This window comes from Corynebacterium sp., assembly GCF_030532325.1.
In the GTDB taxonomy this organism is placed as follows: domain Bacteria; phylum Actinomycetota; class Actinomycetes; order Mycobacteriales; family Mycobacteriaceae; genus Corynebacterium.
In genome coordinates, this window is the sequence record NZ_JAUNLS010000007.1 from 57,333 (window position 1) to 106,398 (window position 49,066).

At 64.8% G+C, this 49,066-nt stretch carries 43 protein-coding genes (1 of these 43 running past the window's edge); 18 read left to right on the forward strand and 25 right to left on the reverse strand.

What is annotated here, in order from left to right:
- A protein-coding gene (gene ybaK / locus Q4E25_RS05560; protein ID WP_303154928.1) for a Cys-tRNA(Pro) deacylase crosses the window boundary here: on the forward strand, positions 1-337 show its 3' portion. It extends 167 nt beyond the left edge of the window; the window shows 337 of its 504 coding nt (coding positions 168-504); its start codon lies off the left edge, out of view; the stop codon is at positions 335-337.
- Between the two features lie 39 nt (positions 338-376).
- Here ybaK and Q4E25_RS05565 read toward each other — a convergent pair whose 3' ends face one another.
- Positions 377-1,048 carry an SOS response-associated peptidase gene (locus Q4E25_RS05565; protein ID WP_303154930.1) on the reverse strand — a complete coding sequence of 224 codons (672 nt, stop codon included), beginning with the start codon at positions 1,046-1,048 and terminating at the stop codon, positions 377-379.
- Here Q4E25_RS05565 and aroA point away from each other — a divergent pair.
- Both aroA and rsgA read left to right on the forward strand, forming a co-directional pair.
- On the forward strand, positions 1,047-2,360 hold the full coding sequence (gene aroA, locus Q4E25_RS05570) for a 3-phosphoshikimate 1-carboxyvinyltransferase (protein WP_303154933.1): 1,314 nt from the start codon (positions 1,047-1,049) through the stop codon (positions 2,358-2,360). The two genes, Q4E25_RS05565 and aroA, sit on opposite strands and share 2 nt — an antisense overlap.
- Entirely contained in the window at positions 2,353-3,372 is a 1,020-nt protein-coding gene (gene rsgA / locus Q4E25_RS05575) for a ribosome small subunit-dependent GTPase A (RefSeq protein ID WP_303154936.1), read from the forward strand. The genes aroA and rsgA overlap by 8 nt, the downstream gene beginning before the upstream one ends.
- Positions 3,373-3,497: 125 nt before the next feature.
- Here the strand turns inward: rsgA and Q4E25_RS05580 are convergent, their stop codons facing one another.
- From Q4E25_RS05580 to Q4E25_RS05590, 3 genes are read right to left on the reverse strand one after another with little or no spacing between them, the layout of a single operon-like run.
- Positions 3,498-3,881: a hypothetical protein gene (locus Q4E25_RS05580; protein ID WP_303154939.1), complete on the reverse strand. Its 384-nt coding sequence runs from the start codon at positions 3,879-3,881 to the stop codon at positions 3,498-3,500.
- 50 nt (positions 3,882-3,931) lie between these two features.
- Positions 3,932-4,408 (reverse strand): hypothetical protein, encoded by a 477-nt coding sequence (locus tag Q4E25_RS05585; RefSeq protein ID WP_303155017.1) that lies wholly within the window; start codon positions 4,406-4,408, stop codon positions 3,932-3,934.
- 39 nt (positions 4,409-4,447) lie between these two features.
- Complete coding sequence (locus Q4E25_RS05590; RefSeq protein ID WP_303154942.1) at positions 4,448-4,858, reverse strand: HAD-IA family hydrolase; 411 nt, start codon at positions 4,856-4,858, stop codon at positions 4,448-4,450.
- A gap of 168 nt (positions 4,859-5,026) precedes the next feature.
- On the opposite strand from Q4E25_RS05590, the gene Q4E25_RS05595 reads away from it, so the two are divergent.
- The gene (locus Q4E25_RS05595) at positions 5,027-5,413 is read left to right on the forward strand and encodes a hypothetical protein (protein ID WP_303154945.1); all 387 of its coding nucleotides are present in this window, start codon (positions 5,027-5,029) and stop codon (positions 5,411-5,413) included.
- Between the two features lie 36 nt (positions 5,414-5,449).
- Here Q4E25_RS05595 and Q4E25_RS05600 read toward each other — a convergent pair whose 3' ends face one another.
- From Q4E25_RS05600 to Q4E25_RS05640, 9 genes are all read right to left on the reverse strand, one after another.
- Entirely contained in the window at positions 5,450-5,902 is a 453-nt protein-coding gene (locus tag Q4E25_RS05600; protein ID WP_303154948.1) for a hypothetical protein, read from the reverse strand.
- A 7-nt stretch (positions 5,903-5,909) separates the two neighbouring features.
- Positions 5,910-8,498, reverse strand: a complete 2,589-nt coding sequence (gene secA / locus Q4E25_RS05605; protein WP_303154950.1) for a preprotein translocase subunit SecA — start codon at positions 8,496-8,498, stop codon at positions 5,910-5,912.
- Positions 8,499-8,706: 208 nt separating this feature from the next.
- Positions 8,707-9,354: a ribosome-associated translation inhibitor RaiA gene (raiA, locus tag Q4E25_RS05610; protein WP_303154953.1), complete on the reverse strand. Its 648-nt coding sequence runs from the start codon at positions 9,352-9,354 to the stop codon at positions 8,707-8,709.
- A 367-nt stretch (positions 9,355-9,721) separates the two neighbouring features.
- Positions 9,722-10,426 carry a ComF family protein gene (locus Q4E25_RS05615; RefSeq protein ID WP_303154955.1) on the reverse strand — a complete coding sequence of 235 codons (705 nt, stop codon included), beginning with the start codon at positions 10,424-10,426 and terminating at the stop codon, positions 9,722-9,724.
- A gap of 88 nt (positions 10,427-10,514) precedes the next feature.
- Complete coding sequence (gene lpqB / locus Q4E25_RS05620; RefSeq protein ID WP_303154956.1) at positions 10,515-12,278, reverse strand: MtrAB system accessory lipoprotein LpqB; 1,764 nt, start codon at positions 12,276-12,278, stop codon at positions 10,515-10,517.
- Positions 12,275-14,089 carry an MtrAB system histidine kinase MtrB gene (mtrB, locus tag Q4E25_RS05625; protein WP_303155019.1) on the reverse strand — a complete coding sequence of 605 codons (1,815 nt, stop codon included), beginning with the start codon at positions 14,087-14,089 and terminating at the stop codon, positions 12,275-12,277. The genes lpqB and mtrB overlap by 4 nt, the downstream gene beginning before the upstream one ends.
- Before the next feature lie 36 nt (positions 14,090-14,125).
- Positions 14,126-14,821, reverse strand: a complete 696-nt coding sequence (mtrA, locus tag Q4E25_RS05630; protein ID WP_303154958.1) for an MtrAB system response regulator MtrA — start codon at positions 14,819-14,821, stop codon at positions 14,126-14,128.
- Position 14,822: 1 nt separating this feature from the next.
- Positions 14,823-15,443: a dTMP kinase gene (locus Q4E25_RS05635; protein WP_303154961.1), complete on the reverse strand. Its 621-nt coding sequence runs from the start codon at positions 15,441-15,443 to the stop codon at positions 14,823-14,825.
- A 55-nt stretch (positions 15,444-15,498) separates the two neighbouring features.
- Positions 15,499-15,852 carry a DUF4259 domain-containing protein gene (locus Q4E25_RS05640; RefSeq protein WP_303154963.1) on the reverse strand — a complete coding sequence of 118 codons (354 nt, stop codon included), beginning with the start codon at positions 15,850-15,852 and terminating at the stop codon, positions 15,499-15,501.
- Between the two features lie 473 nt (positions 15,853-16,325).
- Here Q4E25_RS05640 and Q4E25_RS05645 point away from each other — a divergent pair, with 473 nt between their 5' ends.
- Positions 16,326-17,078, forward strand: a complete 753-nt coding sequence (locus tag Q4E25_RS05645; RefSeq protein ID WP_303154964.1) for a hypothetical protein — start codon at positions 16,326-16,328, stop codon at positions 17,076-17,078.
- A 24-nt stretch (positions 17,079-17,102) separates the two neighbouring features.
- Here Q4E25_RS05645 and manA read toward each other — a convergent pair whose 3' ends face one another.
- Both manA and Q4E25_RS05655 read right to left on the reverse strand, forming a co-directional pair.
- Complete coding sequence (gene manA / locus Q4E25_RS05650; RefSeq protein WP_303154965.1) at positions 17,103-18,356, reverse strand: mannose-6-phosphate isomerase, class I; 1,254 nt, start codon at positions 18,354-18,356, stop codon at positions 17,103-17,105.
- Between the two features lie 12 nt (positions 18,357-18,368).
- Positions 18,369-19,406, reverse strand: a complete 1,038-nt coding sequence (locus Q4E25_RS05655; RefSeq protein ID WP_303154968.1) for an exopolyphosphatase — start codon at positions 19,404-19,406, stop codon at positions 18,369-18,371.
- A gap of 227 nt (positions 19,407-19,633) precedes the next feature.
- Here Q4E25_RS05655 and Q4E25_RS05660 point away from each other — a divergent pair, with 227 nt between their 5' ends.
- Positions 19,634-20,986, forward strand: coding sequence for an FAD-dependent oxidoreductase (locus tag Q4E25_RS05660; protein WP_303154969.1), 1,353 nt, complete (start codon positions 19,634-19,636; stop codon positions 20,984-20,986).
- A 23-nt stretch (positions 20,987-21,009) separates the two neighbouring features.
- Entirely contained in the window at positions 21,010-21,342 is a 333-nt protein-coding gene (locus Q4E25_RS05665) for a DUF1707 domain-containing protein (protein ID WP_303154970.1), read from the forward strand.
- A 16-nt stretch (positions 21,343-21,358) separates the two neighbouring features.
- Here the strand turns inward: Q4E25_RS05665 and Q4E25_RS05670 are convergent, their stop codons facing one another.
- Positions 21,359-22,726 carry a phosphomannomutase/phosphoglucomutase gene (locus Q4E25_RS05670; protein ID WP_303154972.1) on the reverse strand — a complete coding sequence of 456 codons (1,368 nt, stop codon included), beginning with the start codon at positions 22,724-22,726 and terminating at the stop codon, positions 21,359-21,361.
- Between the two features lie 94 nt (positions 22,727-22,820).
- Positions 22,821-23,315 carry a DUF3499 domain-containing protein gene (locus Q4E25_RS05675; protein WP_303154974.1) on the reverse strand — a complete coding sequence of 165 codons (495 nt, stop codon included), beginning with the start codon at positions 23,313-23,315 and terminating at the stop codon, positions 22,821-22,823.
- A 94-nt stretch (positions 23,316-23,409) separates the two neighbouring features.
- On the opposite strand from Q4E25_RS05675, the gene Q4E25_RS05680 reads away from it, so the two are divergent.
- From Q4E25_RS05680 to Q4E25_RS05690, 3 genes are all read left to right on the forward strand, one after another.
- Entirely contained in the window at positions 23,410-23,880 is a 471-nt protein-coding gene (locus Q4E25_RS05680) for a metallopeptidase family protein (RefSeq protein ID WP_303154977.1), read from the forward strand.
- A 205-nt stretch (positions 23,881-24,085) separates the two neighbouring features.
- Positions 24,086-25,633, forward strand: coding sequence for a hypothetical protein (locus Q4E25_RS05685; RefSeq protein ID WP_303154979.1), 1,548 nt, complete (start codon positions 24,086-24,088; stop codon positions 25,631-25,633).
- A 157-nt stretch (positions 25,634-25,790) separates the two neighbouring features.
- Positions 25,791-26,852, forward strand: coding sequence for a hypothetical protein (locus tag Q4E25_RS05690; protein ID WP_303154981.1), 1,062 nt, complete (start codon positions 25,791-25,793; stop codon positions 26,850-26,852).
- Between the two features lie 416 nt (positions 26,853-27,268).
- Here Q4E25_RS05690 and Q4E25_RS05695 read toward each other — a convergent pair whose 3' ends face one another.
- From Q4E25_RS05695 to Q4E25_RS05705, 3 genes are all read right to left on the reverse strand, one after another.
- Complete coding sequence (locus Q4E25_RS05695) at positions 27,269-27,517, reverse strand: WhiB family transcriptional regulator (protein ID WP_005528147.1); 249 nt, start codon at positions 27,515-27,517, stop codon at positions 27,269-27,271.
- 520 nt (positions 27,518-28,037) lie between these two features.
- Entirely contained in the window at positions 28,038-29,132 is a 1,095-nt protein-coding gene (locus tag Q4E25_RS05700; protein WP_303154982.1) for an NDP-sugar synthase, read from the reverse strand.
- Between the two features lie 76 nt (positions 29,133-29,208).
- Positions 29,209-30,111: a glycosyltransferase family 2 protein gene (locus Q4E25_RS05705; protein ID WP_303154983.1), complete on the reverse strand. Its 903-nt coding sequence runs from the start codon at positions 30,109-30,111 to the stop codon at positions 29,209-29,211.
- A 207-nt stretch (positions 30,112-30,318) separates the two neighbouring features.
- Here Q4E25_RS05705 and Q4E25_RS05710 point away from each other — a divergent pair, with 207 nt between their 5' ends.
- The gene (locus Q4E25_RS05710) at positions 30,319-31,902 is read left to right on the forward strand and encodes an LCP family protein (protein WP_303155022.1); all 1,584 of its coding nucleotides are present in this window, start codon (positions 30,319-30,321) and stop codon (positions 31,900-31,902) included.
- A gap of 57 nt (positions 31,903-31,959) precedes the next feature.
- Positions 31,960-32,667: a TIGR03089 family protein gene (locus Q4E25_RS05715; RefSeq protein WP_303154985.1), complete on the forward strand. Its 708-nt coding sequence runs from the start codon at positions 31,960-31,962 to the stop codon at positions 32,665-32,667.
- 230 nt (positions 32,668-32,897) lie between these two features.
- Here Q4E25_RS05715 and Q4E25_RS05720 read toward each other — a convergent pair whose 3' ends face one another.
- The 3 genes from Q4E25_RS05720 to Q4E25_RS05730 all read right to left on the reverse strand — a co-directional run bounded on the left by Q4E25_RS05720 (position 32,898) and on the right by Q4E25_RS05730 (position 35,519).
- Positions 32,898-33,074, reverse strand: coding sequence for a hypothetical protein (locus Q4E25_RS05720; protein ID WP_303154988.1), 177 nt, complete (start codon positions 33,072-33,074; stop codon positions 32,898-32,900).
- A 71-nt stretch (positions 33,075-33,145) separates the two neighbouring features.
- Positions 33,146-33,778 (reverse strand): chromosome partitioning protein ParB, encoded by a 633-nt coding sequence (locus tag Q4E25_RS05725; protein ID WP_303154990.1) that lies wholly within the window; start codon positions 33,776-33,778, stop codon positions 33,146-33,148.
- A gap of 202 nt (positions 33,779-33,980) precedes the next feature.
- Complete coding sequence (locus tag Q4E25_RS05730; RefSeq protein ID WP_303154991.1) at positions 33,981-35,519, reverse strand: PucR family transcriptional regulator; 1,539 nt, start codon at positions 35,517-35,519, stop codon at positions 33,981-33,983.
- Between the two features lie 135 nt (positions 35,520-35,654).
- Between Q4E25_RS05730 and gabT the strand changes: the two genes are divergently transcribed.
- The 4 genes from gabT to Q4E25_RS05750 all read left to right on the forward strand — a co-directional run bounded on the left by gabT (position 35,655) and on the right by Q4E25_RS05750 (position 40,994).
- The gene (gene gabT, locus Q4E25_RS05735) at positions 35,655-36,980 is read left to right on the forward strand and encodes a 4-aminobutyrate--2-oxoglutarate transaminase (protein WP_303154993.1); all 1,326 of its coding nucleotides are present in this window, start codon (positions 35,655-35,657) and stop codon (positions 36,978-36,980) included.
- Positions 36,981-37,032: 52 nt separating this feature from the next.
- Complete coding sequence (locus tag Q4E25_RS05740; RefSeq protein ID WP_303154995.1) at positions 37,033-38,490, forward strand: NAD(P)/FAD-dependent oxidoreductase; 1,458 nt, start codon at positions 37,033-37,035, stop codon at positions 38,488-38,490.
- Positions 38,490-39,497: an alpha/beta hydrolase gene (locus tag Q4E25_RS05745; protein WP_303154997.1), complete on the forward strand. Its 1,008-nt coding sequence runs from the start codon at positions 38,490-38,492 to the stop codon at positions 39,495-39,497. The genes Q4E25_RS05740 and Q4E25_RS05745 overlap by 1 nt, the downstream gene beginning before the upstream one ends.
- An 87-nt stretch (positions 39,498-39,584) precedes the next feature.
- On the forward strand, positions 39,585-40,994 hold the full coding sequence (locus tag Q4E25_RS05750; RefSeq protein ID WP_303155000.1) for a hypothetical protein: 1,410 nt from the start codon (positions 39,585-39,587) through the stop codon (positions 40,992-40,994).
- Here the strand turns inward: Q4E25_RS05750 and Q4E25_RS05755 are convergent.
- Positions 40,991-42,541, reverse strand: coding sequence for a helix-turn-helix domain-containing protein (locus Q4E25_RS05755; protein WP_303155003.1), 1,551 nt, complete (start codon positions 42,539-42,541; stop codon positions 40,991-40,993). The genes Q4E25_RS05750 and Q4E25_RS05755 overlap by 4 nt on opposite strands.
- Positions 42,542-42,723: 182 nt before the next feature.
- Here Q4E25_RS05755 and Q4E25_RS05760 point away from each other — a divergent pair, with 182 nt between their 5' ends.
- Together Q4E25_RS05760 and Q4E25_RS05765 are read left to right on the forward strand one after the other, a co-directional pair.
- The gene (locus Q4E25_RS05760; protein WP_303155005.1) at positions 42,724-44,784 is read left to right on the forward strand and encodes a hydantoinase/oxoprolinase family protein; all 2,061 of its coding nucleotides are present in this window, start codon (positions 42,724-42,726) and stop codon (positions 44,782-44,784) included.
- 29 nt (positions 44,785-44,813) lie between these two features.
- Positions 44,814-46,811 (forward strand): hydantoinase B/oxoprolinase family protein, encoded by a 1,998-nt coding sequence (locus Q4E25_RS05765; RefSeq protein WP_303155007.1) that lies wholly within the window; start codon positions 44,814-44,816, stop codon positions 46,809-46,811.
- An 87-nt stretch (positions 46,812-46,898) separates the two neighbouring features.
- Here the strand turns inward: Q4E25_RS05765 and Q4E25_RS05770 are convergent, their stop codons facing one another.
- The gene (locus Q4E25_RS05770) at positions 46,899-48,782 is read right to left on the reverse strand and encodes a helix-turn-helix domain-containing protein (RefSeq protein ID WP_303155008.1); all 1,884 of its coding nucleotides are present in this window, start codon (positions 48,780-48,782) and stop codon (positions 46,899-46,901) included.
- Between the last annotated feature and the right edge of the window lie 284 nt (positions 48,783-49,066).

Below are 49,066 nucleotides of genomic sequence, written 5' to 3' on the forward strand. Positions count from 1 at the left end.
CGATCTCAGCGCCGGGGTGGGGCCCAAGCGCCAGCTCGCCGTGTGCGTTCTGCCGGTCAGCCACCAGCTCAGCCTGAAGAAGGCCGCCGCTGCCCTCGGCGTGTCCAAGGCCACGATGGCCGCGCCTGCTGATGCCTCCCGCTCCTCCGGCTACATCCCCGGCGGCATCTCCCCACTGGGGCACAAGAACGTGCTGCCCACCGCCGTCGATGAGACCGCGCTGTGCTGGGACACCATCTTCTTCTCCGGCGGCAAGCGCGGACTGGACATCGAGATGCGCGCGGAGGACCTCCAGCAGGTGCTCGATCTCAACTTCGTCGATCTGCTCGCGCTCTAGTTCCTCAGCCCACGAGCACAGTACTAGAACAAGCCCTCACTAGAACAAGCCCTCTGGCTCCGCGGGCTCAATGAGCTCCGGGTAGTCGTTGCGCACGTTGCCCACCGCGGGATCCGCCGGCACCCAGTGGAAGCCGCGCACGGAACTCGGCTCGGTGAGGGCCTCCCCCGCCAGCCAGGGCGCAATCTCCTCCTGGGTGAGGAACTTGGGCAGCCTGTGGTGCAGCCAGGCCATCTCTTCGGTGGCGGCGGTGGTCAGCATCGTCGCCGAGAGCCTGTCCGCGCCGGTATCCCACAGGCCTGCGGCCCACAGCATGCCCTCCGGCCCGGTGACGTAGTAGGGCTGCTTCGTGGGCTTGCCTCCCTCCTCGGGCTCCTGGGCATGCCACTCGTAGTAGCCGTCCAGCGGGATCACGCAGCGGTTGCGCGCAAAGGCAGTGCGGAAGGAAGGCTTGGTGGCCACGGTCTCCGCGCGGGCGTTGAACAGCGGTGGGCCGTCGAGATTCTTCTTCCAGTGCGGCAGCAAGCCCCAGCGCGCCGGCTCCACCCGCGCTATCGCCTCCTGCACGCGCACGATGGCAATCGGCTGAGTGGGCGCGATGTTGTAGCGCGCCGGCGGCAGGCCCTCCGGGGTCTGTACCTCCTCGATGTCCTCCCAGCCGGCGACCTCCTGCGCAAGGGACTCGCTGAACAAAACAAATCTTCCGCACATGCCCCTTATTATGGACTACATGTCTGAATTCTGGAGTGCTCCGCTGGCGCGCGGCCCGCTGTCCTGGACCCAGCGCGTGCCGGGCTCAAAGTCGATCACCAACCGCGCCTACATCCTCGCCGCGCTGGCTGACTCGCCCTCGACCCTCCACCGCCCACTGCTCTCCCGCGATACCCAGCTCATGGAGGCCGCGCTGAGCACCATGGGTGTCACCTTCACCCACTCCGGGCAGGGCACCGAGGATGCCTCTGTGCACATCGTGCCCGGGCCGTTGAGCGGCGCCGAGGTGGATTGCGGCCTGGCCGGCACCGTCATGCGCTTCTTGCCGCCGCTGGCCGCGCTGGCCAGCGGCCCGGTGCACTTCGACGGCGACGCTCACGCCCGCACCCGCCCCATGGCCCCGCTGCTGGGCGCGCTGCGTGATCTCGGCGTCGAGATCGCCACCCACGGCGAGGGCGAGGGCCTGCCCTTCACCGTCTCCTCCACCGGAGTGCCCACCGGCGGCACGGTCACCGTGGACGCCTCCGGCTCCTCCCAATTCGTCTCCGGCCTGCTGCTTTCGGCAGCGCGCTACCGCGAGGGCATGACCGTGGTGCACCGCGGCGGGCCGCTGCCCTCAATGCCGCACATCGAGATGACCTGTGAGATGCTGCGCGATGCGGGGGTACGGGTGGACGTCGCCAAGCACGGCGATTCCTGGACCGTGCACCCCGGCCCCATTGCCGGGCGCGACTGGCACATCGAGCCGGATCTCTCCAACGCCACGCCGTTTCTGGCCGCCGCGGCCGTCGCCGGTGGCACGGTGAGCATCCCGGATTGGCCGGAGCACACCACCCAGCCTGGCGATGCCTTCCGCGAGCTCCTCACCCGCTTCGGCGCCACCGTGCGGCGCGAGGGCACCACGCTGCACGTGACCGGACCCGCCGAGGGCCGCCTGCACGGGCTCACCGCCGACATGAGCGATATCGGCGAGCTCACCCCCACCGTTGCCGCGCTGTGCGCGCTGGCGGAGTCCCCCTCGCGCCTGACAGGCATTGCGCACCTGCGCGGGCACGAGACCGACCGGCTTGCCGCCCTGGCCAGGGAGATCAACGCGCTGGGCGGTGAGGTCACCGAGCTTGACGACGGTCTCTCCATCACCCCCGCCCCACTGCACGGCGGTGAATGGCACTCCTACGCCGATCACCGCATGGCCACCGCCGGCGCCATTATCGGCCTGCGCGTGCCCGGCGTTGAGGTCGAGGACATCGGGACCACCGCGAAGACCCTGCCCGGCTTTGCCGGAATGTGGGAGGCGATGATTCGTGGCTAGGAGCGCGCGTTCCTATGACGAATCAGACGTGCGCATCCGCCCGGGCAAGGGCTCGCGGCCGCGCACGAAGGACCGTCCCAAGCACAAGGACGCAAAGTTCGGCATGGTGGTCACCAAAGACCGCGGACGCTGGGGCGTTGCGCTTGACGATGGCCCCCTCGTCACCGCCATGCGCGCCCGCGAGATGGGCCGCACCGCGGTTGAGGTCGGAGACCGCGTCGGGGTGGTCGGCGATACTTCGGGGCGCAAGGATACCTTGGCGCGCATCGTAAAACTTGAGGAGCGCACCTCCGTGCTGCGGCGCACCGCGGACGATACCGATCCTTATGAGCGCATCGTGGTGGCGAACGCGGATCAGATGCTCATCGTCACCGCCGTGGCCGATCCGCCACCGCGCGCCGGCTTTGTGGAGCGCGCCCTCATCGCCGCCTTTGTGGGCAACGTGCACCCAATTCTCTGCCTGACTAAGACGGATCTCACGGATCCGACTCCCTTTGCTGAGGAGTTCGCTGACCTGGATGTCTCCGTGGTATACGCCGGGGTGGATGACACCCTCGACTCCGTGCGCGCGGCCATCGACGGCCATGTCACCGCGCTCATCGGCCACTCCGGTGTGGGTAAGTCCACGCTGGTCAACCGGCTCGTTCCGGACGCCGACCGGGAAACCGGCGAAGTCTCCGCCGTGGGCAAGGGCCGGCACACCTCCACGCAGTCGGTGGCCCTGCGGCTGCCACCCGAGGATTTCTCCCACGGCGGCTGGATCATCGATACCCCCGGCATTCGCTCCTTCGGCCTCGCCCATGTGGAGGCCGATACCATCCTGAGCGTGTTCAGCGATCTCGCCGAGGCCATCGACTACTGCCCGCGCGGGTGCACCCACGCGGGCCCGCCGGCGGATCCCGAGTGCGGCCTAGACCTCCACATCGAGGAGGGCACTGCCACCGCCCGCCGCCGCGACGCCGTGCGCAAGCTGCTCGCGGCGCTGCGCACCAACGTGGACTGGGAGCAGTAGGCCTCGCTCCACAGCCCACAATCTCCCAGCTTCACAATCCCACCCCAAACGCGGCCTCCGAAGGCCTCTCATTACAGTCTCTCGATGGCTGCCTTCCGGGATGATTCCCGGAGAGCTTTTGAGAGCTAGCCCAGCTTGGGCAGGTAGTCCCCAAAAGCCTGGTAGGCAGCGATGCCCAGGCCAACGATGCCGAAGATAACGGCGAAGATGACGCCCGGTACACCCTGCGAAGAGCCCTCGACGATGCTCAGCCAGGGGGTCGTCGGCTTCTGTGCGCCGTTGTTCTCGGAGCTGCCGCCAGTGTTGCCGGAGTTGTCGGAATCTCCGGAGTTTCCGCCGGTAGCACCGTTGTTGTCAGCGTCGCCGTTATTGTTGGAATTGCCGGAGTCGCCGGTTTCAGCAGTTGCGGTGGCAGCCGGGGCATCCTGCGCCAGGGCGGCCGGGGCGCTCAGCCCGCCCAGGGCCACGGCACCGGCAACGGACAGCGCGATGAGACGCGAACGGATCATTGTGTTCTCCTTCGGGGTACGGATAGGGAAAAGAAACGCAGGCCCTGAGCCTAGAGCAGATCCACCAGGAAGGGCAGCTCCGTGGGGTCGTAGAAAGCCATGAAGTTGTCTAGGGCGTCGCCCACGGCGAGCTCGGCGTCCTCGTCGCCGAGGTCGGCGTGGTCGATGATCTCGATGGCACGGGCCGTCGCCGGCTCGGACTCCTCGATGTCGACGTGGATGGCCTGCAGGTTGTCCTTGGTAATCACGGCCGGATCCAGCTTGACCACGGGCTCGCCCATGTCCGGCTGCGGGGTGACCACGGAGTCATCGACGTCCACGGAGATCACCACGCGGCGGTGTGGGAAACGGTCTTCATCGCCGATAGCCAGCAGGCGCAGCGAAGCCATCGAGGCCTCAAGGAAGGCAGAGTAGGCAATCTCTTCTTCGTCGCCCTCGGTGTAGAACTCGCGCAGCGCCGGGGTGACACTAAAGCCCCATCCGGAGCGGGCAGCGAGCTGGCCGGTCTCCTCCAGCTCGGCGAGCATGGCGAAGGTCGCGGGCAGGTAGACGCGTACGTCCGCCACTTAGAACTCACCCTCGATGTCGAAGACGGCCTGGACCTCCACGCTGGTGCGGTCAAAGACCGTGTAGAGCATGCCGACCATACCGTTTTCCACGGCGGCGCGCACATTGAGGATGTTGTCATCCACCATGACGCAGTCGTTAATGGGCAGCTCGAGGGCGTCGGCAGCCGCCTGGAAGGCCGCGCGCTCCGGCTTTTCGGCACCGACCTCACCGGAGAGCACGACGGCGTCAACAATGCCGCGGTACTCCCACTCACGGATGTGCTCAGCGCCGGGGCCGCCCGGATCGTTGGACAAGATGGCGGTTGCGACTCCATTTGCCTTGGCTGCCGCGAACAGCTCGCGCCAGCGCTTGACGTCTTCCTCGGTGCCATCGAGGACACCGACGAAATCGACAATGAGACCACGCATGTAAACGTCCTTCACGTTGAGGCTAGTTTTATCGTCCGAAAGTATAGCGAACTCCCCGGCACCGCGCGGCCACCGGCTGGGCCATGGCACAATGGCAGGCGCGTCCGTCTCCCCGTTCTGCCCCACGCCAGAGCACGGAGATTCATCATGTACGTCCCCATACCCGGGATGAGCCACCTGAAACTGTACGTCGCCCCCGACCGAGTCCACTACGGTCACCAGCCCAGCGCCGCCGACCGCGCCGCGCGGGAGGAAATCCGGGGGCTGGTCATCATTGCCTTGGAAGTCGCCGCCGGTATGCGCCCGGTGCGGCACGTCGAACGCCAGCGATTTCCCCCGGAACTGCCCATGCACCTGCGGGTATGGAGCGAATCGCTCACCCAACAGCCCGCCACGGGCGCGTTCTTGGAGCGCTACCCCATGGAGCTGACCAGCCTGCACGCCCGCGCCAACGGCGAGTTCTTCGGCAGTGCCTGCCTCGATGGGCGCCAGCACGCCTTCACTGGCATGGCGCGCGCCGGCAGGCTGCGCTCCTTCCGCATGCTCAGCGCCTAAGGACGCGGCCCCGAGCTGCTACCAGAGCCCGAGCTGCTACCAGAGCGAGCCCAGCTGGATAAGGACAGTGTTCCAGTCCACCGCGGCCAGCACAGCGGGCAAAGCACCCAGCCCAGCGAGCGCGCCGCCGAACAGCCAGCCCAGCGACAGCGCCTCGGTGCCGGTGTGCTCATCGGCGTCTGGGGCTAAACCTGCCTCACCGGCGATGCCCTGCTTGTCGACGCTGTGCTGCGCGGTGCCCTGCTTGTCGGTACTGTCCTGAGCTGGGGATGCGGGGGACTGCTTCGGCGCGAAGCCCTCGGCGGTGCAGTGGCGCAGCGGGGCGCCGGTGTCCTCGCCGGCCGCGGCCGAGGCGTCCTCGCAGCGCGGGGCGTAATCGTGCTCGTCAGCCCACGCCGGCGCACCAGCGCCCAGCAGCGTGGCCGAGAGGAAGGCACTGAGCCCCAGGCGCAAGGAGCTGCGGCGCGGCGTATCCGTGTGGCGGTGCATCGCTGGATTAGGCCTCGACGTTATCGGAGCCGGAGCCAGCCTCCGAGGAGGCCTCGGCCGACTCAGCCTTGGCGGCCTCCTGGGCCTTGAACTGCTTGCGCAGCATGAACAGCTGGCGCACGGTCTCTTCCTTGACGGCGTCGTTCATGGCGTTGAACATCTCGCCGCCCTCCTTCTGGTACTCCACCAGCGGGTCGCGCTGCGCCATGGCGCGCAGGCCGATACCCTCCTTGAGGTAATCCATCTCGTAGAGGTGCTCGCGCCACTTGGCGTCGATGATCGGGAGGATCACCATGCGCTCGGTGGCGCGCATCTGGGACTCGCCGCCGATGGCGGTGACGGCCTCTTCGAGGGCGTCGTACTCACGGTTGGCGTCGGCCACGAGGGCGTCGCGAAGCTGCTCAGCGGTGAGCTCGCCGGCGGAGCCGTACTCGGTGCCGTCGATGAGGGACTGGTAGGACATCGTAGGTCCGTAGAGGGACTCCAGCGCGCGCCACAGCTCCTCCAGGTTCCAGTCCTCCACGTAGCCGGTGGCGGTCGCACCCGCGACGTAGGCGGAGATGGTGTCCTCGATCATGTCGCGGATGTTGTCCTTGATGTCGCCGGCGTCCAGGATGTCATGGCGGGTGGCGTAGACAACCTTGCGCTGCTCGTTGAGAACTTCGTCGTACTTGAGCACGTTCTTGCGCATCTCGAAGTTCTGGTTCTCCACCTGCGCCTGGGCGCCCTTGATGGAGTTGGAGACCATCTTGGCCTCGATCGGCACATCGTCCGGCACGTTGAGGCGGTTCATCATGTTCTCCATGGACTGGCCGACGAAGCGCACCATGAGCTCGTCGCGCATGGAAAGGTAGAAGCGGGTCTCGCCCGGATCACCCTGACGGCCGGAGCGGCCGCGCAGCTGGTTATCGATGCGGCGGGACTCGTGGCGCTCGGTGCCCAGCACGTAGAGGCCGCCGGCCTCGCGCACTTCATCACCTAGGCGCTTGGAGCGCTCCCTTTCCTGATCGATCTCGGCGTCCCAGGCCTCCTGGTACTTCTCTTCGTCCTCGAAGGGGTCGAGGCCGCGCTCGCGCAGCTTCTCATCGAGAATGACCTCGGGGTTACCACCGAGCACGATATCGGTACCGCGGCCAGCCATGTTGGTGGCCACAGTAACGGTGCCTGGACGGCCGGCGCGGGCGACGATCTGGCCCTCTTCCTCGTGGTGCTTAGCGTTGAGCACGGAGTGCTTGATGCCGCGCTTGGTCAGCAGCTGGGAGAGGTACTCGGAGCGCTCCACGGAGGTGGTACCCACCAGGACGGGCTGGCCGGCCTCGACGTGCTCCGCGATGTCATCGACCACCGCGGCAAACTTGGCCTCCTGGGTCTTGTAGATGCGGTCGGAGTGATCGATACGGGCGTTGGGCTTGTTGGTGGGAATCGGCACCACGTCCAGGCCGTAAATGGAGTGCAGCTCGGCGGCCTCGGTCTCTGCGGTACCGGTCATGCCGGAAATCTTGTCGTAGAGGCGGAAGTAGTTCTGCAGAGTGACGGTGGCCAGAGTCTGGTTCTCGTTCTTGATCTCCACGTTCTCCTTGGCCTCGATGGCCTGGTGCATGCCCTCGTTGTAGCGGCGGCCGGCCAGCACGCGGCCGGTGAAGGAATCCACGATGAGCACCTCGCCGTTGCGGACGATGTAGTCCTTATCGCGGGCGAAGAGCTCCTTGGCCTTGAGCGCGTTGTTGAGATAGGACACCAGCTGGGAGTGCTCCGGCGCGTAGAGATTATCGATGCCGAGCTGATCCTCGACGAACTCCACGCCCTCCTCCAGGACGCCCACGGTGCGCTTCTTGTGGTCCACCTCGTAGTGGATGCCCTCGCGCATCTTCGGTGCCAGCTGGGCAAAGACGTTGTAGAACTGCGAGGAGCCGTCCACTGGGCCGGAGATAATCAGCGGGGTACGGGCCTCGTCGATGAGGATGGAGTCCACCTCGTCGACGATGCAGAAGTTGTGGCCGCGCTGGACGGTGTCATTGAGGCTGCGAACCATGTTGTCACGCAGGTAGTCGAAGCCCAGCTCGTTGTTGGTGCCGTAAGTAATGTCGCAGGCGTAGGCCGCGCGGCGCTCCGGCGGGCGCATCTCCGAGAGGATAACGCCGACGGTCAAGCCCAGCCAGCGGTGCACACGACCCATCATCTCGGCGTCACGCTTGGCCAGGTAGTCATTGACGGTGACCACGTGCACGCCCTTGCCCTCCAGGGCGTTGAGGTAGGCCGGCAGCAGCGAAGTCAGGGTCTTGCCCTCACCGGTGCGCATCTCGGCGACGTTGCCAAAGTGCAGGGCCGCGCCACCCATAATCTGCACTTTGTAGTGCTTCTGGTCCAGCACGCGCCAGGCGGCCTCGCGGACCGTGGCGAAAGCCTCCAAGAAGATATCGTCCATCTCTTCGCCGTCAGCCAGGCGCTTCTTAAACTCGTCGGTCTTGGCCTTGAGTTCTTCGTCGCTCAGCGCAGCGAACTCGTCTTCCAGGGCGATGACCTGATCGGCCGTCTTGGCCAGGCGCTTGACGGTGCGCCCCTCACCGGCGCGCAGCAGCTTGGAGAGTCCAAACACTTCTCGATAGTCCTTCTTGTCGCGACAATACAGTTAACTCCCCGACATTGTACTCACCATGGCTTCGAGGGCTTGCCCTAGCGTCGGTGTGGCAACGCGAAACGCCCACCCGCGGCGGGAAACCGGGGTGGGCGTGGGCGCGAGCCTGTGCGGCTGCGCCGCTTGTCTACGCTGTGCGATTACTTTGTGGAACTACGCCTCAGCGGAACTACTCCGCAGCGGCCTCATCGGACAGGGAGATGATGCCGTAGTCGAAAGCGTGGCGGCGGTAGACCACAGAGGGCTTGTTATTCTCCTCGTTGATGAAGAGGTAGAAGTCGTGGCCCACCAGCTCCATCTCGCTGAGTGCGTCATCGACGCTCATCGGGGTGGCCGGGTGCTCCTTGGAACGCACGATCTGGCCCGGGCGAACGTCCTCAACGGTCTCTGCGTAAGGATCGATGAAGCGCTCTTCCTTGGCGCGCTGTGCCTCGGCCTCAGCGACCATCTCAGCGGCGATCTCGCCGGTACCCTTGCGTGCGCGGTGGCCGGACTTGGCGTTCTCGCGGCGGACCTTGACCTTGCGCAGGGAGCGCTCCATCTTGCTCAGGGCGGTCTCCAGAGCGGCGTAGAAGGAGTCTTCCTTGGCCTCAGCGCGGGCGATGTGACCCTTGCCGGTGGCGGTGATCTGAATGCGATCTGCCTGCGCTTCGCGGCGCGGGTTCGGCTCATGCTGGAGCTCCACGTGGAAGAAGGTCAGAGTCGGATCAAGACGCTCAATCTTGGCCAGCTTGTCAGTGACGCGCTCTTGGAAGTGCTCCGGCACCTCCACGTTGCGACCGGTGATCGTTACCTGAGCGTTGGTGGGCTGGGACATTGAGATGCCTCCCTGTAATCGTGGGGACTGGGTAACTGCACGTTCCGCAATCCTCCGCGGCATGCCGTGAACGGCATGTTCCACACCAACCGCGGGCCTCGACTCCGAGGCGCGACGCTGCACCACGTGTGCGCTGCAGCCCAGTGGCACTGGCGCCGAAGTGCGATACTGCAGTGAAACACTGCAGAAACACTGCAATGCAGTACCAGGATGCGGTTATGTGATACGGAAGCGGAGTATTACTTCCCTGTGACACCACTCATGCTACCACTGGTCATAACCAAGGCGGCGACTAACCCCGGCATCTTCGCTCCCGGCGATCACGCCCTGCACTCACGGCCTGTGATGCAGGCTCCGTGCCGGCCTCCTAGGCCTCCGCGAGGACCAGTGCGCCGGCCACCTGCGCGCCCACGCCCCACAGCCGCGCGGCACTGGCCCGAAGGGTGGAGCCGGTGGTCACGACGTCGTCGACAAGCAGCACCGCCCTGCCCCGCAGCGCCGCGGCGTTGGGAAGGAGTTCCACGGCGCCGCGCATGTTCCGCGCGCGCTCGCTGGCGCTGAGCTCCGATTGATCGGCGCTGCCTCGCGCAATCTGCAGGCAGGGCGCTACCTGCCAGCCCGGCAGCCGCGTGGCGACGCCGCTGCACACCCCCTCCACGGGATCCCCACCACGGGCCCGGGCAGAGGCCGCCCGAGTGGGCGCGGGGACGAGCAGCGCGGTCTCCGGGATGTCGCCGCGGGCGCGCAGGTAGTCCAGCCCCGCCGCGTACACCGCCGCCAGGTGCCCGCGCAGCGCGCGGTGCCCGCGCTCCTTCATCGCCACGATGATGCTGCGCCGGATGTCGGAGTACGGGCCGAGCGCCCTAACGGGAAAGCCCAGTGGTTCCGGGCGCTCGATGCGCTGCGGCACCCGCCGCAGGTGATGCTGGCAGCGCGGGCAGAGCGAGTGGCCCGGCGTAGTCTCCGCGCCGCAACCCGCGCACGGGCGCGGCAGAATCAGTTCAGTCGCCGCCGCCAGTGCCGCGGCCGCCCGGGTGGCCGCCCGGCGCGCTGGAATGCCCGAAACCCCCATGGGCGCCCCCCTTGTTGTCTTTTCGCGCTGCGCGATGGTCGCCGTACGCCACTGTACTAGTGCGCCACTGTACTAGTGCACCTCGCTACTAGTGCGCCACGATGGGCGCCGAGCGCTGGCCCTGCAGGCCGTCGACCTCACGCCAGTAGTAGTTCTCCTCACCCTGGGCGGGAAGCTGCAGGATGGCGTGGGCGTCGGTGACATACAGCGTGGAGGGCGAGGCCGCCACCGCCACCACCGGCGCGGTGATGTTGCCCGCCGGCAAGGTGGTAGCGGAAGAGCCGTCCTGTTCGATGCGCCACACCGGGGACTTCGAGGCTGAAGTACCCACCAGAAGCGAGCCGTCATCCTGCCAGTCCAGCGAGAGCGCGGAGCCGGTGAGCTCGGGGCCCACGCGGTGCACGTTGACGATGCGCTTATCACCGGAGCTCGCGCGGCTGACGACGCCAATGTAGACGTCGCCGTCGATGATCATCGCCAGGCGCGCGCCGGTGCGCGAGAGGCGAATGACGGAAATTTCCCCGCGCACCTTGTCCAGGGCCGAGGTATCCACCTCCGCGCTGGCTAGCTCCCCGGTGGCCGTCGAGCGCGTCACGCGTACCACGCGGTGTCCGTCCACCACGGTCCACGCGGCCTGCCCACCGAGCTCGAAGGTGGGACGCGCCAGCGTCTTGCCCTTGACGGATTCGCGCAAGCCCCGGCCGAGTTCGCCAACGTAGAGCTGCGATTCCTCCTCGGAGCGCTTGCGCACGATGGCTACGGCGTCATCGCCGGAGATGTCCGCGGACTGGATGTCCTGCGCGTGGCCGGCGTCCCCACCGAGCGCCTCGTTGCCGTTGGCTGCGATCTTCCAGATGGCACCGTCGTTGAGCGCATAAAGCTGGGAGACGCTGCGGCTGGACTTCTCGGGGTTGAACTCGCCGAAGTCATCGATGGTCATCTCCTCCATGCCATCGACCAGCGGGCCGCCATCCGCGGTGGCGCGCACGGTGGAATCCATCTCCGCGTTGTTGAGGGTCCACACCAGCTGGGCGGCGAACTTCAGGCGCTCGTCCTGGGACATGCCGGCCAGCCCAGTGAACTCGTAGACGCCGTTGTTGCGGCCGAGGAAGGTGGCGGCGTCGGGAAGCAGCGAGGTCGCCGCGGGGCGGATGACCTCCGAGGGGCCCTGGGTGAGGAGCGTGACCAGCTCCTCGGCCATCTCGTTCTTCCCGGAGTACAGCCAGCGCCGGTCGCTGACCAGGGCACGCTGGGTGGAATCGAAGAAGTACAGCGGCTGCGGGCGGTAGCGGTTGCGCAGCTCTGTGCGCTCGATGACCGCGCCGTTGGGCAGATCCACGATGCGCCACTGGCCGTCGAACTGTCGCAGCCTGATGGTGGCCTCCAAGCGCGAGTTATCCGGGGTGTAGGCCCCGCCTTTGGCCAGCTGGCCGATGATGTTGCCGCGCACCGAGTACTCCAGGGTCTCGTCGTCCTTGCTGGAGGTCACCAGGTCGATGGAGTCCACCACCAAGACCTTGTCGGTGGGATCCCAGGAATTGGCGATGTCCGGGGAAAGGAAGGTGCGCGCCGCCGCGTAATCGGCCGAGGGAATGGCCGCGGCGGAGTAGAAATCGCGCAGGAGCAGATCGGGGGCGCTGTCCTGGCGGGGTTCCACGACGGCGTCGTCAACGTGCTCGTGCGGCTCGAAGGTGGCCACCACCTGCGGGCTGGTATCGCGCGGCAGGGTGGAGCAACCGGCCACGGTGGCCAGGGCGCTGGCGGAAACCACGACGAGGACGCGGCGCAGCGCGTGCGTACGGGCGGGCGGGGCCGGGGCCGGGGCATGCTGTTGCTGAGGCGAGCAGGTCATCGCTGGGCCTCCTCTTCAAAGTCCTTGGTGTCACCATGCTGCCACTGGGGGCTGGGGGCATCCGCGGCCGGGTCAGCAGCTGGGTTCGAGTGGGACTCCGAGTGTGACTCTGAGTGTGACTCCGTGTGCGCAGCGGAGGCCTCCTCCGGTGCGGGGAGCTCGCGCGCCACGCGCTCGGAGGGCCAGATGATGCCGGCGTCGGCAGGCGGCTCCTCCACCGCAGCGCCCACCGCGAACTGGGTGCTCAGCGTGTGCGCGGCCGGGGCCTCGTCTTGCTCCGTGGGGGCGCCGGGGACCGTCAGCTCGATGGGCTCCTCGGTGATGTCGCCGTTGGGCACGCGCGGCAGGATGAGGCGGAAGCAGCTGCCCACGCCCGGGTAGCCGATGGCATCGAGGCTGCCGCCGTGCAGTGCGGCGTCCTCGCGGGCAATAGCCAGGCCCAAACCGGTACCACCGGAGTGGCGCTTGCGGGAGGCATCAGCGCGCCAGAAGCGGTTGAACACCAGCTCCTCCTGGCCGGCCTTGAGCCCCACGCCCTGATCCGTCACGGTGATGCCCACCGCGGAGTCGTTGCTGCGCATGGTCACCGTCACCGGGTTGCCCTCAGAGTGATCGATGGCGTTGGCCAGCAGGTTGCGCAGCACGCGCTCGACGCGGCGGGAATCCGCCTCCACGGTCACCGGCTCCTCCGGCAGCTCGAGGCGCACCTCGACGTCGAGCTCCTCGGCCAGGCGCGCGACCTGGGACATCGCCGAATCCACGCAGGAGCGCAGATCGATGGAAGCCGCGGAGAGGTCGGCCACACCGGCGTCGTGGCGGGAGATCTCCAACAGATCCGCCAGCAGTTCCTCGAAGCGGTCAAGCTCGCGGATCATCAGCTCGGTGGAGCGCTTGGTGTGCGGGGCAAAGTCATCGGAATCCGCAGCGATGAGATCCGCGGCCATGCGCACCGTGGTCAACGGGGTGCGCAGCTCATGGGAGACGTCCGAGGTGAACTGGCGCTGCAGGTTGCCGTACTCCTCCAGCTGCGTAATCTGCTTGGAGAGCTTGTCTGCCATGTCGTTGAAGGAGGCGGCCAGGCGGCCCATCTCGTCATCGGTGTTGACCACCATGCGCTCGCGTAGGTGGCCGGCGGCCAGGCGCTGCGCAATGCGCGAGGCGGATCGAATGGGCGCGATGACCTGCTGGGTAGCCAGCCAGGCGATGCCCACCAGGAGCACCACGACCACCACGCCGGCCGCGGAGAGCAGGCCGCGCATGAGCGCCATGGTGGATTCCTCCGACTCCATGGACAGCACCAGGTACACCTGGGTGTTCGGGATGTCGGACTCGATGGGGGTGCCCACCATGAGCGCATTGTAGGTCTTGCCGCTTTGCTGCTCGACGTGCGCGTACTGCTGGACAATCTGCTGCTTGGACACCAACTCGCGCATCTCCGGCGGGATACGATAGCCCTCGGGCGAGGTGGTGGCCGTGCCGTCCTCGTTGTCCACCACGATAACCGGCTCGTAGACAGTTTGGGCGTCGGTCTGCTGCGCGGAGAGCTGGCCCAAGGAGGCACGGGCGGCGTTTATTCTCACCTGCGTGGAGTTGGCCGTGCCGGTGGCGTTGATCTGCTGCTCAACCGCCACGCGGGCGCGCTCAAGCTCCTGCAGCGCGGCGTCCTCCTTCTGGCTCACCAGCCGCTGCGTCAGCACGGAGACCAGCGCGTAGGCCAGAATCAGCATGACGACGGCCGAAGCCACCAACATCATGCCGATTACTCGAGTCTGGAGGGAGGTACGCCAACGCTCGACGATGCCCTCTCGGATTCGCCTTATCCACTCAGTAATGACAGCTGCCCTCTGCTATTCGCCGGCGGTGTCGACTTTGCCGGTCTTGTAGCCCACACCGCGCACGGTGAGGACGATGTGCGGATCTTCCGGATCGTGTTCGATCTTGGCGCGCAGGCGCTGCACGTGCACGTTGACCAGGCGGGTATCGGAAGCGTGGCGGTAGCCCCACACGGACTCCAGTAGCGCCTCGCGGGTGTGCACCTGGCCGGGCTTGCGGGCCAGCTCCAGCAGCAGATCGAACTCGAGAGGAGTCAGCGAGATCTCCTCGCCGCCCTTGCGAGTGACGGTGTGCTCGGGGACGTCGATCAGCAGATCGCCCACCTCAATCATCTCGCTGGCCTCTGCTTCGGAGCGGCGCAGGCGCGCACGAATGCGGGCGATGAGCTCCTTAGGCTTGAAGGGCTTGGTGATGTAGTCATCGGCTCCGGATTCCAGGCCGAGCACCACGTCCACGGTGTCCGTCTTGGCGGTGAGCATGACAATCGGCACGGCGGACTCGGTGCGGATGGCACGGCAGATGTCCACGCCGTTCATGCCGGGGAGCATGAGGTCGAGCAGGATCAGATCCGGATCGTGCTGGCGGAAGGCGGGCACCGCCTCGTTGCCATCGTTGACGGCGATGGGCTCTAGGCCCTCCGCCTCCAACACGATGGTGAGCATCTCGGCGATTGCCGGGTCATCATCTACGACCAAGATTTTTGGTGCCACGCTACTTCTCCCCTACGAGATCCTTGACAGATTGAATAATCATATCGACATCCGTGGTGGCGATCCACCGCCCGGCCCATTGCCGCCGGGCCAGCTCCCGGTAGGCCGCGGCGGTGCGGGCCTGCAATCCGCCGTCTTGTTCGTAACGGTCGCGGGCGCGGGCGGCATCCGCCTCCGCCCGGGAGGCGGCGCGCTCGGCGGCCACGTTCACGGCGGTGTCGAGATAGATCTGCAGATCCGGCACCGGCAGGCCGAGGCGCTCGTACTCGAGCGCGTAGACCCAGTCCACCACCGCCTCATCCTGGGCGCGGGCGGCCGAGTAGGCGGCGTTGGAGGCGACGTAGCGATCCAGCAGCAAAAGCCGCCCGGTATCCGTGGCCGCAGACGCGAGCTGTTCCTTGGCACCGTGGCGGTCGAGCGCAAAGAGGGTGGCCATGGCGTAGATGGAATCGGTGAGGTCCCCCATGCGCCCGTAGAGCGCCTCGCGGGCGAGCTGCGCATGGATGGAGGTCTCATAGCGTGGGAAGGCCAGGACATCGACCTCGATGTCCAGCTCCTGGCGCAGCCTGCCTACCAGGGTGTTCTTCCCCGCGCCGTCGATTCCTTCGATACTTACCAGCATGGATGTGTCACAAAACTTTCAGAATGCTCAAATGCGGACGGATGCAGACCACGGCTTAGGACAGAGCCTCGATGAAGGGCTCCAGGTCATAGTCCTCTTCTACGGCCTCGAGCAGCTCCAGCGCGTTCTCCGTCAGGGCCTCGCTGCCGCTGCCGGTCAGATCGCGGATGAACGGGTAGGAGGCCACCACCTCACCCGCACTGAACGGGGCGCCGGCCCAGATGGCGGCGATGGTGGCGGCGGCCAAGGCGTTGCGCTCCTCCTCGGTGGATACGCCGTCGCCGGCGGTGGCTAGCGCGCAGGCGTCGGCGATGGCTTCGACGATGTCATCATCGTCAAGGTTGGCCAGCTCGTCGAGGAAATCCACATTGTCCTCATCAGTGAAGATGTGTTCATCCCATGTGCTCACTGCATGTCTCCTTTGTTTAAGGCACTGGCGACGCCCCTGCGGGCGTCTGGGGCAAATCGGGCAATAATGTACACCACACGTGCGACTGTGGAGTCTTGGATGTGGCGGCCTGGCCGGCCGCGGCGAGCATCCCGGTGTCGCACCGCGCTCATACCACTGTTGTACCACTCATTGTTCTACCAAACGGGGCTCTCGCCCGTGATTGCCCAGGCGCTTTGTGGGCGCTTCTGTGAGCGCTTCGAGGAGTCTTTGTGCGGATAGCTGCCGCCAGCCCTTTCCAGCTCAGCGGGTTCGTGTTATTGTCGTTATCATCTCGTTATAGAATTCTGCTTCCGCGCTTTCTGTACGGCTGTACCCCGGCGGGCTGGCACCTCCAATTCGCCGGCCCCGGGGCATCCACAGAAAGTCCACCCCGGCAGGACTAGTCGCACAACCGGATCCAGCCACACAGACAAGCCGCGAAAGGAGGCAGGATGGACCGCAACGCAGACAATGACTCGCGCCGCGTCGTCGTCTTCATCGCCTTGGGCTTGGTCACCGCACTTGCGGTGGGCGTGGCCGTCTGGCGGGTCAGTGCGCCGAGCTCCGTGGTCGCAGGCCACGTCGAGCCGGTGGTGCAGTCTTCCTCCACCGCTACCCAGAGCTCCGCGCCGTCGAATGAGTACAGCACCACCTCCGCAGCACCCGAGCCGCAAAACGAAGAGCAGGCCGCGCCGGTGGCCACCAATGACCCCTATCTCGCGCCCAATGCCGTGCTCAACCGCACGCAGGCGGCCGGGCCCACGGCGGTCTACCGGCCCGATAATGTCTCTGCCTGGACGCAGGGCAATGGCACCGCGGCTTCCCCCCAGGGCAGCGTGAACGCCGCGCCTTCGAGCGCCGTTGCTGAGCAGTCGGCACCGAGCACGGAGAACGTCCCTGTCCTGCCCAACGAGGGCGGCATGGACCAGGACTCCTCCTCCCACTCGCGCCCGGAGCGCCCGGACCGTGAGGATAACGAGCCCACCCACGAGCAGACCCCGCCGAATACTCCGCAGACGCAGACCTCGACCCCGGATTCACCCGAGACCCCCGTGCCCTCCACTGAGCAGCCCACTGGATCGCCCACGGAGGAACCTTCCCCCAGCAGCGGCACCGCCGCCGGCAGCGAAGTCACACTCACCCCAAACACGGACGAGCCCACGGTCATGGAGTCCGCCGCGACGGAACCCACCCCGCTGGACTAACACTGGGTCAGCCCGCGGGACTCGTTAGACGCGCGCCAGGAAGAGCTGCGCGCGTGCCCCCTCTGCAGCCACGGCGGTAGCGGCGGGATCGTTTGCTGGCAGCCAGACTGCCTGCCCGGCGCTGAGCTCCACGTGCTCGTCGGCGCTGTTGCGCAGCTCGGCGTTGCCGGCGGTGCACAGCACGATAGCGGGGCCGTCGAAGTCGATGTCCACGGACTGCTCCGCGCCCGCAGCACCCCCGAGTTCTACGCGGTCGAGGGCGAACTCGTCGATGGGCACCGGGTAGGACCACTGGCGTGCGCCGTGGACCTGCGGGGCGGAGTCCTTGTTCACCTGCTCTACGCGCGGGTTCGCAATCGGCTCGTAGGTGAGCACCTTGACCAGCTCGGGCACGTCCACGAACTTCGGGGTCAGCCCGCCGCGCAGCACGTTATCGGAGTTGGCCATGATCTCCACGCCCAGGCCGCGCACGTAGGCGTGCAGCTCGCTGGCGTCGAGGTAGACCGCCTCGCCCGGCTGCAGAACCACGTGGTTGAGCAGCAGCGCGCCCAGCACGCCGATATCGCCGGGGTACTGCTCGTTGAGCTGCAGAACCGTGGCCATGACGGTGGCCATCCAGGCGTCGTCAGCCGCCAGCTCCCCCTGGTTATCCACCAGGCGCTGCCCGGCGGCCACAACGGCGCTGATGAGTTCCTTGCGCTTGGCGGCGGGGATGGTGATCCAGGTGGTAAACAAAGCGCGCAGGTTATCGCTCTCCGCCGCGGGATCCTCAGCCAGCATGCTCAGGTAGTGGTCCAGCTCCGGGCACTGCAGGGCCTGGAACAGGCGCAGGGTCTGCTCCAGGGGGCGGAAGCCCGCCATGGCGTAGAACTCGGACAGGGCGACGATGAGCTCAGGCTTGTGATTATCGTCCTTGTAGTTGCGGTTGTTCGCGGTCAGTTCCACGCCGGCCTCGTTCTCCCGGGCAAAGCCCTCCTCCGCCTGCGCCTTGGAGGGGTGCGCCTGGAGGGAGAGCGGCTCCTCGGCAGCGAGGAGCTTGAGCAGGAAGGGCAGGCGCTGGCCATACTTATCGACGACCCTCTGGCCCAACTGCCCCTGCGCATCAGCGGCGATGCGCTCATCGAGGTGCTGGCCCTCAACAGTGGAGGGATCCGCCGGATGCGCGCCGTACCACAGCTCCGCGATGGGGCTGTCGGTGGCCGGCTGATTCATCAGGTTCGGGATGATGGTTCGCGAACCCCAGGAGTACTTCCGGATTGCGCTGTTCAGCAGCTGCATGTCAAGAAACCTTTACTGTGTGTCGTAGGCGGTCGCGGCATAACTCCGCGTGATCAACTGGAGCGCACGGGCGAGATCACCCAGTGCGGGCTCGGTGTCGGCACTCGACACAGCGAGCGCGTGGGGCAGGTTCGCCTCTTCCTGGCCCCATAAAACAATTTTCAAGGGTACCAAAGGCCCCTGGGCGCCGTCGCCGTCAATCTGGGGGTCAAAGAAGATGTCCCGCTCGGCGGCCGGGGCGGACTCACGGTGCCGCTCCAGCACTCCGGGCAGCTCCTGGGCATCGACGACGGTGCCGCCGAGGCCGTGAACCGTCCACACCGCCGCGGCCATGCGCGCAACGAGAGCCCCCATGTCCACGCGGGCGCGCTGCTCCGAGTAGAGGTACCGGTCCACCCCGCAGCTGTGCACCACAAAGGCCCCCTCGACGAACTCGCGTAGCACGCGCCCAGGGTTGGTGGTGGCGTCATGCTCCGGGGTGAGCAGGGCAAGCTCGCGGTCGACGGCCTCAGCCACCTCCTCCAGGCGGCGGGTCACCAGGACGGGATCCTCGGTGAGCACGGAGTAGATAGCGTGCAGTGCGGTGATGTAGCGGGCCGGGGAGGACCCCTCGGCCGTCGGCAACGTAGGTGCCTGCCAGGTCTCCTCTGGGGCGTCCTCCACCAGCGGGCCGCGAGTCGGCCCCACAAGCACGGTGCTCGCGCCCCGCGCGGCGGCGGTGATCAGAGCCCGGGAGGCCCATTCCGCTTCCCCGCTCTCGCCAATGACCACAACGACGTCAAGCGCCCCGCAGAACTGCGGCAGAGATTCCGCCACCACGATGGGCACCTGGGCCGGCTCCGCCAACCCGGCGGCGAAGTGCGCGGTGGCCCGGGCGATGTGATCCGTGGGCAGAATCACCAGGCTGCGCGGGCGCGAGCCGCCCAGCAGCTCGGCGAGGTCTTCCACCGCCGAGGCCATCAGCCTGACCTGCGCGCCTTCGTGGGCTACGTCGAAGTAGCGCACCGTCTCTGGCGCATAGGAAGAACCGTCAAAGTAGCTGTCACTCATGGCGCCCAGCATAGCCCCGCACCCGGGCACCCGCGGGGCCACTACCCCGCCCCGCGGGACCAAAAGAGCAGTCAAACCGGCATTTTGGGCCACGAGCAGATATGCAATAAGGGCTGCCTTTGTGGGATGATGAACCGAGTATGAATACACCGCGGGCGTAGCATGTGTCCCGCACCTAGTACTACTGCACTACTGCGTACCCGTTTCACAGACATCGAAAGGCCATCATGACTCAACAGCCACTGAAAGTAGCCGTCATCGGTGCCGGCCCCGCCGGCATTTACGCGTCCGACATCCTGGTGAAGAAGACCGGCGGCAACGTTCAGATCGATCTCATTGAGCAGATGCCTGCCCCCTTCGGTCTCATCCGCTACGGCGTTGCCCCGGATCACCCGCGCATCAAGGGCATCGTGAACTCCCTGCACCGCGTACTGGAGACCGAGCAGATCCGCCTGCTCACCAACGTCACCATCGGCCGCGACATCACCCTGGCTGAACTGCAGGAGCACTACGACGCCGTGGTCTTCGCCACCGGCGCGGTGGGGGATCGCGGCATGACCATCCCGGGCTCCGATCTCGAGGGCGTGCACGGCGCCGGCGAGTTCGTGGGCTTCTACGACGGCAACCCGCGTTTCAAGCGCGACTGGGATCTCTCCGCGGAGGAGGTCGCGGTGATTGGCGTGGGCAACGTCGCCCTCGACGTCTCCCGTATCCTGGCCAAGACCGCGGACGAGCTCAAGGAAGCCACCGAGATCCCGGATAACGTCTATGAGTCCCTGTCCAAGAACAAGGCCCACACCGTGCGCGTCTTCGGCCGCCGCGGCCCCGCCCAGGCCAAGTTCACCCCGCTGGAGCTCAAGGAGCTGGACCACTCCCCGACCATCAACGTGGTGGTGGATCCGGAGGACATCGACTACGACGAAGCCTCTCTCAAGGCCCGCGAGGAGGCCAAGTCCTGCGACCTGGTGTGCCAGACCCTCGAGGGCTACGCCATCCGCGAGCCCAAGGACGCACCGCACACCCTGCAGATTCACCTCTTCGAGCAGCCGGTGGAGTTCATCGGTGAAAACGGGAAGGTGACCGCCGTGAAGACCGAGCGCACCGCGCTCAACGGCGATGGCACTGTCTCCGGAACTGGTAAGTTCACCGAGTGGCCGGTGCAGGCGGTCTACCTCGCGGTGGGCTACCGCTCCGATGCCATCGAGGGCGTGCCCTTCAACGAGGATAAGCACGTGATCAACAATGACGGCGGGCATGTCGTCGACAAGCAGGGCGAGATCGTGCCCGGTCTCTACGCCACCGGCTGGATCAAGCGCGGCCCGGTGGGGCTCATCGGCAACACCAAGTCCGACGCCACCGAGACCATCGGCATGCTGCTTGCCGACGCCGCCGCAGGCAACCTCTCCCACTCCGCCGAGGAGGACATCACCTCCCTGCTGGAATCCAAGGGCATCGAGTACCTGACCTGGGAGGGCTGGAAGAAGCTGGACGCCGCCGAGCGCGCCCTGGGTGAGGCCGAAGGCCGCGAGCGCAAGAAGTACGTCGAGTGGGAGGACATGGTTTTCCACTCGCGCGGCTAATCCGTGCGCCCTAAGGCGGTGGCATGAACGCCACCCCTTCCCCCGATAGCCCTATGCCCGGTGATTCCCCTCGCCCACCGCAGGTGCGCGCCTCCGCGAAGGAACGCACCACCGTGGCGCGCATTCTTTCCGACGCCCTCTCCGAAGGCCGCCTCACCATGGAGGAGTTTGACGAGCGCACCGGCCAGGCCTACAACGCGCGCACCCGCGCCGAGCTGGCGGCACTGACCGCGGATCTGCCCGCGCCACGCGATGAAACCACCCCCGCCAGCTCCGCCGGCGATCCACACACGCCGCTGGTGCGGGTGGTGGGCATCGCCGCCTTCGGGGGCGTTGAGGTGAAGACGAAGTCCTAGGGACCGGCCCAGGGGTTTAGGCCCGAATGATGGCCAGGACCTCGTCGGCGATCTGCTGGACTTCCTCGGTGGTCTTGGCCTCCACGTTGAGGCGCAGCAGCGGCTCGGTGTTGGATGCGCGCACGTTGAACCAGGCCTCAGTGCCCTTCAACTCAACCGTGACACCATCGAGCTCATCCACGGACTCAATCTTCTCCGCCAGCGCGTCCAGCACCCGCTGGGTCGAGGCCGCCTGATCCTCCACCGTAGAGTTGATCTCACCGGAAGCCTCATAACGCGAATACTGCGCCATCAGCTCGCTCAGCGGCTTATCGGACTCACCCAGCGCCGCCAACACGTGCATCGCCGCCAGCATGCCCGAATCCGCATTCCAGAACTCCTGGAAGTAGTAGTGCGCCGAGTGCTCACCACCAAACACAGCCTTCTCCTTGGCCATCTGTGCCTTGATAAACGAGTGGCCCACACGCGTGCGCACAGCCTTACCACCGTTCTCCGCGATGATCTCCGGCACCGTCTTCGACGTAATCAGATTGTGAATGATCGTCGCCCCCGGGAACTTCTTCAGGTAACGCTCCGCCACCAGGGCGCAAATCGCCGAAGGCGAAACCGGCTGCCCCTTCTCATCCACCACAAAACAGCGATCCGCATCACCATCAAAAGCCAAGCCAATATCGGCCTTTTGCTCCACAGTGAACTTCTGCAAATCCACCAGGTTCTTCGGATCCAACGGATTAGCCTCGTGGTTGGGGAACGTGCCATCCAGCTCAAAGTACAAATCCCGCACATCACAAGGCAGACCCTTAAACACCTCAGGCACCGTGTGCCCACCCATGCCATTGGCCGCATCCACAGCCACCACCAGCGGGCGGGAATCCTCCAGCGGCACCAGACCACGCAGGAAGGCCGCGTAGTCCGGCAGCACCTCCTTCTCACTGACAGCCCCCGGCTCACCCTCATACGCCGGCACGCCCTCAACGAGCATGTCCTTGATGGCCTCCAAACCAGTCTCCTGGCCCACCGGCACCGCGCCCGCCCGGCACATCTTGATGCCGTTGTACTTCGCCGGATTATGCGAGGCAGTAAACATCGCGCCCGCACACCCCATCGAACCAGCCGCAAAGTACAGCTCATCCGTCGAAGTCAGATTGAGCATGACCACATTGATGCCCTGCGAGGCAGCACCCTGTGCAAAAGCGCTGGCCAGCGCCGGCGAGGACGGGCGCATATCATGCCCAACCGCCACCGTGGTCTCCCCCTCGCCACGCAGGATCGCGGCAAACGCCGCACCGGTATCGCGCACGAAGGCCTCATCGATGTCTTCGCCCACAACGCCACGGACGTCATAAGCCTTAATCACTGCATCAAGCTGTTCACGAGTTCGCATAACCCGCAATCTTACCCCCTACGCCTGCCCCAACCGGCGTAGCAGGCGTGTCGGCTGCCTCACGTGGAGCCCCTCTGCGTGCGTGGGAGCGCTCTTACTCCCCCTGCTTGCCCTCCGCCCCCGTCTCGACGTGCGACTCAGCATCCAGCTCAACGTCCGGCACCACGCTGAGGTGCGCGCGGCGGCGCTGGCGGGCGTCGCTAACCCGCCGGGTGCGGAAGACTGGATGGTTAGAGTTAAGCGGATCGGCGCCGTCGAAGTTAGCGGAGTAATCGATGGGATCAGCCCCGGAGCCGGCGTGGGTATCGTCGACCAGCCCGGTGGTCACCCGTCCGGCCTCGCGCACGGCCTCGGCCAGCGCGGTGAGATCGTCATCCTCATCGAGCTCGATGCGGTCCACGCGCACCATCTCCCAGCCTTGCGGGGCGGTGATGCGGGCACTGTGCTTTTCGCAGAGATCCCACGCGTGCGGGTTGGTGTCCTCCGCAAGCGGGCCCACCACTGCGGTTTGCTGCGAGTAGGCGTAGGTCAACGTTGCCACGGCCGGGCGGCCGCAGCCTGGGCGAGAACAACGACGAGAGGAATTCACGCGCCTAAGTCTAAACCCAAACTTTAGATTTGCGTAGTCCGCAGCCCGGCGTGGCCACCATAAACGGGCCCGCGTGCAGCCTAGAATGTGGCCCATGAGTATGCCGCGACCCCACATGCGCACCGCCCGCGACCGCCACGGCCGCGGGGCGCGCGGGCCGCTGCTACCTCAGGCCACGCCGCGCTACCGCTCCAAGGCCGAGCGCTTCGACATGGCCGTGCTGGAGGCCTACGCCCCGGTACAGAACGCCTTTGCCGAGCAACTCGCGGGCCTCGACCTCGCGGTGGACACCATTCCGCGGATGCGTTTGTCCGCCGATATGACCATCATGCCCGATGACATCATCGCCGACGGCCCCGTCCCCCTGGGCCGCATTGTGCCCGCGGGCGTTGATTCTCAGGGTCGTCCGACTCGTGCCCGAATGGTCATTTTCCGGATGCCGATCGAGGCTCGAGCCACCACCCCGGCTGAACGCGAAGAGTTGCTCGGAACCGTCATTACCGCACTTGCAGCCAATTATTTGAACCTCGAACCGGAAGACGTAGATCCCCGCTTTAGCTGGTAAACCCCCCTGTGGGTATCCCAAGCATTCCCACACAATCCCACTTTAACGATCACTAACGCTCCTGAAACCCATTCTCACCAGGGGATTTTTTCTCAGCATTTTCTTAGTGTTTACTTTGTGTTGTCGTTAGTTTTCCTTTGGCTAACAACAGTGTCCCCCTCGGCGCAGTGCCAGCGCCGAACACTTCTCACCCAAGGACCACCTCATGAAGAAAATCGCTTCCGCCGTTCTCGTCGGCATCACAGCACTGAGCCTGACGCAGGTTCCCACGGCCTCTGCGCTTAACCTCGAGCCACTCGGCGATGCGGGCTACAACGGCAAGCCCAGCCGCTGCAACGTCGCCATCAGCGACGAGGAAATCGCAGAGTTCGAGGCCAATGCCCGTACTGTCTACCCCAACTTCGCGACCTCGAAATTCGGCGATGACAATCGCCTGACCTTCGACATCAACGCGCTGTCCCTCTTTGGCCGCGACGAGGTTTCTGATCTCGGCTTCAGCCGCCCGCTGGAAGGCGACACCACTCAAAAAATCCAAGATCGCGTCAATCGCATCCTGCACCGCGACGATGCCCTCCACCGCGGTGAAACCGTCGATGACGTCAAGGTCACCAACGCCGTTCAACACATTGTTTGGGACATCGACGACTTCTATCACGTCTTTGAGCCGAGCCTTTCGGAGGTGCCCAAGCGCACTGCACCTGGAACGCTCGAGGACGTCTACGAGTTCAATAAGCTGTACGTCCACATCGCCGAGGAATACAGCAAGCAGTTTGAACCGGACATTCTTGCCGACGCTGTCGACCGCGCCGGCATCTACGCCATGGGCAAGCTGAAGTTTGACCACTACGAGCAGTGGCGCGAACAGTTTGCCTCCTGCATCACCGCCATCGATCCGGCTGTGAAGATTCCGCCACTCGCCGGTACCGAGCCGGAGACCGAGCCCGAGGCACCGCTCATGCCCGAAGTTCCGCCGGCACCCGAGATGCCAGAAGCTTCCACCCCCGAGGGCTCCACTCCGGATACGTCCACCTCCGAGTCCTCTGCTCCGGAGACTTCCGCTCCGGAGACCTCTTCCTCGCAGGCTCCGGCCCCGAAGCCCCCGATGCCGAAGCCGCCAGTGGTCACCACCAGCTCCAAGGCACCCAAGCCCAAGCCGAAGGTCACCACCTCCGCTGCGCCTAAGCCGAAGCCGCCGGTAGTCACCACCAGCTCCAAGGCGCCGAAGCCGCAGCCCAAGGTCACCACTTCGGCCCAGGCCCCCAAGCCGCAGCCGAAGGTCACGACCTCTTCTCAAGCACCCAAGCCAAAGCCCCCGGTAGCAACAACCAGCTCCAAGGCACCCAAGCCGCAGCCCAAGGTCACCACCTCTGCTCAAGCCCCCAAGCCCAAGCCGAAGGTCACCACCTCCGCTGCGCCTAAGCCGAAGGTCACGACCTCTTCTCAAGCCCCCAAGCCCCCGGTAGCAACAACCAGCTCCAAGGCACCCAAGCCGCAGCCCAAGGTCACCACCTCTGCTCAAGCCCCCAAGCCCAAGCCGCCGGTAGTCACCACCAGCTCCAAGGCACCGAAGCCGCAGCCGAAGACCAGCACCTCCGCTACTCCGGCACCGAAGCCGAAGCCGAATGACTCCGGCAGCAGCAAGACTGCTCTTGGCATCGGCATTCCGGTGGGCATCATCACCGCACTGATTGCAGCCATCGCAGCCTTTGCCCCGATACTCATGCCGCAGATGCGTGCTTTCTTGCCGCGGTAGTCGTCGCCAAGCGCATGCTCCCCGAGCGCGCGGTACAAATTGGCATACAACGAACTTCGCAATCGATTGCGAAACATGCTTCCCCGCAAATTTGTACCGCGTTCCCCCTTTCCTAAGGGGTTTCCATCCAATCTCACCTATCCGATAAGGACATTTCATGAAGAAGATCGCCTCCCTGGTACTCACCGGAGCGACCGCGCTGAGCGTGGCAGCTGCACCGAACGCCGCGGCACTTACCGCCGAGTCGGCAAGCCCGCGGCACCTTGATCGCAGCCACGCCTACTGCGACACTAAGTTCACCAAGGAGGAGAAGGACAAGTTCGTCGCCCACGCGCGCGAGGTCCTCCCTACCTACTCCATTGCATATGACACCCAGAACCCAGACTTCGAGTTCTCCTTTGACACCCTCAGCCTCGCGTTTGGCGATTCCGATCCGGCCAGCACCACCTTCGTGCACTTCCTCAAGCACGAGACTTCCGCCGAGCACCAGAACCAAGTGAATACCAACATCAAGCGTGACGACGCCCTTTCCCGCGGCGAGACTGTCGACGCCATCAAGGTAACGAACGCCTCCAGCTACATAGCGTCTGAGCTCAGCGACTACCTGCCCAATCGTGAGATTCCTCGTGTTGCGGCAAAGACGGGTCCGGGCACTGTGAGCGACGTTATTGACTTCCACAAGCGCTTCGCGCAGAACGCAACCGGTTACTATCAGGAGTTCAAGGACGAGGGACTCAAGGAGCGCGCCGAGAATCACGCATCCCTGTATGCCATGGCGAAGCTGAAGTTTGATAACTACGAGCAGTGGCGCAAAGAGTACGTCAAGTGCGTGGCCATCCTCGATCCCCAGGTGAAGGTTCCGGCCTTCGGAGAGGAAATGAACGAGGCACCTATGCCGGAAGCGCCGAAGTCCACGGAGCAGGCCCCGAAGCCGGAGGCGCCGAAGTCCACGGAGCAGGCCCCGAGGCCGGAAGCACCGAAGTCCGAGGCGCCGAAGTCCACCGAGCAGGCCCCGAAGCCGGAAGCACCCAAGAGCACGGAGCAGGCGCCGAAGCCGGAAGCACCGAAGCCCGGAGCATCCAGCAACAAAGACGTGAATATCGCGGGCATTGTGGTTCCGATTGTCGTGGTTACCGCGCTGCTTGGCGTGCTGGCCACGGTGGCACCGTCGATCATCTCGATGCTTCCGCCGCAGCTGCGCGCTCTTCTCTCGCGCTAACGATCTGAAGGTTCACAGCACGAGGAACCAACGGCGCTCCCCTCTCGCATGTGGCGCCACACCAAATAGTGGCCCGGATCTTCGAGTTTCCCGGGCCTTGTTTGGTGAGAATCCACGCCTTGTCCCCCAGATAGCCTAGAACCCTCACATCAAGGAGCGCGGCCGAGGACCTTTCATATGAAAGGTCCTCTTTTTGCTATCGGTGGCAGCGTAAATGAACACCTGCTGAAAACGGGAACGTTCGATTTAGGCCCGCACACTTAGTCTGTGTTCAGAAGGAATGCTCGGAGCGAGAGCCCGAGCCGGATCTGAAGCCTGGACGGGCAAGAAAAAAAATTCCCTCCGCCAGCGGTAGATTCCGCTCACGAAGGGAAGGGATGGAATAGCGCAAGGCCAGCAATTATCTGCCTGAACCTCTAGCCAATCTCGCGCTTGAGGCGGCGACGCTCACGGTCCGAGAGCCCGCCCCAGATGCCGAAGCGCTCGTCATGTTCAAGAGCGTACTCAAGGCACTCATCGCGCACCGCGCACGCCTGGCAGATGCGCTTGGCTTCACGGGTGGAGCCACCCTTCTCAGGGAAGAAAGCCTCCGGATCCGTCTGCGCGCACAGCGCCTGGTCTTGCCATTCCTGCTCGACGGCACCGAAGAGTTCGTCGAGCGACATCTCTGCAGCAGCACCGCCACGGAGAATGGCGCTATTGTTCGATGGCTTATCCACGCCTCATCCTTTCTCCGAGGTTGGGTTTATTTCTTCGATGGTTTCTTCAACAACAGTGGCGCCGACTCTACACCAGAGATCCGGGAATGGTTTTCACGGATACCAGCGAGCTCGTGCCGTTGATTACACAGTTGTTATTTCACACCGAAGCACTAAATATCGTCAACCTGAATTCGGTGAATTCTGAGCTCGCCCAGCAAAAGCGCAGCACACGATCCCCATCCGTCACACCAGTAACATCGACCCACCCTTGGGGGTATGGGCCGGGGGTACTACATATAGGGGTACCCCGTTTTCCTGTGAACAATTCCAAGAAACACTCGGCGTGTCTCCACCACTCGGAGACTTTCACGTGGATCACGCAGATCCCACCAGTAACATTGGCCCCACAAGTTGCCCAAGAGTCGCAGCTGGGGCATAAAGAAAGACGCCGCTTCGGGAGGAAGCGACGTCGTCAAGCGCGGCGTTAGGCGTCGGAGCTAAAGCGCACGCCGGCATCCGGGATGGAGACACCCGGGAAGACGCGCATGCCGCCCTGCAGCTCGCAGCGCGCGCCGATGATGGCGCCCTCACCAATCACGCAATCATCAATGTGCGCATTAGCACCGATGTGCGCGCCCGAGGCAATAATCGAGTTGTTGATCGTCGCGCCCGGCTCGATGGTCGCACCATCAAAGACCACAGTGCCCTCCAAACGCGAACCCGCACCGATCTCAGAACCACGGCCCACCGCAGTACCCGAAAGCAACAACACACCACCGGCAATACCCGCGGACTCGTCCACGAGGGCCTCACCCGTCTTGCCCTCCAGAAGCGGCGACGGAGCAATACCACGCACCAAATCAGAAGAACCACGCACAAAATCAGCCGGGCGGCCCATATCGCGCCAATAAGAGTTATCCACATGCCCCACCACCATGCGGCCAGACTCCAACAGCTGCGGGAAGGTCTCACGCTCCACGGAGACCACACGATCCGCCGGAATCGTCTCAATAACCTCACGCTTAAACACGTAGCAACCCGCATTGATCTGATTGGTCGGCGGATCCTCGGTCTTTTCCAAAAACGCCGTCACCCGGCCGTTGGAATCCGTGGGCACGCACCCAAACGCGCGCGGATCCGCCACGTTCAGCAAGTGCATCGTCACATCCGCGTCCTTAGCGTGGTGCGTGGCCAAAATACCGTTGAGATCCATGCCAGAGAGCACGTCGCCGTTAAAGACCATCACCGTGTCCTCACGCAGCTTGGAATACACGTTGCGGATACCACCGCCCGTGCCCAGCGCGGTCTCCTCCACCACGTACTCAATCTCCAGGCCCAGATCCGAGCCGTCGCCGAAGTACTCCTCAAACACCTCAGCCTTATAGGAGGTGGACATCACCACGTGCTCAATACCCGCTGCCTTGATACGGGCCAGCAGGTGCTGCAGGAACGGATAATTAGCAGTAGGCAGCATCGGCTTCGGCGTACCAATGGTCAACGGGCGCAGACGCGTACCGCGCCCGCCCACCAAGATCACGGCATCAGCCTGGGAGCCCCAGTGGGTAGCTGCTTCAGTCATAGTCTTCCTTGTAGGTTGTCTTCTTGGCAGGTGCAAAGGCACACAATTGTGCACAGTGTATAAGCGCGAGACCGCCTTACTGTTGACGGCGCGCGGCGGAACTCAGAGCAAATCCGCGCAGCCCCAGCCCGGCGCGCAGCGCCCAGCGCAGCGGGGCCTTGTACCACTGCGGGTGGCGGTCCGCCTGGAAGCGGTAGGCCGAGGCGTGGTGCGCGCGCAGCATCGCGCCCTTGTGGGCCTCCGTGGAGTGCCCTTTGGCGTGGGTGATCACGGCCTCCGGGCACAGGACGTTGCTCCACCCGGCGCGGCGGAAGCGATCACCCAGATCGACGTCCTCCATGTACATGAAGTAGCGCTCGTCAAAGCCGCCGATCTCCTCGAAGGCCTGCCAGCGCACCAGCACGCAGGAGCCGGAGAGCCAGCCGGCGGTGCGCTCGCGGTCCATGTCCTCGCCGCGCTGGTAGGCCGCCGACCACGGATTCGAGGGCCAGATGGCGCCAAAGAGGGCGTGGCCGATGCCGGTGAGCAGCGTGGGTATCTCGCGGGCGGAGGGATAGTAACTGCCGTCGGGCTCCACGATGAGCGGGCCGATGGCCGCGGCCTCGGGGTGGCGGCGGGCACACTCGATGAGCTTGTCCACCGAGCCCGGCGCGAAGGTCACATCGGGGTTGGCCAGCAGGAGGAATTCCTCGTTGGCCCCGTGCTCGCGGGCCCAGCGCGCGCCGGCGTTCATGCCGCCGCCGTAGCCCAGGTTTCCACCGGTGTCCACGAAGGCCACGTTCTCACGCTGCGCGGCAGCGGCCTCAGGCACCCCGTCGGTGGAACCATTATCCGCCAGAACCACCGTGGTGGGCAGCGTCGTGGCTTCCTCCAGGGAGTTAAGGAAGTCATCAAGATAATGGCCCGGCGAAAAGGTCACCGTGACCACCGCAAGTGGTTGTACTGATTCTGTATTCACGATGGCCCCTAGCGTAGTCATAGAGCCCGGAAGGTTCCTGCCAAGACACTGCCATTTTGCCCGCATTGGGCCGAGGATCACGGTTTTGCGGCTTCCTGCCCTAAACTATGGCGAGATCGTTCAACACGTAGTTTCCCCAGAAGGTTCCCCATAGTGGCTTTTGAGAATAAACCCGGTACCCAGCGCAGGGCGCGCGACATCCAGGCCTCGCCCAGCGCCGCTGCCCCCATGACTCAGCAGGGCTCCACTACGCTGAAGGCCGTAGTGGCCTTTCTTTCCGCGGTGGTTCTTGTCCTGAGCGGCGTGGGCTACTTCACCGTGGGCAAGCTGGGCAATGACATGGCCTCGGTGTCCAGCCTGGCGCTGGGCAACGATGGCGGCTTCAAGGCCGATACAGCCGACGGCGCCGTGGACATCCTTCTGGTGGGCAAGGACTCCCGCACCGACGCTAAGGGCAACCCGCTCTCCGAGCAGGAGCTGGCGGATCTCCACGCCGGCGTGGCCGAGGGCGAGGAGAACACCGACACCATCATGATCATCCGCGTGCCTAACGACGGCTCCCGTGCCACCGCGGTCTCCATCCCGCGCGATACCTACGTCTCCGACGGCGAGTACGGCAACACCAAGATCAACGCCGTCTTCGCCGCCCACAAGGCCGACAAGGTGCAGGAACTGCAGCAGGAAAACGCCGAGGCCGAAGCCGCGGGTGAGAAGCCGAAGCACACCGAGAAGGAGATCGAGCAGCAGGGCGTGGAGGCCGGCCGCGCGGGCCTGATTTCCATGGTGCGCACGCTCACGGACGTCGATATTGATCACTACGCCGAGGTGGGCCTGCTGGGATTTGTCCTGCTTACTGACGCCGTCGGGGGCGTCAATGTCTGCCTCAACAACGACGTCGATGATCCGATGTCCGGCGCGAAGTTCCCCAAGGGCGTGCAGACCCTCGACGGCGCGCAGGGCCTGTCCTTCGTGCGCCAGCGCTACGATCTGCCGCGCGGCGACCTCGACCGCATCGTGCGCCAGCAGGCCTACATGGCCTCGCTGACCTCGAAGGTACTGGACTCGGGCACCCTGACCTCCCCGGGCAAGCTGGGCAAGATCGCCGATGCCGTAGAGCGCTCCGTGGTCATCGACGAGGGCTGGGACATCATGGGCTTTGTCTCCCAGCTGGCCGGCCTGGCCGGCGGCAACGTCACCTTCACCACGATCCCGGTGACCTCCATCGACGGCACCGGCGATTACGGCGAGTCCGTGGTCACCATCGACCCCGCCGAGGTCCACCGCTTCATGGAGGAGCTGGCCCGCTCCCAGGAACAGGACGAGCAGGCCCAAGCCGAGCAGGAGCAGGAGAAGGGCTCCGATCCTGAGCTGAGCCCCGTGGCCGAGGACATGGAGCTGCACGTGCTCAACGCAGGCACCATCGACGGGTTGGCCGGCGGCATCGGCGCCTGGCTGGAGAATGTGGGCTACACCGTAGAGCGCACCGCCAACGCGCAGTCCGGTATCTACACCGAGTCCCAGATCGTGGCCGCCGACGCCAACGACGAGCGCGCCCAGAAGCTCGCTGAGCAGATGGGCGGCCTGCCGGTGACGGCGAATCCGCAGCTGGAGCCCGATACGTTCATCGTGGTGGCCACCGATGACTACTCCGGCCCCAAGGACGAGGGCGCGCAGGACTCCCAGGCCGAGCAGGAGCAGCCTGCAGAGGGCGGACAGGCCGAGCAGGTCGGCGTGCCGGGCGATGACTTTGGTACCGCCAAGGTCTCCCCGGAGATCGACGCCGGCGGCGACGGCCCGCGCTGCGTGAATTAGTGCTGCGTGAATTAGTCCGGCGGCGCGCATCCACGTCCTCGCCTACCATTGGCGGGCATGGAACTGCTCAATCATGTGCTGCGCGCCGATCCCGCTGCCCCGCGGCTGAGTGTGTACAACGAATCCGCGGGCACCCGCATGGACTCTTCTGCCCAGACTTTGGAGAACTGGGTGTCCAAGATTGCCAACATGTTTGGTGAAGAGCTCGAGCTCGACGCCGATTCCTTCATCCTTATCGACCTTCCTGTGTCCTGGCAGGCCGCGGTTATCGCGCTGGGCGCGCTGGCCACGGACGTGGACTTCGCCTTCGCGGAGGCGGCCACCTTTGCTGATGCCGCGGGCTCGGCGGCGCAGCCCCCGCTTGTCGACGCCCTCTTTACCGCCCCCACCAACTACCTCACCGCCCACGAGGCCTTCCCCGGCGCGGACATCGTGCTGGTCACCGACGATCCCTTCGGCCGCGGCGTGGCGGAATCCGGCGGCGATCTCCCGCTAGGTGCCATCGACTTCGGCCCCACCGTGCGCTTCTACGGGGACCAGTACTTCGGACAAACCACGCCCCTGCCGGAGCTGTACCCTACCGAGCTGGGCCCGGAGCGAGTGCTCTCCTCCGGCTGGCATGACACCGATTCTTTCCGGGCTGCGGTTCTGGAGCCCATTGCCGCCGGCGGTTCCGCCGTCATCGTGACGGGCCTGTGTCCCGCCGAGCGCCTCGCGGAGATTGCAGAGAACGAGAAGGTGACCCTGCGCCGCGACGGCGCGTAGCGCACTCCCCAGCCCGATGAGGCCCCAGCCTTATCCTTAAAAATCGTGAATTTTCAGGTTTAGGCGCCACAGAGCCTCTCCTAAACGTGAAAATTTGCGATTTTTCACGTTTAGAGCCCGCAGCGTCTACTCTTAATGCTAGAAACCGCACTTTTTAAGGTTAAGCATGAGTTCACCCAACAGCGCTTGATCGACTCCCTGGAAACACGCTTAGGGCGGAGAACTGAGAGCTAGCGTGGCTCGAAGGAATAGGTATTGAGCAGCTCGTTGTGAATGGTCACTTCGTAGGATTGCCCGCGCTCATCTGCTTCTTGGCGCAGTGTTTCCAGCTCATGGGCATTCATGCGGTTGACCGCAAACACCACGGCGCATGCGACAAGCACAGCCACGCCAATCACAATGATCACTGCTTTTCCTCGTACTGCAGAGCTAGTGCTCAATACCTTTCCTTCCCCTCTATCCACGTTCTCCCGCCCGCTTAGGCCTTGCGGCATTCGAACTTGTAGCCGCCGGCCGAGTTGGCCTTCGCAGAATCGGTGGTGCCTTCGACCCCGCCCTTGTCGCGGGAGTCCACCACAGGGTATCCACTGTTGTCGTAGCACTTGTTAATCAAGGTCATCTTTTCCTTGTGGCTGAAGTACTTTGCGGTGAAGATGAGCGCACCAGCGGTCAGGATTCCGATGATGGCGATACCGACCTTCCACGCTATCGGAATGACAGCCGGGGCGGCACGCAGACCAATACCTTCCTCCATCTCAGGGGCGGCAACCTTCTCCGGATCCTGCCCGCTTTCCTCCAGTGCGCGCTCAACCTCGGATTGTTCCAGCTGCGCAAGCTCAGCATTGATGGAAGCGATCTCGCTTGCGGTGAGGTCAACGCCATTCTCATCAAGCGCGGCCTCATCGACAATGATCTTTTGAGTAGCAGGGTCAAAGGCCAGCGCACCGGCGAGAGCATCGGCATCAGCGTCGATAACGACTGCGGCAGAGTCATTGTTCGTAGATGCCGCAGCAGCGTCATTGTTCGCAGATTCAGCATGTGCGGGAACAACGGTGGTGGTCAGTGCAAGGGACAGTGCAGTGAAGGCCGCGAGTGCGGTCTTTCGCTTCATAGATTTCAACCTTAAGTGTCGGTGGTCACGTGCATCAGCGACCCTAACGGCACCTCACAGTCCTCGCTCAGCGAGGAAGCACTCCGTTACTGCCTCGTTACAGGGTTGCCATAGTTTTCCCATATACATACGGAAGCCCACAGCGGCTTCAGCTGGCACACAGAGCTGAGCGTGGCCAAGGCATAACTAAGTCCCCGCCGGATTAGTCCACCGCGGCGATTCCCAGGATGAGCAGCTCGGCGGCCACCACGGGATCCTTGAGGTCCAGCTCCAAAAGGTCTTCGAGGTCCGCCACGCGCTTGCGGATCGTGTGGCGGTGGGCGTTCATGGCGTCGGCGGTGCGGGAGACGTGCCCACCGTTGCGCAGAAGCATCTCCAGGGTGCGCTCCATCTCGGTGCCGTGGGCGGCGTCGTACTCGCGCAGCTTGCGCCAGGTTTCCTCCACCCGGTACTCAATGACATCCCGGATGCGCTCGTCGTTGACCCAGGTCAGTGTGCGCGACTCCGGCCCCACCAGCATGCCCGGCTGCAGGCCGAAGGCCACCGATTCCATCTCCTTGACCAGACTCATGCTCAGCTCCTTCCACGGGATCGGGGCACCGACCACCACGCGTTTGTTGCCGCGGATATCGCGCAGGAGATCCTGGATGTTCTTCATCGTGCGCGAGCCGCGGAAAAGCACCACGGAGGTCTCCTCGTCGAGGTCGAGCAGGAAGAGGAGTCGGCCGTGATCGGCCAGGCGGGCGTCAAGCTCCTCCGCAAAGCGGCGGTGGCGGCGGGGGTTTTCTGACTTGATGAGCAGCGGGCGTACGCGGCCCTCGGCGTCGCCGACGGTGCGGAAGATGTGCTTCATCGGGTCCTCTGTTTGCTCAAGGCCCAGCTGGATAGCGATGGCCAGGCGGTTGAGCTCCCCCTGAGCGGCGCGCAGCTCCTGGGGCCTTTTGACCATGAGCTCCGCCAGGCCCGCCGCCTGCTTGAGCAAGGCGCGCTGGTTCTGGGTGAAGGGCTCCAAGGCGGCAGCAACGATGCCAAAGGAGTTATCCCCACGGGTGGCCAGGCGCTGCGCGATGGTCCACCACTGGCCGGTCTTGCCGGCCACGGAGAAGTTGCGGTCACGCGCGGCTTCGATAATCGGGGCGAAGGTGACCGCGCCCAGCCGAGTGTTCTCGGCCTGGGAAAAGACGCGCCCTTCGAAATCGGCGAGGGCCACGTGGGCGTCGATAAGCGCGGCGGTCTCCCCCAGCAGGGAATCAAGGCCGCGCGCAGCAGCGGCGTTGAGCTGCTCCTGGGATTCGATGAAGGCGGCCAGGGCGGCCTGGCGGCGCTCCACCAGCTCGTCGTGGACAGCGGCCAGAAGGGAGACGAAGGGCACCTCGCGGGGCACGGAAAACAGGGAGATGTTGCTCTCGCGCGCGGCGGCGATCATGCTCTCCGGCACGGCGTCAAAGACGAGGCCCACGCCCAGGCCGATGCCGGCCACCCCGTGCGCGGCCATCGCCCGGGTGTACTCCGCCAGGGCCTCGGGGCGGCCGGTAAAGGCAATACCAGTAAGCACAATGATGGCCCCGGCGTGGACGAACTCGCGGGGGTCTTCCAGCTCGCAGGGGTGCACCACGGAAAACTGCGCGCCTGAGTTGTGAAAGACCTCGAGGCCAAGCTCCTCCGAGGCCGCTAACCAGTCAAAACTGAGCAGATTCTCCGGCTCCTCGGGTGCGAAGGCACGGCTGTGCGGGGCGGACATAGGCGCTCCCCCTTATCCAGAGTGGACAACTTTGAAACTTTCTTTCGCCAGAGTGGCTATAGGCAAGCCTACAACGTAGGCTGCACAATGGCCTGCATCACACACAGTTCTTTCTTCGAGTTTCAAAGGAGCACCATGCAGGATCTGCAGCACCGCCTCCCCCAAGAGCGCAACATCGTCACCGCCATCCCCGGCCCCCGCAGCCAGGAGCTCGACGCCAACCGTGAGGCCGAGCTGGCCCGCGGCCTCGTCCCTGGCCTGCCGGCCTACATCACCGACGGTGACGGCGGCATCCTCGTCGACGTCGACGGAAACTCCATCATCGACTTCGCCTCCGGCATCGCCGTGACCTCCGTGGGTGCCTCCAACCAGAAGGTCGCCGCGGCCATCGCCGAGGCAGCCACCCACCTCACCCACACCTGCTTCCTCAACGCCCCCTACGAGGGCTTCGTGGAGGTCGCTCGCAAGCTCAACGAGCTCACCCCGGGCACCCACGAGAAGAAGACCGCCCTGTTCTCCACCGGCGCCGAGGCCATTGAGAACGCCGTGAAGATCGCCCGCCGCTACACCGGCAAGAACCGCATCGTGGTCTTCGACGGCGCCTTCCACGGCCGCACCAACCTCACCATGACCATGACCGCCAAGAACAAGCCCTACAAGGCTGGCTTTGGCACCCTGGCCGCTGACATCTACCGCGTGCCGGGCTCCTACCCGCTGCGCGACGGCCTCGACGGCAAGCAGGCTGCAGAGCGAACCCTGCGCTACATCGAGCAGACCATCGGCGCGGAGGATCTTGCCGCCGTCATCATCGAGCCGGTGCAGGGCGAGGGCGGCTTCGTCGAGCCGGCCAAGGGCTTCCTGCCGGCCCTGCAGGAGTGGTGCCTGGACAACGGCGTGGTTTTCGTCGCCGACGAGATCCAGGCCGGCATGTGCCGCACCGGCTCCTGGTTCGCCTGCGACGACGAGGGCATCGTCCCGGATCTCCTCACCACCGCCAAGGGCGTGGGCGGCGGCATGCCGCTGTCCGCGGTGACCGGCCGCGCCGAGATCATGGACGCTCCTGGCCCCGGCTCCCTGGGCGGCACCTACGCCGGCAACCCGGTGGCCTGCGCCGCCTCCCTGGCGGCCATCGCCGAGATGGAGGAGCTGGATCTCAACGGCCGCGCCCGCGAGATCGAGGCCATCGCCCGCGAGATCCTCGAGCCGCTCACCGAGCTCTCCACCGTGGCTGAGGTGCGTGGCCGCGGTGCCATGATCGGCATCGAGTTCGTGGACGCCAACGGCCAGCCCAACGCTGACCTCACCTCCAAGGTCTCCAAGGCCTGCCGCGACGCCGGCGTCCTGGTACTCACCTGCGGCCTGGACGGCAACGTCATCCGTCTGCTGCCGCCGCTGGTCATCAACGAGTCCACCCTGCGCGACGGCCTCGAGGTCCTGGCCGAGGCCATTCGCAACAACTAAACACCCGCACTTTTGCTCACTCCCCCCGACTCATTCTTGAAGGAGAATTCTCATGACCGATAAGAAGATCTACGACTGCATCATCCTTGGCAGCGGCTACGGCGGCCTGGGCATGGGTGCCCAGCTCACCCGCGATGGCGAGGAGAACTTCCTCATCCTCGAGGCGGCCGACGAGGTCGGCGGCGTGTGGCGCGACAACACCTACCCGGGTGCCGCCTGCGACACCCAGGCACTGATCTACTGCTACTCCTACTTCCTCAACCTCGGCGTCTCCCGTATGTTCGCCGGCCAGGATGAGATGCTGGGCTACCTCAAGGCCATGGCCGAGGAGTTCAACCTCTACGAGCACATCAAGTTCAACCACCGCATCACCCGCTCCGAGTGGAAGGAAGACCTCAAGGCCTGGGAGATTGAGGCCAACGGCGAGCTCTACTACGGCCGCGTCTTCGTCGGCGCCTGGGGCCAGCTCTCCAAGCCGAAGATCCCGGACTTCAAGAACCGCGAAAACTTCGAGGGCGTCCAGTTCCACTCCGCCGAGTGGGATCACTCCGTGGACCTCAAGGGCAAGAAGGTCGCCGTGGTGGGCAACGCCGCCTCCGCCGTGCAGCTGGTTCCCGAGGTGGCCAAGGAGGCAGAGAAGCTTTCCGTCTTCCAGCGCTCCGCCAACTACATCCTGCCGCGCAACCAGGTCATCTTCACCGAGGAGGAGCTGCAGGAGTTCCAGGACAACCCGGACTCCTACCGCGCCATCCGCCAGGAGATCCACGAAACCCGCGAGGAAGGCTTCGACCGCACCCGCAAGGGCACCGACTCCGCCGCCGAGGGCGTGGCCCAGGCCATGGAGCACCTGCGCTCCCAGGTCAACGACCCGGAGCTGGTGGAGAAGCTCACCCCGACCTTCGCCTTCGGCTGCAAGCGCATCCTGCGATCCGATGACTTCTACCCCACCTTCAACCGCGACAACGTGGAGCTCATCACCGAGGGCATCGACGAGTTCACCCCGCAGGGCATCCGCACCAAGGACGGCGTAGAGCACGAGTTCGACGTGGTCATCTACGCCACCGGCTTCCACTCCCACGAGTTCCAGGGCGACCTGCCGGTCATCGGCCGCAACGGCCTAGACCTGCGCGAGCGCTGGGGCAACTCCCCGGAGGCCTACCTGGGCATGTCCGTGGACGGCTTCCCGAACTTCTTCATGCTCTACGGCCCGAACACCAACCTCAACCACCACTCCGTGGTGGCCATGCTCGAGGCCCAGGACAAGTACATCTCCCAGGCCGTGACCTACCTGCGCGAGCACCCGAACGAGGCCATCGACGTCAAGAAGGACGTCATCACCGAGTTCAACAACCAGGTGCAGAAAGACCTCGAGGGCTCTGCCTTCTCCGCTGACTGCTCCTCCTGGTACAAGAACGAGGAAGGCCGCGTCATCAACAACTGGTCCGGCAACGTTGCTGAGTACTACGAGCTGACCCAGAACCTCGACCTGGCGGATTACGAGGTGGCCTAATGACAGAGCTGCACACTTCTTCCGACGAGTACACCGGGCGGCCCATCACCGCGGACGCGTGGAACGGGCTCAAGGGTTTCCGCGAGAGCGGCGCCGTGCCCTTCCACAAATACGAGATCCCCGTGGTTCGTGAGAACTACGTGGCCTCCACCGCGGCCAACGGGCTGAAGGAAAACATCGACCCCGCCCACAAGGACTTCGAGGTCGAGGACTTCCGGGTTCGCGTCTACGAGCCGCGCCCGAAGTTCCAGCACTCTCAGCCCACCCCGACCATCCTCTACATCCACGGCGGCGGCTGGCTCATGGGCAACCTGGAAACCCACCACTCAGCGGCGCGCCGCCTGGCGGTGCTCACCAAGTTCCCCGTGGTGGCGGTGGATTACCGCCTGGCGCCGGAGCACCTCTACCCGGCTGCGGTCGATGACTGCCGCACCGCGCTGCGCTGGCTGGGCGATTCCTCCGCGCCGCACGGCCTGCAGGCCTCCTCCGTGGCCATCGTGGGTGACTCCGCGGGCGGCCAGCTCACCGCCGTGCTGGCCAACGAGTTCTCCGCCGCCGCTGCGGAGGGTGGCCAGGGCGAGGGCTCGGTCCCGCCGATCTCCTCCCAGGTGCTCATTTACCCCATCACCGACGTCACCGAGGAGCGCACCGAAAAGGGTGCTTCCTACCAGCGCGTGACGGCAGGCTTCCCGATGGTCGCCGACACCATGCGGTGGTTCATCGAGACCTACCTCCCGGAGGGCCAGGACCGCTCCGTGCCGGATCTCTCCCCGCTGCTCGCCGAGCTGCCCGCGGAGCTGCCACCGGCGCTGGTCATCACCGTGGACAACGATCCGCTGGCGGATGAGGGTGCGGAGTACGCCGCCAAGCTGGCCAAAGCCGGCTGCGACGTGACCTACCAGCACCTGCGCGGTTACCACCACGGTCTGTTTACCTCGGCCGGCGCGATGCGCCGCGGCGAGGAAGGCCTGGCGGATATCGCCGCCTTCATCACCGGCCACGCGTAATACCGCCCAAGGGGCAGGCATGCACTGTGCAGCCTGCCCCTCTTTTCGCAACCCCATAATACCGGTTGCCTTATAGTTAGGAACACTATGCTTAAACGATCTTTCGGCATCGCCATGGCATTCATCGGCGTCCTCGCGGGCGCGTCCTTTGCCTCCGGGCGCGAGGCCCTGCAATACTTCGTCGCCTTCGGCAACATGGGCATCGTCGGCGCCATCTGCACCGCGCTGGTCATGATGGTCTCCGGCATCACCATCCTGCAGATGGGCTCCTACCACCGCGCCAAGGAGCACACCTCCGTCTTCGACGCGGCCTCCACGCCCATCATCTCCAAGATTCTGGACGCCGCCACGCTAACCTGTCTTTTCTGCATCGGCTTTGCCATGTTCGCCGGCGCGGGCACCAACCTCAACCAGCAGTGGGGCTGGCCAGTGTGGATTGGCGCCATCCTCATGCTGATCCTCACCCTGCTCACCGGCCTGCTGGATGTGGACAAGGTCACCGTGGCCATCGGCGCGATCACGCCCTTTATCATCCTGCTGCTGACCATCGGCACCATCTACACGGTCTTTACCGCCAACCCGGACTGGGCTCACCTCAACGAGCAGGCGCAGCACATCCCTACCACCCTGCCCAACTGGTGGGTCTCGGCCATTAACAACGTGGGCCTCAACGTCATCGTCGTGGTCTCCATGACCATCGTCATCGGCGGGAACTTCCTCGACGCCAAGGAGGTGGGCTACGGGGGCATCCTCGGCGGCCTGTGCTTCCTTTTCCTGTTGGCGGTCTTGGTCGGCGGCCTCTACGTCTCCATCGGCCCCATCACCGAGGCCGACATGCCCACCCTGGAGATGATCTCCCAGATTCACCCGGTGCTGGGCGTGGCCATGGCGGTGGCCATCTACGGCATGATTTATAACACCGCCATCGGCATGTTCTACGCCTTTGCCAAGCGCCTGACCCGCAACAAGCCGGAGAACTTCTACAAGGTCTACTGCATCTCCGTGCTCATCGGCTTTGTGCTCTCCTTCATCGGCTTCAGCAACCTCATCGGCTGGGTCTACCCCATCCTGGGCTATATGGGCATCGCCATCATGTTCATCATCGGCTGGGCCTGGTTCCGCAGCCGCAAGGACCTCATCTCCGAGTCCGAGCTGCGCCGCCGCGCCCGCGAGCTGCTGCAGAAGCGCTTCGAGGATGAGCAGTTGCTTTCCGACGACGAACTCTACGAGCTGGTGTCCATCGCCAAGAACTCCTCCATCCCGGAGACCCGCTTCATCGAGGAGATCATGACCGAGGTCAAGGCCAAGCAGGAGATCCCCGAGGAGCTCAACAATATCCGCGACGGCCGCCTGCAGGCACTCATCACCGGCGCCAACGAGCGCAAGCGCCGCCCGCGCCTGCCGGCCGGCGAGACCCGGCCGGCGCCGGCTACACAGCCACAGACGGCCAAGCCTGAGCCGGCCAAGGAGCCGGAAACCAGCTCCGATCCGGTCTAGCCGCGCGGGGCGTCGACAATGCGCCACAGGTACCACAGCTGGGCATCGGCCATGCTCAGCGGGTAGACCTGGGAAATCTCATCGAGGCGGTTGCGCACCGTGTTGGCGTGGCGCCCCAGCCGTTTGGCGGCGCGCGGGATGGAAAACTCCTCCTGCACCCACGCGGTGAGCACCTCCTGGGCCTCCTTGATGCCCTCGAGTGCGGCGTCCAGCGAGGCCACGCACTCCCCCAGGCGCAGGGAGCCCAACTGGGCGGCCGCGCGCGCCGCCGCCCCGCAGGCCTCAAAGAAGACGCTGGCGCTATCGCCGGCGTTTTGTGCATTGTCCACCGGCTTGTTCATGTCCACCCCGGCAATCGCCGCGGCCACCCGGGCCTCGCGCCAGGACACCACGCCGTCGGAGCGCGAGGAAAAGCAGGCGGACACCCCCACCGGCGCGGGCAGAGCGCCCACCACCGCATCCACGCCGGGGCCGTCGGCCACGAGCACGGCGATGCGCCCATCCACGTAGCCGGCCAGGAGAGGAATCATCTCCCGCTCCGCGGCGGCGGTCACCGGCATGAGGAATTCCTGGCGGTGCACCTCGTTGACCGTGCCGGCGTGGATGAGGCGCAGCTGGGCGCGCCCGGAAAAGCCGCGGCGCTCCAGGGCCTCGGCCAGCCCGTCCTTGTTGGCGTCCAGCCTGGTCAGGCGCAACAGAATCTCCGTGGAGCCCATCACTCGGTCCTGGCTGTGGTGGCGGCGGGCCTCCACCAGGGTGCCGAGCACGTCGCGCAGCGCTATCGCCGCTGGTGCTGCAGCATCGGGGATCCGATCGTTGCGCCGGCCTCGCACCACCCACAGAGTCTCCCCGCCCACCTGCACGGCGGGGTTCACCCCGGCCTGGATGGCGCGCAGGGCCCAGCGCCCGGAGCGGTAGCTGAGCTCGGTGCCGGCTTCGCGAATCAGGGTGCGCACGATGGAGCGCGCGGGCAGCTCCCCCACCGAGGCACGGATGTCGCCGTCGAGGGTGACGATGAGCGCGGCCTCGCCGGTCAGCGCCGCGTAGCGCGCCAGCATCTCCTGCTCCGGGTTGGCGGTGGCCAAGGCACTGCTGAGCGCTTCCACCGCGCTGAGCCGGCGCCACTCGCGGATGTTGGGCTGCTTGCGAATCTGCGCGTCCACGCAAGCTCGCAGCTCGGCGTGGGTCAGCCCCTCCCCGGCCACGAAGACCGGAGGGAGATCGCGGGTGGGCCCACTGACGTGGGTCTGCGCGGGCGGCGGGCCAAACCACACGAAGGCCGCCGCGTGCGGGCGGCTGCGCACCAGCACAGCGAGCTCGCCGTCCGCCGGGGTGGCGGAGATCAGCCAGGGCCGTGCGATGTTGCCCGCTTCTGCGGCCGCCCCAGCATCCCCGGTGTCCGGGGCGCTCTCGGCATAGGTGAGCAGACCAGCCAGGGGCGCGTCGGCGTCGGGCTGCGCCCCCGCGTAGCCGGCCAGCTGCAGGCGTGGTTCGGCATGGAGGACATCGCCAAGCGTCAGGCCCGGAAAATCCTTATGTCTATTCATTCACACATTCCCTATAGTGCTACAGATTACAATGGAGATTTTATCGAGCACCACACGCTGCGGTTATGGAAGAAAGTGACAACTTTGCGCGCGAAATTCACTTTTTCTCCATTGAAGTTTGCGGCACCGTCGCCAAATGTTGATAATCACATCAACCCCCGGAATGTAAGTGAGGTCACATCATGCCTAATCCGCAGAAGCCCTTCCGCGTCGCAGTCGACGTCGGCGGAACGTTCACGGACGTCGCCATCGTCAACACGCAGACCAACGAGCTCAAGGTTGCCAAGGTCCCCTCCACCCCGGATGACCCAATGCGCGCAGTCATGGATGGCCTCCAGCAGGGCAACGTGGCCCTGAACCAGGTAGAGGTCTTCAGCCACGGCACCACCGTGGCCACCAACGCGCTCATCCAGCGCCGCTTCCCGCAAGCAGCGCTGGTGACCACCAAGGGATTCCGCGACGTGCTGGAAATCCGCGACGGCACCAAGGACGAGCTGTGGGATGCCTACGAGGACGTCGGAGATCCCTACATCCGCCGCCGCGACCGCTACGAGGTCACCGAGCGCATTGACTACGACGGCGTGGTGGTCGAGCCCCTCAACGAGGACGAAGCCCGCGACCTCGCCCGCATCCTGGCCCGCAAGAAGGTCGAGACCGTGGCGATCTGCTTCATCAACTCCCACGCCAACGCCGCCCACGAGGAGCGCATGGCCGAGATCTTGCGCGAGGAGCTTCCCGACGCCTCCATCTCCACCTCCTCCGAGATCCTCCCCGAGATCTTCGAATACGAGCGCTTCTCCACCACCGTGTCCAACGCGGTGCTCGCGCCCCTAGTGGCCGGCTACGTCAACCGCCTCTCCCAACAGCTGGCCGAGGGCGGCTACGAAGGCGACCTGCTCCTGCTGCACTCCGGCGGCGGCTCCATGACCCCGCAGATGGTCACCCGCTACCCCGTGCGCCTGGCCGCCTCCGGCATCGCCGCCGGCGCCATTGCGGTCCAGGACATCGCTACCCGCTGCGGCTACCGCAACGCGCTGGGCCTGGAGATGGGCGGCACCTCCACCGACATCGCGTTGGTCTACGAGGGTGATATCCGCATCACCAAGCAGTGGCAGGTGGAGTACGGCTTCCCCATTACCTTCCCTTCCATCGAGGTGGGCACCATCGGCGCCGGCGGCGGCTCCCTGGCCTGGATCGACGAGGCCGGCTCGCTGCGCAACGGCCCGCAGTCCGCGGGCGCTGACCCGGGACCCGTGTGCTACGAGCGCGGCGGCACCGACGCCACCAACACCGACGCCAACGTGGTGCTCGGCCGCCTGGGCACCGCGCTCATCGGCGGTGAGCTGCAGCTCAACAAGGACGCCGCCCGCGAGGCCGTGCGCACCACCGTGGCCGAGCCGCTGGGCCTGGACTTGGAGACCGCCGCCGAGGACATCATCAAGGTGGCCAATGCCAACATGGCCGACGCCGTGCGCCTGCTATCGATCCGCCGCGGCTACGACCCCCGCGACTTCGTGCTCGTCGTCGGCGGCGGCGCCGGCGCCCTGCACGGCGCCGAGGTGGCCCGCGATCTCTCCATCCCCACCGTCGTGGTACCGCCACACCCGGGCGTTACCTCCGCCCAGGGCTGCCTCCTGGTGGATATCCGCCACGACCTGAGCAAGATGTACCAGGCCGCCGTGGAGGACATCAACTCCGACGAGCTGCGCGCGGCCTACAAAGAGCTGGCCACCGAGGCCCGCGAGCGACTCGCCCACGAGGGGGTTCCCCAGGAACGCATGAAGCTCAAGTTCACCGCCTCCATGCGTTACCGCGGCCAGTGGCGCTCGCTGACCGTGGAGATCCCGGACTCCGAGTCCCCGCTGGCCGATGCCATCGAGCTCTTCCACGACGAGCACGAGCGCGAGTACTCCTTCTCCCGGCGCGACGGCGCAGTGGAGTTCTACCAGATTGGCCTGGTGGCCATCGGCGAGTTGGAAAGCCCGCCCTTCGCCCGCTACGAGGTCCACGAGCACGAGGCCGGCGAGCCGGAGACCTACCGCGACGTCTACTTCTCCTCCAACGGCGGCTGGGCGCGCGTGCCCGTCTACCAGCGCACGGAGCTCTCCGCCGGCGCCCGCCTGCACGGCCCAGCCATCATCGACCAGTTCGACGCCACCACCGTCATTCCGCCGGGAGACACCGCCGAGATCGACGAATGGTCCAACATCCGCATCCACATCGGCGCTGCGGACAACAGCTAGAGAACAACCACTCACCAGGAGGAACACCCATGTCTACCCCCACCGCTTCACGCCGCACGCTCGATCCCGTGACCTTTGAGGTGCTTAAGAACGCCTTTGCCACCTCGGTCAACCTCATGTCCGAGCAGATCCTGCGCACCTGCTATTCCTTTGTCATCTACTCCCGCGACTTCTCCTCCGCGCTGTGCGACGCCGAGGGCAACACCGTCATGCAGGGCGATCAAGACATCGCCGTGCACGTGGGCACCTTGCACTTCCAGTGCCAGGCGGTGCTCAAGGAGTTCGGCGAGGACATCAACGAGGGCGACGTCTTCTGCGTCAACGACCCCTACCAGGGCGGCACCCACATGAATGATGTCTCGTTCCTGCGCCCCATCTTCTTCGGCGGCGAGCTGCTCGCCTTCGCGCAGAACAAGGGACACTGGGCCGACGCCGGCGGCACCGTTCCGGGCTCCTTCGACGTCTCCGCCAAGGAATACTACTCCGAGGGCCTGCGCATCACCCCGGTGCGCCTATGGCACGAGGGCCGCTTCCTCGAAGACGTGGCCAAGATGATGGCCGCCAACACCCGCAGCCCCGAAATCGTGCTCGGTGACCTCAAGGCCCAGGCCGAGGCCACCGCCGTGTGCGAGCGCGAGATCCTGCGCCTGGTGGATAAGTACGGCCCGGACGTCATCCGCACCGCCCTGCGCGAGGTCCAAGACTACGTCGAGGACATCGTCTCCTCCCGCGTCAAGGAGCTTCCCGACGGCGAATGGTCCACCGTGGACTACATCGACCTGGACCCGGCCAAGGAGGAATCCCTGGTTCCCATCAAGGTCACCATGCGCATTCAAGGCGGGCGCCTTTCCTACTCCCTCGACGGCTCCGCGCCGGCGGTGTCCAGCTTCCTCAACGCCGGCTACGGCTCGGCCTTCTCCGGCATCGTGGCCGGCACCAAAACCTTCTTCCCGGACGTCCCACTCAACTCCGGCCTCTACCGCGCGATGGACGTGGACCTCGGGCCGGAGGGCACCGTGGTCAACGCCGGCCTGCCACACGCCGTCACCGGCTTTTGCTCCGGGCCCTACGAGAAGATCATGAATGCCGTCTTCGAGCTGTGGTCCCAGCTCATCCGCGAGCGCGCCCTGGCTTGCTCCTTCAACCTGGAATACCTGCTCATCGGCGGCTGGGACACCCGCGAGGTGGACGTCAACGCCGAGGGCCCGCGCGATAAGGGCGAGTTCTTCATGTGGTACGACTGGATGGCCGGCGGCTGGGGCGGGCGCACCGACCGCGACGGCTCCTCCGCCACCGCGCCGGTCTTCGGACCCGGCCTGGCCGTGCAGCCCATCGAGGGCCAGGAGCGCCTCTCCCCGGTGCTCACCAGCCACCACAGCCTGGTCACCGATTCCGGCGGACCCGGCGAGTTCCGCGGCGGCGTGGGCGTGTCCAAGGGCGGCACGCTGACGGATTGCACCAACTCCGTGATGAGCTACTGCTGCGACCGCTCCCGCTCTGTGACCTGGGGAATCGAGGGCGGTCTGCCCTCCATCCCGCAGGGCGTGTGGCTCAACCGCGGCACCGAGGATGAGCGCTTTTTGGGCACGCTCTTCTCCAACGTGGAGATCGCCCCGGGCGATACCTTCGAGCGCCCCTCGGCAGGCGGCGGTGGCTTCGGCGACCCGCTCAAGCGCGACACCACCGCCGTACTGGAGGACGTCATCGACGGCTACGTCTCCGTCGAGCGTGCCGCCAAGGACTACGGCGTGGTCATCAAGGCCATCGACCCGGAGATCGATCACTACGAGCTCGACGAGTCCGCCACCACCGCCCTGCGCGAGGAGCAGCGCTCCACCCGCCGCGCCAAACTCGAGGAGGATCCAGAGTCCGTGGCCGCCAAGTACGCCGCCGGCGAGCTGGACCAGCTGGACCTGGTGCGCCACTACGGCGTCATCCTGGACTGGGCCACCGGCGAGCTGCTGCCGAACACCACCGCGCAGTACCGCGAGCAGATGCTCAAGCGCAGTGTGGCTGGTTGGGACTAAGCAAGTTAATTGATCAGTTAATCGCGATAACCTCCCCCTTTTTGGGCACGGGTTATCGCGATTGCTCTTTGCGCTCCTGCTGCGCTCTTAGTTGACTTGATACGTGGTTGCCAACGCCGTCAACGCCAATTGCAGGTCCAAGAGCCTCATTCCTTCGTTCCACCCCGGGCCCAGCAAATCCTCCACCTTGCGCGTCCTGTGGCGCACAGTGTTGACGTGAACGAAGAGCTCTTGCGCTACAGCCGAGACCGAAAACTGATGAGACACCAAAGAACGGACCGTAGAGACGAGATCGGTGGACTTCTCGCGGTCATAGCGAATCAATGCCCCAATGGTCCCGTCAACGAGGGACTCCCGCTGCTGTGGAGTCAACTGGGTTAGGAGTCTCAGTGATTGTGGGAGTGATGCCTCAGTAAACCATCCGTTGCGAGCCGATATTTTGAGGGCGCGAATATCTTCAAGAATGCGCATGCACTCGCGATATTTTTCCCTCGCTCCTCCTACACCAGTGAACTCTTCCGATAGCTGGCCCACCACCGCATGGGCCCCGAACTCAAACCTGTGAGATATATCCTCAAGCATTTTCACTAAGCGCTCGGCGCGTCCCAAAAGTCCGATGTGTTCTTGTGAAATGCCGATCAACACATCGCCCCGAGACAGCCTCTTGCACTCATCAGCAAAGCTCATCAAGTCCGCTTCCTCTCCCCCAAACACAGCAAGACGCGTTGGCTTGTCGTCAACCAGTTCAAAGTCCGCGAGTAGGTCTCTTTGACGCCGGGAGAGGTTGAATAGTCCCACATCCATGAGCGCGAAGAACAAGTTCGATAGTTCAATTGAGCGCTGAGAGCCCGCTTCAGACTCAGCACTGTCTCTTACGCTGAGCATTTGCGCTGCCGCTACGCAAAGCTTCGGGCCAAATCCCTCGGGAACCGGTTGAGCCATGACAGCGCCCCACGGCCGGCCTCCCCGAACGATTGCGGATACGAAAGCACCATTTTCCTCTTCCGAAATAGTTGTGTTCTCCCCCGCAATACCCGCGTTTCGCACATGTTGTTCAGCTCGCAGATACACGCCACCACGAGGAGATCCATGACTGCTAAAAGCGGATAGTTCTTCGACACTGATGACCTCAACTCGAATGCCTAGAGACTCACTAAGGAATGCTCCAAGCTTTGCCTCAGCAGAAGACTCACAAGCAATGGACATGAGGGACTCAAGTCCCTCTTGGTGTCTATCCAATTCCTCCTTGCTAGCGCTTAATTCATCAAGGCCACATTCATACTTGGTGAGTTTTTGAAGGAAGTGATGACGCTCATCCGCCCTCGTCACCACCGCCTCCACCTGAGTCGCAAGCTGCTCCAAAATGTAAATGTCACCAGTGTGGTAGATGCGCTCGTATCTGTCGGCAACGAAGAGAACTTGGAAGGCATTTTCCGTTTCAATCGGGATTCCTAGCGCAGCCCGCATCCCTTCCCGCTTAATCGCAGTATCAAGTTCGGGATCATGCACAAAGCTGCTGTCCCGCAAATAATTGGCTACCTGCAACGGAGCTGCGACGCGGTAAATCTCATAAAAGAGTCCATCACCACTGGGAGATGCCTCCTGTAGTTCCGTGGTCCAAATTCCGCTGGACAGCATAATGCTTGCGCGGTCCGCTTCTTCATCGAGCTCCATCACAAAAGCCGCATCCGAGCCAAGCATCTGGCGTGCGAGAGAAAGAATTCTTCCCAAGGATGTTTCAAGGTCCGCATCCGCCGTTGTGTCGACTGAAAGATCAGCAATTTCTGAGACCAGGTTCCTGAGCCGCCGTGTCGAGTCGGCACGGATATTCACTGCCAGGAGAACTTCATGTAGCGCTGGAAACTCTGCTGCCTCGACAGCCTCTCGGAGTTCTTCCCTAAAGCTCACTGGCGTTAGTTGGAGCGCCTTCCTACACAGATTCGTGAGCGAATCAGCATCAAATCGAGACATAGAGTTTGTCCTTTTCTACAAGACCAACCACAAAGATTGTGTTTTCAGACACTTTATCCTTGTGATCTGTCATGCAAAACTATTTGACACGTGATTGGCATCACGCTCATTGCGACCAATCGCTTCTCATCTCATCGATGTGGAAAGGATTACTCCATGTCTCACCCCAATGCCGCAGTCATCACGGCCGGCGCACGGATCCCAATCGGCAGAAGAGGAGGTGCACTCGCAGGGTTGCGTCCGTTAGCGTGGTGTATCTGTGACCCGGGGTTGTGCTCATGTCG

Bases quoted from the DNA above. Each gene is read 5' to 3' on its own strand.
- Q4E25_RS05665 (WP_303154970.1), top strand. From the start codon at position 21,010: ATGAACGCCACCCCTTCCCCCGATAGCCCTATGCCCGGTGATTCCCCT.
- Q4E25_RS05580 (WP_303154939.1), bottom strand. From the start codon at position 3,881: ATGATCCGTTCGCGTCTCATCGCGCTGTCCGTTGCCGGTGCCGTGGCC.
- Q4E25_RS05585 (WP_303155017.1), bottom strand. From the start codon at position 4,408: ATGCTCGCCGAGCTGGAGGAGACCGGCCAGCTCGCTGCCCGCTCCGGA.
- Q4E25_RS05660 (WP_303154969.1), top strand. From the start codon at position 19,634: ATGACTCAACAGCCACTGAAAGTAGCCGTCATCGGTGCCGGCCCCGCC.
- raiA (WP_303154953.1), bottom strand. From the start codon at position 9,354: ATGTCCCAGCCCACCAACGCTCAGGTAACGATCACCGGTCGCAACGTG.
- Q4E25_RS05635 (WP_303154961.1), bottom strand. From the start codon at position 15,443: ATGCTGGTAAGTATCGAAGGAATCGACGGCGCGGGGAAGAACACCCTG.
- Q4E25_RS05730 (WP_303154991.1), bottom strand. From the start codon at position 35,519: ATGTCCGCCCCGCACAGCCGTGCCTTCGCACCCGAGGAGCCGGAGAAT.
- Q4E25_RS05770 (WP_303155008.1), bottom strand. From the start codon at position 48,782: ATGTCTCGATTTGATGCTGATTCGCTCACGAATCTGTGTAGGAAGGCG.
- Q4E25_RS05645 (WP_303154964.1), top strand. From the start codon at position 16,326: ATGGACCGCAACGCAGACAATGACTCGCGCCGCGTCGTCGTCTTCATC.
- Q4E25_RS05690 (WP_303154981.1), top strand. From the start codon at position 25,791: ATGAAGAAGATCGCCTCCCTGGTACTCACCGGAGCGACCGCGCTGAGC.
- Q4E25_RS05745 (WP_303154997.1), top strand. From the start codon at position 38,490: ATGACAGAGCTGCACACTTCTTCCGACGAGTACACCGGGCGGCCCATC.
- Q4E25_RS05740 (WP_303154995.1), top strand. From the start codon at position 37,033: ATGACCGATAAGAAGATCTACGACTGCATCATCCTTGGCAGCGGCTAC.
- Q4E25_RS05725 (WP_303154990.1), bottom strand. From the start codon at position 33,778: ATGAAGCGAAAGACCGCACTCGCGGCCTTCACTGCACTGTCCCTTGCA.
- Q4E25_RS05760 (WP_303155005.1), top strand. From the start codon at position 42,724: ATGCCTAATCCGCAGAAGCCCTTCCGCGTCGCAGTCGACGTCGGCGGA.
- Q4E25_RS05755 (WP_303155003.1), bottom strand. From the start codon at position 42,541: ATGAATAGACATAAGGATTTTCCGGGCCTGACGCTTGGCGATGTCCTC.
- aroA (WP_303154933.1), top strand. From the start codon at position 1,047: ATGCCCCTTATTATGGACTACATGTCTGAATTCTGGAGTGCTCCGCTG.
- Q4E25_RS05600 (WP_303154948.1), bottom strand. From the start codon at position 5,902: ATGCACCGCCACACGGATACGCCGCGCCGCAGCTCCTTGCGCCTGGGG.
- Q4E25_RS05685 (WP_303154979.1), top strand. From the start codon at position 24,086: ATGAAGAAAATCGCTTCCGCCGTTCTCGTCGGCATCACAGCACTGAGC.
- Q4E25_RS05565 (WP_303154930.1), bottom strand. From the start codon at position 1,048: ATGTGCGGAAGATTTGTTTTGTTCAGCGAGTCCCTTGCGCAGGAGGTC.
- Q4E25_RS05680 (WP_303154977.1), top strand. From the start codon at position 23,410: ATGAGTATGCCGCGACCCCACATGCGCACCGCCCGCGACCGCCACGGC.
- manA (WP_303154965.1), bottom strand. From the start codon at position 18,356: ATGCAGCTGCTGAACAGCGCAATCCGGAAGTACTCCTGGGGTTCGCGA.
- Q4E25_RS05695 (WP_005528147.1), bottom strand. From the start codon at position 27,517: ATGTCGCTCGACGAACTCTTCGGTGCCGTCGAGCAGGAATGGCAAGAC.
- Q4E25_RS05715 (WP_303154985.1), top strand. From the start codon at position 31,960: ATGGAACTGCTCAATCATGTGCTGCGCGCCGATCCCGCTGCCCCGCGG.
- Q4E25_RS05700 (WP_303154982.1), bottom strand. From the start codon at position 29,132: ATGACTGAAGCAGCTACCCACTGGGGCTCCCAGGCTGATGCCGTGATC.
- Q4E25_RS05615 (WP_303154955.1), bottom strand. From the start codon at position 10,426: ATGGGGGTTTCGGGCATTCCAGCGCGCCGGGCGGCCACCCGGGCGGCC.
- lpqB (WP_303154956.1), bottom strand. From the start codon at position 12,278: ATGACCTGCTCGCCTCAGCAACAGCATGCCCCGGCCCCGGCCCCGCCC.
- Q4E25_RS05750 (WP_303155000.1), top strand. From the start codon at position 39,585: ATGCTTAAACGATCTTTCGGCATCGCCATGGCATTCATCGGCGTCCTC.
- Q4E25_RS05710 (WP_303155022.1), top strand. From the start codon at position 30,319: ATGACTCAGCAGGGCTCCACTACGCTGAAGGCCGTAGTGGCCTTTCTT.
- Q4E25_RS05590 (WP_303154942.1), bottom strand. From the start codon at position 4,858: ATGCGTGGTCTCATTGTCGATTTCGTCGGTGTCCTCGATGGCACCGAG.
- gabT (WP_303154993.1), top strand. From the start codon at position 35,655: ATGCAGGATCTGCAGCACCGCCTCCCCCAAGAGCGCAACATCGTCACC.
- Q4E25_RS05670 (WP_303154972.1), bottom strand. From the start codon at position 22,726: ATGCGAACTCGTGAACAGCTTGATGCAGTGATTAAGGCTTATGACGTC.
- Q4E25_RS05765 (WP_303155007.1), top strand. From the start codon at position 44,814: ATGTCTACCCCCACCGCTTCACGCCGCACGCTCGATCCCGTGACCTTT.
- Q4E25_RS05655 (WP_303154968.1), bottom strand. From the start codon at position 19,406: ATGAGTGACAGCTACTTTGACGGTTCTTCCTATGCGCCAGAGACGGTG.
- Q4E25_RS05595 (WP_303154945.1), top strand. From the start codon at position 5,027: ATGAGCCACCTGAAACTGTACGTCGCCCCCGACCGAGTCCACTACGGT.
- Q4E25_RS05705 (WP_303154983.1), bottom strand. From the start codon at position 30,111: ATGACTACGCTAGGGGCCATCGTGAATACAGAATCAGTACAACCACTT.